Annotated in this window: 52 protein-coding genes and 1 pseudogene (1 of these 53 running past the window's edge); 33 read left to right on the top strand and 20 right to left on the bottom strand. The window is 74.1% G+C overall.

The window, feature by feature from the left end; all coding sequences use genetic code 11:
• On the bottom strand, positions 1–332 hold a 332-nt coding region (locus tag AB0M03_RS11555), incomplete at its 3' end, for a hypothetical protein (RefSeq protein ID WP_363491020.1).
• A 736-nt stretch (positions 333–1,068) separates the two neighbouring features.
• On the opposite strand from AB0M03_RS11555, the gene AB0M03_RS11560 reads away from it, so the two are divergent.
• The 7 genes from AB0M03_RS11560 (at position 1,069) to AB0M03_RS11590 (ending at position 13,347) form a co-directional block, all read left to right on the top strand.
• Positions 1,069–3,990 carry a toxin glutamine deamidase domain-containing protein gene (locus AB0M03_RS11560; RefSeq protein WP_363491022.1) on the top strand — a complete coding sequence of 974 codons (2,922 nt, stop codon included), beginning with the start codon at positions 1,069–1,071 and terminating at the stop codon, positions 3,988–3,990.
• 26 nt (positions 3,991–4,016) lie between these two features.
• Positions 4,017–6,161, top strand: coding sequence for an SUKH-4 family immunity protein (locus tag AB0M03_RS11565; RefSeq protein ID WP_363491024.1), 2,145 nt, complete (start codon positions 4,017–4,019; stop codon positions 6,159–6,161).
• A gap of 80 nt (positions 6,162–6,241) precedes the next feature.
• Positions 6,242–8,047, top strand: coding sequence for an ATP-binding protein (locus AB0M03_RS11570; RefSeq protein WP_363491026.1), 1,806 nt, complete (start codon positions 6,242–6,244; stop codon positions 8,045–8,047).
• A 60-nt stretch (positions 8,048–8,107) separates the two neighbouring features.
• Positions 8,108–9,412, top strand: a complete 1,305-nt coding sequence (locus AB0M03_RS11575) for an SUKH-4 family immunity protein (protein ID WP_363491028.1) — start codon at positions 8,108–8,110, stop codon at positions 9,410–9,412.
• Between the two features lie 88 nt (positions 9,413–9,500).
• Positions 9,501–9,662, top strand: coding sequence for a hypothetical protein (locus AB0M03_RS11580; protein WP_363491030.1), 162 nt, complete (start codon positions 9,501–9,503; stop codon positions 9,660–9,662).
• 92 nt (positions 9,663–9,754) lie between these two features.
• Positions 9,755–12,496 (top strand): alpha/beta fold hydrolase, encoded by a 2,742-nt coding sequence (locus AB0M03_RS11585; RefSeq protein WP_363491032.1) that lies wholly within the window; start codon positions 9,755–9,757, stop codon positions 12,494–12,496.
• A complete protein-coding gene (locus tag AB0M03_RS11590; protein WP_363491034.1) occupies positions 12,493–13,347 on the top strand; it encodes an ABC transporter permease in 855 nt (284 codons plus the stop codon). Before AB0M03_RS11585 ends, AB0M03_RS11590 begins: the two co-directional genes overlap by 4 nt.
• A gap of 31 nt (positions 13,348–13,378) precedes the next feature.
• On the opposite strand, the gene AB0M03_RS11595 is transcribed toward AB0M03_RS11590, so the two are convergent.
• Both AB0M03_RS11595 and AB0M03_RS11600 read right to left on the bottom strand, forming a co-directional pair.
• Complete coding sequence (locus AB0M03_RS11595; protein ID WP_363491036.1) at positions 13,379–14,062, bottom strand: hypothetical protein; 684 nt, start codon at positions 14,060–14,062, stop codon at positions 13,379–13,381.
• A gap of 117 nt (positions 14,063–14,179) precedes the next feature.
• Complete coding sequence (locus AB0M03_RS11600; protein WP_363491239.1) at positions 14,180–15,823, bottom strand: alkaline phosphatase D family protein; 1,644 nt, start codon at positions 15,821–15,823, stop codon at positions 14,180–14,182.
• 301 nt (positions 15,824–16,124) lie between these two features.
• Here AB0M03_RS11600 and AB0M03_RS11605 point away from each other — a divergent pair, with 301 nt between their 5' ends.
• Both AB0M03_RS11605 and AB0M03_RS11610 read left to right on the top strand, forming a co-directional pair.
• Positions 16,125–18,440 carry a collagenase gene (locus tag AB0M03_RS11605; RefSeq protein WP_363491038.1) on the top strand — a complete coding sequence of 772 codons (2,316 nt, stop codon included), beginning with the start codon at positions 16,125–16,127 and terminating at the stop codon, positions 18,438–18,440.
• A 118-nt stretch (positions 18,441–18,558) separates the two neighbouring features.
• A pseudogene (locus tag AB0M03_RS11610) lies at positions 18,559–19,143 on the top strand (dienelactone hydrolase family protein); the annotation flags it as partial.
• Between the two features lie 73 nt (positions 19,144–19,216).
• Here AB0M03_RS11610 and AB0M03_RS11615 read toward each other — a convergent pair.
• Both AB0M03_RS11615 and AB0M03_RS11620 read right to left on the bottom strand, forming a co-directional pair.
• Entirely contained in the window at positions 19,217–20,554 is a 1,338-nt protein-coding gene (locus tag AB0M03_RS11615; protein ID WP_363491040.1) for a DUF2252 domain-containing protein, read from the bottom strand.
• A 64-nt stretch (positions 20,555–20,618) separates the two neighbouring features.
• On the bottom strand, positions 20,619–21,206 hold the full coding sequence (locus AB0M03_RS11620; protein WP_363491042.1) for a hypothetical protein: 588 nt from the start codon (positions 21,204–21,206) through the stop codon (positions 20,619–20,621).
• Between the two features lie 281 nt (positions 21,207–21,487).
• Between AB0M03_RS11620 and dnaE the strand changes: the two genes are divergently transcribed.
• Positions 21,488–25,021, top strand: coding sequence for a DNA polymerase III subunit alpha (gene dnaE, locus AB0M03_RS11625; RefSeq protein ID WP_363491044.1), 3,534 nt, complete (start codon positions 21,488–21,490; stop codon positions 25,019–25,021).
• Positions 25,022–25,090: 69 nt separating this feature from the next.
• On the opposite strand, the gene AB0M03_RS11630 is transcribed toward dnaE, so the two are convergent.
• Positions 25,091–25,828, bottom strand: coding sequence for an RDD family protein (locus AB0M03_RS11630; RefSeq protein WP_363491046.1), 738 nt, complete (start codon positions 25,826–25,828; stop codon positions 25,091–25,093).
• 123 nt (positions 25,829–25,951) lie between these two features.
• Positions 25,952–26,398, bottom strand: a complete 447-nt coding sequence (locus AB0M03_RS11635) for a type II toxin-antitoxin system PemK/MazF family toxin (RefSeq protein WP_363491048.1) — start codon at positions 26,396–26,398, stop codon at positions 25,952–25,954.
• A 78-nt stretch (positions 26,399–26,476) separates the two neighbouring features.
• On the opposite strand from AB0M03_RS11635, the gene AB0M03_RS11640 reads away from it, so the two are divergent.
• Positions 26,477–27,238 (top strand): class I SAM-dependent methyltransferase, encoded by a 762-nt coding sequence (locus AB0M03_RS11640; protein WP_363491050.1) that lies wholly within the window; start codon positions 26,477–26,479, stop codon positions 27,236–27,238.
• Positions 27,239–27,255: 17 nt separating this feature from the next.
• On the opposite strand, the gene AB0M03_RS11645 is transcribed toward AB0M03_RS11640, so the two are convergent.
• The gene (locus tag AB0M03_RS11645) at positions 27,256–28,155 is read right to left on the bottom strand and encodes a LysR substrate-binding domain-containing protein (protein ID WP_363491052.1); all 900 of its coding nucleotides are present in this window, start codon (positions 28,153–28,155) and stop codon (positions 27,256–27,258) included.
• 72 nt (positions 28,156–28,227) lie between these two features.
• Here AB0M03_RS11645 and AB0M03_RS11650 point away from each other — a divergent pair, with 72 nt between their 5' ends.
• Positions 28,228–29,103, top strand: coding sequence for a dihydrodipicolinate synthase family protein (locus AB0M03_RS11650; RefSeq protein WP_363491054.1), 876 nt, complete (start codon positions 28,228–28,230; stop codon positions 29,101–29,103).
• A gap of 279 nt (positions 29,104–29,382) precedes the next feature.
• On the top strand, positions 29,383–30,411 hold the full coding sequence (locus AB0M03_RS11655; RefSeq protein ID WP_363491056.1) for an aspartate-semialdehyde dehydrogenase: 1,029 nt from the start codon (positions 29,383–29,385) through the stop codon (positions 30,409–30,411).
• Positions 30,412–30,493: 82 nt separating this feature from the next.
• Here the strand turns inward: AB0M03_RS11655 and AB0M03_RS11660 are convergent, their stop codons facing one another.
• Positions 30,494–31,258: a hypothetical protein gene (locus tag AB0M03_RS11660; protein ID WP_363491058.1), complete on the bottom strand. Its 765-nt coding sequence runs from the start codon at positions 31,256–31,258 to the stop codon at positions 30,494–30,496.
• Between the two features lie 164 nt (positions 31,259–31,422).
• On the opposite strand from AB0M03_RS11660, the gene AB0M03_RS11665 reads away from it, so the two are divergent.
• Positions 31,423–32,610: an NYN domain-containing protein gene (locus tag AB0M03_RS11665; RefSeq protein ID WP_363491060.1), complete on the top strand. Its 1,188-nt coding sequence runs from the start codon at positions 31,423–31,425 to the stop codon at positions 32,608–32,610.
• A gap of 26 nt (positions 32,611–32,636) precedes the next feature.
• On the opposite strand, the gene AB0M03_RS11670 is transcribed toward AB0M03_RS11665, so the two are convergent.
• The 4 genes from AB0M03_RS11670 to AB0M03_RS11685 are packed head-to-tail and all read right to left on the bottom strand — an operon-like array spanning position 32,637 to position 36,636.
• Complete coding sequence (locus AB0M03_RS11670; RefSeq protein ID WP_363491062.1) at positions 32,637–33,449, bottom strand: ABC transporter permease; 813 nt, start codon at positions 33,447–33,449, stop codon at positions 32,637–32,639.
• A 24-nt stretch (positions 33,450–33,473) separates the two neighbouring features.
• On the bottom strand, positions 33,474–34,358 hold the full coding sequence (locus tag AB0M03_RS11675) for an ABC transporter permease (protein ID WP_363491064.1): 885 nt from the start codon (positions 34,356–34,358) through the stop codon (positions 33,474–33,476).
• 8 nt (positions 34,359–34,366) lie between these two features.
• Positions 34,367–35,548, bottom strand: a complete 1,182-nt coding sequence (locus tag AB0M03_RS11680; RefSeq protein ID WP_363491241.1) for an ABC transporter substrate-binding protein — start codon at positions 35,546–35,548, stop codon at positions 34,367–34,369.
• A gap of 50 nt (positions 35,549–35,598) precedes the next feature.
• Positions 35,599–36,636 (bottom strand): ABC transporter ATP-binding protein, encoded by a 1,038-nt coding sequence (locus AB0M03_RS11685; protein ID WP_363491066.1) that lies wholly within the window; start codon positions 36,634–36,636, stop codon positions 35,599–35,601.
• A gap of 140 nt (positions 36,637–36,776) precedes the next feature.
• Here AB0M03_RS11685 and AB0M03_RS11690 point away from each other — a divergent pair, with 140 nt between their 5' ends.
• The 5 genes from AB0M03_RS11690 to AB0M03_RS11710 all read left to right on the top strand — a co-directional run bounded on the left by AB0M03_RS11690 (position 36,777) and on the right by AB0M03_RS11710 (position 40,993).
• Entirely contained in the window at positions 36,777–37,532 is a 756-nt protein-coding gene (locus tag AB0M03_RS11690) for a GntR family transcriptional regulator (RefSeq protein ID WP_363491068.1), read from the top strand.
• Positions 37,533–37,548: 16 nt separating this feature from the next.
• Positions 37,549–38,337, top strand: a complete 789-nt coding sequence (locus tag AB0M03_RS11695; protein ID WP_363491070.1) for a hypothetical protein — start codon at positions 37,549–37,551, stop codon at positions 38,335–38,337.
• A gap of 190 nt (positions 38,338–38,527) precedes the next feature.
• A complete protein-coding gene (locus tag AB0M03_RS11700; protein WP_363491243.1) occupies positions 38,528–39,466 on the top strand; it encodes an ABC transporter ATP-binding protein in 939 nt (312 codons plus the stop codon).
• The gene (locus AB0M03_RS11705; RefSeq protein ID WP_363491072.1) at positions 39,463–40,263 is read left to right on the top strand and encodes an ABC transporter permease; all 801 of its coding nucleotides are present in this window, start codon (positions 39,463–39,465) and stop codon (positions 40,261–40,263) included. Before AB0M03_RS11700 ends, AB0M03_RS11705 begins: the two co-directional genes overlap by 4 nt.
• Before the next feature lie 58 nt (positions 40,264–40,321).
• Positions 40,322–40,993, top strand: coding sequence for a hypothetical protein (locus AB0M03_RS11710; RefSeq protein WP_363491074.1), 672 nt, complete (start codon positions 40,322–40,324; stop codon positions 40,991–40,993).
• Positions 40,994–41,163: 170 nt separating this feature from the next.
• On the opposite strand, the gene ybaK is transcribed toward AB0M03_RS11710, so the two are convergent.
• The 3 genes from ybaK to AB0M03_RS11725 all read right to left on the bottom strand — a co-directional run bounded on the left by ybaK (position 41,164) and on the right by AB0M03_RS11725 (position 44,113).
• Complete coding sequence (ybaK, locus tag AB0M03_RS11715) at positions 41,164–41,658, bottom strand: Cys-tRNA(Pro) deacylase (RefSeq protein ID WP_363491076.1); 495 nt, start codon at positions 41,656–41,658, stop codon at positions 41,164–41,166.
• Between the two features lie 67 nt (positions 41,659–41,725).
• On the bottom strand, positions 41,726–42,454 hold the full coding sequence (locus AB0M03_RS11720) for an LON peptidase substrate-binding domain-containing protein (protein ID WP_363491078.1): 729 nt from the start codon (positions 42,452–42,454) through the stop codon (positions 41,726–41,728).
• A gap of 78 nt (positions 42,455–42,532) precedes the next feature.
• Complete coding sequence (locus tag AB0M03_RS11725) at positions 42,533–44,113, bottom strand: oxidoreductase (protein WP_363491080.1); 1,581 nt, start codon at positions 44,111–44,113, stop codon at positions 42,533–42,535.
• 93 nt (positions 44,114–44,206) lie between these two features.
• Between AB0M03_RS11725 and hisD the strand changes: the two genes are divergently transcribed.
• Genes hisD through hisF form a run of 8 tightly spaced genes read left to right on the top strand, consistent with a single transcriptional unit; the run spans position 44,207 to position 49,981 of the window.
• The gene (hisD, locus tag AB0M03_RS11730) at positions 44,207–45,532 is read left to right on the top strand and encodes a histidinol dehydrogenase (RefSeq protein WP_363491082.1); all 1,326 of its coding nucleotides are present in this window, start codon (positions 44,207–44,209) and stop codon (positions 45,530–45,532) included.
• Positions 45,529–46,626, top strand: a complete 1,098-nt coding sequence (locus AB0M03_RS11735) for a histidinol-phosphate transaminase (protein ID WP_363491084.1) — start codon at positions 45,529–45,531, stop codon at positions 46,624–46,626. The genes hisD and AB0M03_RS11735 overlap by 4 nt, the downstream gene beginning before the upstream one ends.
• 6 nt (positions 46,627–46,632) lie before the next feature.
• A complete protein-coding gene (hisB, locus tag AB0M03_RS11740) occupies positions 46,633–47,226 on the top strand; it encodes an imidazoleglycerol-phosphate dehydratase HisB (RefSeq protein WP_095876876.1) in 594 nt (197 codons plus the stop codon).
• Positions 47,223–47,375 (top strand): hypothetical protein, encoded by a 153-nt coding sequence (locus AB0M03_RS11745; RefSeq protein WP_363491086.1) that lies wholly within the window; start codon positions 47,223–47,225, stop codon positions 47,373–47,375. Before hisB ends, AB0M03_RS11745 begins: the two co-directional genes overlap by 4 nt.
• A gap of 29 nt (positions 47,376–47,404) precedes the next feature.
• Entirely contained in the window at positions 47,405–48,040 is a 636-nt protein-coding gene (gene hisH, locus AB0M03_RS11750) for an imidazole glycerol phosphate synthase subunit HisH (RefSeq protein WP_363491088.1), read from the top strand.
• Between the two features lie 17 nt (positions 48,041–48,057).
• Positions 48,058–48,783, top strand: coding sequence for a bifunctional 1-(5-phosphoribosyl)-5-((5-phosphoribosylamino)methylideneamino)imidazole-4-carboxamide isomerase/phosphoribosylanthranilate isomerase PriA (gene priA, locus AB0M03_RS11755; RefSeq protein WP_363491090.1), 726 nt, complete (start codon positions 48,058–48,060; stop codon positions 48,781–48,783).
• Positions 48,780–49,214, top strand: a complete 435-nt coding sequence (locus AB0M03_RS11760; protein ID WP_363491092.1) for a RidA family protein — start codon at positions 48,780–48,782, stop codon at positions 49,212–49,214. The genes priA and AB0M03_RS11760 overlap by 4 nt, the downstream gene beginning before the upstream one ends.
• On the top strand, positions 49,211–49,981 hold the full coding sequence (gene hisF / locus AB0M03_RS11765) for an imidazole glycerol phosphate synthase subunit HisF (protein WP_363491094.1): 771 nt from the start codon (positions 49,211–49,213) through the stop codon (positions 49,979–49,981). Before AB0M03_RS11760 ends, hisF begins: the two co-directional genes overlap by 4 nt.
• 84 nt (positions 49,982–50,065) lie before the next feature.
• Here hisF and AB0M03_RS11770 read toward each other — a convergent pair whose 3' ends face one another.
• Together AB0M03_RS11770 and AB0M03_RS11775 are read right to left on the bottom strand one after the other, a co-directional pair.
• A complete protein-coding gene (locus AB0M03_RS11770; protein ID WP_363491096.1) occupies positions 50,066–50,848 on the bottom strand; it encodes a VOC family protein in 783 nt (260 codons plus the stop codon).
• 137 nt (positions 50,849–50,985) lie between these two features.
• Positions 50,986–51,633 (bottom strand): TIGR03085 family metal-binding protein, encoded by a 648-nt coding sequence (locus tag AB0M03_RS11775; RefSeq protein ID WP_363491098.1) that lies wholly within the window; start codon positions 51,631–51,633, stop codon positions 50,986–50,988.
• A 121-nt stretch (positions 51,634–51,754) separates the two neighbouring features.
• Between AB0M03_RS11775 and AB0M03_RS11780 the strand changes: the two genes are divergently transcribed.
• On the top strand, positions 51,755–52,447 hold the full coding sequence (locus tag AB0M03_RS11780) for an ester cyclase (protein WP_363491100.1): 693 nt from the start codon (positions 51,755–51,757) through the stop codon (positions 52,445–52,447).
• Between the two features lie 28 nt (positions 52,448–52,475).
• Here the strand turns inward: AB0M03_RS11780 and AB0M03_RS11785 are convergent, their stop codons facing one another.
• Together AB0M03_RS11785 and AB0M03_RS11790 are read right to left on the bottom strand one after the other, a co-directional pair.
• Complete coding sequence (locus AB0M03_RS11785) at positions 52,476–52,994, bottom strand: hypothetical protein (protein WP_363491102.1); 519 nt, start codon at positions 52,992–52,994, stop codon at positions 52,476–52,478.
• Positions 52,995–53,057: 63 nt separating this feature from the next.
• The gene (locus tag AB0M03_RS11790; RefSeq protein WP_363491104.1) at positions 53,058–53,369 is read right to left on the bottom strand and encodes an MTH1187 family thiamine-binding protein; all 312 of its coding nucleotides are present in this window, start codon (positions 53,367–53,369) and stop codon (positions 53,058–53,060) included.
• 103 nt (positions 53,370–53,472) lie between these two features.
• Here AB0M03_RS11790 and AB0M03_RS11795 point away from each other — a divergent pair, with 103 nt between their 5' ends.
• From AB0M03_RS11795 to AB0M03_RS11815, 5 genes are all read left to right on the top strand, one after another.
• Complete coding sequence (locus tag AB0M03_RS11795) at positions 53,473–53,967, top strand: hypothetical protein (RefSeq protein ID WP_363491106.1); 495 nt, start codon at positions 53,473–53,475, stop codon at positions 53,965–53,967.
• 36 nt (positions 53,968–54,003) lie between these two features.
• A complete protein-coding gene (hisI, locus tag AB0M03_RS11800) occupies positions 54,004–54,378 on the top strand; it encodes a phosphoribosyl-AMP cyclohydrolase (protein WP_363491108.1) in 375 nt (124 codons plus the stop codon).
• An 87-nt stretch (positions 54,379–54,465) separates the two neighbouring features.
• A complete protein-coding gene (locus AB0M03_RS11805; RefSeq protein ID WP_363491110.1) occupies positions 54,466–55,983 on the top strand; it encodes an anthranilate synthase component I in 1,518 nt (505 codons plus the stop codon).
• 121 nt (positions 55,984–56,104) lie between these two features.
• The gene (locus AB0M03_RS11810; protein ID WP_363491112.1) at positions 56,105–56,569 is read left to right on the top strand and encodes a Uma2 family endonuclease; all 465 of its coding nucleotides are present in this window, start codon (positions 56,105–56,107) and stop codon (positions 56,567–56,569) included.
• 57 nt (positions 56,570–56,626) lie between these two features.
• Positions 56,627–56,744, top strand: the 5' portion of a protein-coding gene (locus AB0M03_RS11815) for a TIGR02234 family membrane protein (protein ID WP_363491114.1). 479 nt of this gene lie beyond the right edge of the window; the window shows 118 of its 597 coding nt (coding positions 1–118); it begins with the start codon at positions 56,627–56,629; its stop codon lies beyond the right edge, outside the window.

Consider the following 56,744-nt stretch of genomic DNA (forward strand, 5'->3'; position numbering starts at 1 on the left):
GCGGGTGGTGCGGCTCGGCACCACCTGGACAACGCGGCCGGGCACGGCAGCGGCAGCTCGGGCGGCGGGCACGAGAGCGGCGGCAGCGGCGAGAGCGGCAGCGGGAGCGGTGGCGGCGACTCGGGATCGTCCGGGTCGTCCGGGTCGTCCGGATCTTCCAACTCCACTGGTACGTCGGGATCTTCCGGATCCTCGGGTTCCGACTCGGGCTCCGGCTCCGGTAGCTCGACCGGCTCCAGCGGTTCCGCCGGCTCGTCGGGCAGCAGTGGCTCGTCGGGCAGCGGTTCGTCCGGGAGCGGGTCCTCGGGCAGTGGCTCCTCCGCCAGCGGCACCGGTTCCTCGGGCTCGTCGGGGTCGAACGGTGACTCCGGAACGGGTGGCCGGAACGACGGCGGCTCCTCGACCCCGCATGCCAACGACGGCCGCGACGGGCGGAGTTCGGCGCCGACGGACCCGTTCGGTACGCGCCTGACCTCCGATCCCGCCCCGGCGCCCGCGGCGAACCACACGCCTGCCGGTGGCGACGGCACCCCGCCGCCCTCGTCCTCGCACACCCCGTCGGCGGGCGCCGACACCGGGACTCCGGCCCACACGGGGACGGACGGCCGTCCGACGCCCTCCTCGGACGGTCCCGCGCCTTCGGCGGGTGACGGCCGTGGTGCGGACGCGCCGCCCGCGCACACGGGGACGGACGGTCGGCCCGCTCCGGGCTCCGACGGTCCGGCTCCTGCCAGGCACGAGGGTTCGGACGGACCGGTGCGCAGCGGCGACGGCCCCTCGGAGCGGTCGGGTGCGGACACGCCCCGCCCCGGTCCGGCCCCTGCCCACCCGACGCCGGATTCGGCACCCGCACCCGCGCCGTCCAACGGCACACCGTCCCATGCCGCACCGTCCCACGCCGCGCCCTCCCACGCCGGGGTGCCGCACAGCAGTGGTGATGGAGCGTCCGTTCCTCCGCACGGCACGCCCGACTCGCGTCCCGGCCCGGCGTCGAGCCACCCCACCCCGGATTCGGCCCCCGCGCCGGCGCACTCCGGCGAGTCCCGGCCCGGTCCGGCGTACGGCCCGGTGCGGGGCGGCGACGACGGTTCGGCGGCCCCCTCGCACGGCGGCGACCGGCCCGCGTACGGCCCCGTCCGCGGCGGGGACGCTCCGGCACCGGCCCACGCGTCCGAGGGCCCGGCGTCCCGCCCGGCTGCGGACATCCCCGGGCAGCAGGACCGCTCCGGCCCCGCGCACACCCCGGCGGCGGACCACCGCACACCGGCGGCCGCCCCCACCCCTGACCCGACGCCCGGCACGCACGGCGGTGGTGACGGACGCGGCGTGCCGACCGGTGGTGTGCCGCACGTCCCGTCCGCGGCGGTGCCGTCCGCGGGCCCGGACCACTCGCGTCCGACCCCCTCCTCCGACGGCCCGCACCTCGCCACGGTGGAGACGGCGTCCACCGCGGTGGCCGACGCACCGCCGACCCACACCCCGACCGCGGGCCCGGACACCGCGGCCCACCCCGGCCCGACCGGCCAGAACTCCGGCACGCCCACCACCGGCCCGGTCGCGACCGGACCCGTGCCGGGCTCCGGCGTTCCCGCCTCCGGGGCGCCTACCGCCGGTACCCCGCCGCGGCAGGGCGGCCCCGTGCCCGGCACCGCCGGTGACGGCCCCTCGACCGGGCGGCCGACCACCGTCCCCGGCCAGTCCACGGGCCGCCCGGACCACGGGGACCGCCCGACCGGTCTCGGCCGGCAGCCCGGTACCGACCGTCCCGGCACGGACCGGCCCGCCGCCGCACCGCGCCCGGACGCCGACCGGCCCTCCCGCCCGGACCCCCGGACGGGGGACCCGCGCAGTGCGGACCCGCGGCCGTCCGCGGACCGCCCGGCCACCACCGCGCCGCGCCCGGACGCCCGTACGGACGATCACGGACGCCCGGACGAGGCCGCCAAGTCCGAGAACCACGCCAAGCCCGAGAACCAGGCCAAGCCCGACGAGGCCGCCAAGTCCGACGACCAGGCCAAGTCCGAGCACGACCCGTCCCGGGACGGCGACGCCCACCACGAGGCAGACGCCCACCACGACGCCGACACCCGCCCGGACGAGGACACCCGTCCGGACGCCGACGCCGACACCCCCGCGCACGAGCGCCCGCTCTCCGACAGCCGCCCGTACGACACCCCCGGCGGCCTGGCCAGGGTCGAGGAGCACCACCAGCAGGAGCTGGAGCGGCGCATCCCGCGGAACCCGGACGGCACCCCGCAGCGCCACCCCGACCCGTACGGGGACTGGCCGGGCGCGGTGAACGGCGACGGGCACCGCGAGCCCGGCCGCGACAACAACTGCCTGGACGTGGCGCTCTCCAGCGCCGACACGTACAGCGGCAACCCCACGGCCGCGGCGGCCCGCACCGACGACGGCAGCCCGGACGGCGAGCGCGGCGGCCGCGACCGTGCCGAGCGTCAACTCGGTGCGCCCTTCCGGGACCTGGGCAACGGCGACCAGGCGTTCCACCGCCTGGAGGACACCCTCCGGCAGTCCGGGCACGGCTCCCAGGCCGTCATCGTCACGCAGGACGCCAACGGCCGGGCCCACGCCTGGAACGTCGTCAACCACAACGGCAAGATCGTCTACCTCGACAACCAGACCGGCGCCCGCAGCGACAAGCCGCTGCACAACGGCGACCACGGGGTGTTCGCCATCCCGCTCGACGCGGACCGCAAGCCGATCCCGGCCGACCGGCACGGCGACGGCACCGGCGACCGGCCCGGCCGGGACGGGGAGGCCGACCGGCGTCCCGAGGACCCGGCCGGCAAGAAGAAGCAGGAGAAGCACGAGCACGGGAAGGACGCCGAGGACGAGCAGTCGCTGGCGGAGAAGCACAAGGACGACCCCGACCACCCGATCCACGAGCCGGCCCGCACCGAGCACGAACGCCTCGCCGACCGCGAGGACCGCGACGACGACATCTACGGCGTCCAGGGCGACGACTGCCAGCAGCAGCTGCGGGACACCAACGACGTGCGCCAGGTCGACATGGACCACGTCCACGAGAAGCTGCACGAGTGGGCGACGGACGAGGACCAGAGCCTGGCGTACGTCCTGCACCTCACCGAGGGCGACGACGCGTACACCTTCCGCCGGTCGGACCTGGCCCAGGCGCTGCCCGGTTTCGGCGACATGCACCCCGGCGAACAGGGCGCCGTGGTGGCCGCGCTCGGCCGCATGAGCCACTCGTTCCACGAGCAGCACGGCGTCGGCATGAGCCCGGAGCAGAGGGACTTCCCGTACGCCCCGTCCGACGCTGAGGGCAAGACCGGCGTCGACCAGGACGGCAAGGACCTGCCCAAGGGCAGCACCGATCCGCGCTCCCGCGGTGTCGTCGACCACGAGAAGACCACCTCCGAGGTCGCGCTGAAGCAGTCCGACGACTACGCGGACTCCAAGGAGGCGATCAAGGAGGCGTTCGCCGCCAAGAGCATCACCGCCGTCCTGGAGGCCCAGGGGACGCACCGTCCCGACTTCAGCGGACGCAACTACGCGGTCATGGAGGTCTACGACCCCGTGACCAAGGAGATCAGCTACGTCGTGGACAGCTCCGTCCCGGCCAGCGGCGGCGACCGGAAGGGCGTCACACCGCTCCACTCCGAGACCCACCTCGGCGGGTGGATGGACCGGTTGAACGCGTCGCGGCCGGAGGGGCAGAAGTACGAGGTGCTGAGCCTCTACACCGAGCGCGAGCCCTGCGGTCGCGGCCAGGGCCACGCCGACTGCTCGGGCTACCTCGCCGACGACCACGCGGGCGTGCCGATCCACTACGCCACCGGCTACCGCAAGGGCGACGTGGTCGGGCCCACCGGCGAGCCCGGCAAGGCCACCCCGCGGCAGCTGATGAACCGCGACTTCGGCAACTACGTGGCCAAGGTCGGCGAGACCTGGTCGCTCGTCCAGCAGAATGCCTTGAACACCCAGGACGCCATGGACACCAGCGAGTGACCGAGCACGGACGAAGGAGCGACCCAGTGGCGGATCCCGACCGGACGACCGCGGACCGGGCGGTCCGGGAGATCTCTGCCCGGCTGCGGGACGACAAGCCCGGCCGGGTGTACGTGTGCGGGGCGGCCGGCAGCGGGAAGAGCGGCGTCCTCGCGGCCCTGGCCGAGGAGTTCCCGGACGCCCTGCACCTCGACGCGGCCGGCCGCAGCGGGGAGCAGGTCGTCCGCGACCTGCTCGACCTGACGGGCCTGCAGCGCGGGCCCGTCCCGGGCGACCTCGGCGAACTCGTCCGGCTCCTGGGCAAGGAGAAGCGGCCGCGGACGATCCTGCTCGCCAACACCCACCTCGCGGGGACGCTCGTCCGGGGCGGCGAGCCGCGGCTGCTGCAGGAGATCGTGCGCTCGCTGGCGCTCGCCACCGCCAAGAGCAAGCTGCGGCTGGTCGTCGAGCAGGACGAGGTGCCCGAACTGCCGGACGCCAGGTCGCCCAGGTACCGGGCCGAGGCGGTCGTGCTGCAGGGCGGCGGCACCGCGGACGTGCTGCGCGGACTGGAGTCCGCCGTGCCGGCGGACGTGCTCGCGGCGCTGCGGGCGCTCGCGGGGGCGCAGCTGCGGCGCATCCCGGTCGACGGCTGGGCGGTGCTCTGCCGCGCGGCCGGTGTGCCCGCCACCGCGGACGAGCTCCGTACCCGGGCGGCCGAACTCCCTTACCTGGTGCGGGAGGAGGACGGCACGGTCGGCTTCGCCGACGGAGCCCTCGCGGCCGCCCTGCGCGGGTCCGGCACCGACCGGATCGACGCGGCGCTGACCGACGAACTGCTGGGCGGCGCCACGCTCGCCGACTGGGCCGCGCGCTCCCTGCCGGGGCACGCGGCGGCCGCCGGCCGGTTCGACGACCTGCTCGCCGACGCCCGGGCCCTGGCCCGAGTGCCGCGCGAACCCCTGACGGAGGCCTTCCGGGCCTGCTACCCGGACGGCTTCGTCCGCGACAGCCGCGCGGCCGCCCTGCACTACCTGCTGGAGCTGGTCCGGCCGGGCACGCCGCACGGCGAATGGGTCGCCCGGCTGGCCCAGGACGCCTTCGCCCGCGGGGAGTCCGAGCGTGCGGAGGAGCTCGCCGGGGCGTGCCCCGAGCCGCTGCCGTTCCGCACCGTGTGGTCCCACTGGCGGCCGGCCGGCGACTTCACCGCCCCCGCGGTGCGCCACCGGTCCGGCCTGAAGGCGGTCACCGCCGCCTCGTACGGCGGCCGGCCGGCGGTCGTCACCACCGACGAGGCCGGGTTCCGCCTCGTCCGCGACGCCGCCGCCGGCGAGCTCCTCGCCGGGCCGCTGGCCCCGGGCACGGAGGCCCCCGACCTCGTCCCCGAGGAGGCCGGGGGGCTGCGGCCGGAGTGGAAGTGGTCGGAACTCCTCGACGCCGAGGGCCGGTCGGCGGGCGTCCTGCACCACCCCGACGCGGAGCGCGCCGGGGTCGTCGGCGACCTCGTCGTCCTCGCCGACCGGCGCGGCGCCTACGCGGTCCGGGTCGACACCGCGCTGCTGCCCGAGGGGCCCCGCTGCTGCCCGTCCCCGGCGGTCGGCCCGCCCGGGCGCGCCCTGCCGCGCCCGTACGACCCGGCGGCCGTCGCCGACCTGCGCGGCCTGCTGGAGCGCACCTACGGTCCCGGGAACGTCCACCGCCTGCAGCCGGACGAGGTGCCCGACGCGGTCACCCACGCGCCCACCCGGGAGCTCCTCACCGGCACCGGCGTGCCCTTCGTCGAGGGGCAGATCGGTCTGTGGCTCGATCGCGTCACCTCCCGGAGCCTCGCGGTGCGGCCGTGGGAGTCCGTCCCGGACAACGAACAGCCCAAGGACAGCGGCCCGTTCCTGGCCCTCGGCGAGTGGATGGGCGCCCCGCTGCTGCTGGACGGCGCCACCGGCCGCGTCCTGCGGATGATCCCCGCCGACTCCCCGGACCACGCCCACCCGGCCGAGCCGCTCGCCGGGACGACCCTGGGGTCCTTCCTCACCATGGCCGCCCTCCAGGCCCGGTACGCGGACGCCTACCGCACCGGCGGCCCCGACCGCTACGAGGTCATCGACGAGCTCCGGGTGTGGCTCGGCGGCGTCGACCCCGACGCCGCCGGGTCGGAGTCCTGGGAGTACGTCATGGAACCCGACAACTGGTAGCCCGCCGCCCCGGCCCGACCTCCGCCGACACCGACCCGACCACTCCTCTCCAGCCCTCTCCAGACCCGGAGCAGACCGACGTGACCGACCCGACCACCTACCAGCCCCACCCGCACATCGGCGGCCGGGCAGCCGCACTGCGGGCCCTGGCGGCCTGGCGGACCGGTGCGGACGGCGCACCCCGTACGGTGCTCGTCACCGGCAGCAGCGGCAGCGGCCGCTCGCGGCTGCTGACCGGTTTCCTCATGTTCTGCGACCCGGAGTACCGCAAGCGGATCGACACCGGCGTGCTGGACCCGGCCACCGTGCCGCCGGGCGACCTGCCCGCGCCGCCGGTGTTCGACGCGACCGGGCTGACCGCCGACCAGCTGCTCTGGCTGGTCGCCGACGAGTTCGCCCCGGGGGCCGGGCGCGCCGACGAGATCCCCCGCCTGCTGGCCGAGCCGCGCGAGCGGCCCGCCGCCGTCGTCGTCGCCGACGTCGACCGGGCCGGGGTGCTGCCGGCGTCCGGCGAGCCCGCGCGGATCGCGGCCGAGGTGCTGCTGCCGCTCGCCGCCGCCCCCGGCCTGCGGCTGCTGGCCGACGTGCCGCGGGCCGAGGCCCGGTGGCTGGCGGAACGGGCACCCGCCGGGACGCTCCGGGTCGTCGACCTGGACGAGGAGCCGTGGGCCGACCCGGCGGGCCTGCTGCTCCAGGCAGAGCACACCCTCGACGACCCCGCCGCCGCGGCACGGCTGGCCCGGACGGCGGCCGGCCCGCTGGTGGTGCGGCTCGCCGCCTGGTCGGAGCGGGCCGCCCGGGACGCCGGCGGCGGGACGCCGCTGCCGCGCACCGTCGGCGACGCCCTCGACCTGCACGCCGAACGCTGCGGCACGGACGAGTTGACGCTGCGCCGGCTGCTGGCCCCGCTCGCCCTGGCCGGCCCCGGTGCGCCGCTGCCGCTCGCCCTGTGGGGGCGGCTCGCCTCCGCCGTGGCCGGCAGGGACCTCGGCCCGGCGCTCGCCGCCGGCCGGCTCCTGCTGCTCCCGTTCTTCGAACTCGTCGGGGAGGACACCGACCCGTCCGTGCGGATCGTGCACCCCGCGGTCGCCGACGAGCTGCGCGAGCGGTTCGGCACCACCGTCCGTGAGGCCCAGCGCCGCATCGCCGTCGCGCTGGCCGCCGGTGCGGGCGACGCGGACGGCGGCGCCGACCGCTGGGCGGCGGCCCCGGCGTACGTCCGCGAGCAGCTGGCCGGGCACGCCCTGGAGGGCGGGATGCTGCCCGAACTGCTGGCCGATCCCGGTTTCCTGCTGCACGCCGAACAGGTCCGGCTGCGGGCCGCCGTCGAGCACCTGGCGGCCGCCGGTACCGAGCTGCCGCCGCTCGCCCGCACCTGGCTCCGGCTGGCCCCGCTGTTCACCCGCCACGGTGCCGGCCCCGGTCTGCGGGCCGGGCTGCTGGAGCACGCCTGCCGCCAGGACGGCCTGCCCGCTCCCGATTTCGGTCTCGCCCTGCCCTGGCGCACCCTGTGGACGCGGCCGCTGCCCGGCGTCACCGCCGTCACCGCGGCGACCGCACCCGACGGCACCGCCGTGCTGGCCGCCTACGTCCCCGGCGGCGACCCCGCCCTGCACACCTTCGACGCCGCGACCGGCGAGCCGGTGGCCGTGGACCCGCAGCAGCTGGACCGCCCCACGGACGAGCAGCGCGAGGCCTGCCCCGTCCGGCTCGCCGTCGGCGGCGACTACGTGCGGATCTGGCCGCGCGGAGAGGGCGGGCCGATCGCGGCGTTCCTCTCCGCCGGGCCGCTCGGCGGCGTGGACATCACCCCGGACGGCGTGCTGCTGCTCGCCGACGCCACCGGTGTCGCGGCACTGCGCCTGGCCCTGCCCGCCGTCCTCTGACCCCGTCCGCGGACGACCACCGTGGACCCTTTCCCTCCGGCTCCGAAGGAGAACGAGCGCGTGACGACCCGTGAGCAGGCGATGGAGGCCGCCCATCGGTGGCTCAACGGCGACCTGCCGGAGGAGCAGTGGCGCACCGTCGGCGTCCACGAGTTCGACCTGGGCTGGGTGCTGTGGGCCGAGCCCGCGGAGGCGGCGGAGGCCGGCGCCCCCGAGGGCGAGCGGCGGGCCCCCGCCGAGATCGGCTCGGCCTGCGCCGTGGTCGACCGGGAGACCGGCGAGCTCACCACCTGGCCGTCGGTGCCGGTCGAGGAGGTCGTCCGGCTCTACCGCGACAAGCTCGGCGCCGGCACGTACGACCCGGACCGGCCGCTCGCCACCGGGCCGGGCGCCACCGCCGTGCTCACCTACCGCGACGCCGACGGCGAGGAGCAGAGCCTCTTCCGGATGTCCGCACCGGGCACCCGGCACCCCGAGGTGCACGCCTGGCGGACCCTGCAGCAGCAGGGCGTGCGGCCCGAGGACGTGCTCGCCGTCCACACCGACCTGCGTCCCTGCGAACTCCCCGGCGGGTACTGCGCCGCCACGCTGCTCGCCGAACTGCCGGTCGCCACCTTCTCGTACGGTCACGACTACGGCCCGCGCTTCGACCGCCGCGCCGCCGGTGTCCGCGCGCTGGCCGACGCCACCGAGAAGCTGTTCCGCGAGGCCGGCCGCCCGGTGCCGCCGCGGCCCAACCGGGCACCGTTCCCCCGCGCCGTCGAGGCCGCCGCGCCGGAGCGGGACGCCGCCCTCGGCCGCCGCCTCGCCGAGCAGTTCGGTGCCGACGGCGTGCACCGCTTCGACGCCGACGACACCGCCGCCACCGCCCTCCCGGACGCCGCCGGCGCCACCCTGGTCTGGGCCGGCCTGCCCGCCCGGGTCGACGGCTTCTTCGAGGTGCTGCCCGGCCTGCCGGACGTCGCCGCCCACCTGGCCGCGACCGGCCGCGGCAGCCGCGTCCCCGACGCCGCCCGCGCGCTGCTGGCCGAGTACGTGCTGCTCGGCACCGACGGCCACGCCCTGGTCGCCGTGCAGTGCGGCGACGGCGGCACCGGCACCGGCCAGGGCATCGGCCGCATCTGGGCGGTCGACCCCGACAACGGGACGGGCCGCTACCTCAACCGCGACCTCCCGGCGTACGTGCGCTGCCTCGCGCTCCTCGCCGCCCACCGCCCCGCCCGGGTCGGCCTCGACCCGCACGCCGCCGCCGAGGCCACCGACGCCTTCCAGCAGCAGCTCGCCGCCCTCGACCCCACCGTCTTCCAGGACCCGGAGAACTGGTGGGCCGTCGTCGTCGAGCAGATGTGGGACGGCCTGCTGTGAATCCCGGAGGGACCGCCCGGCCCGTGCCCGACGCCGCCCTGCTCGTCCACTGAACGCTGCAGACACGACGGACACGAGGAGCACCGCAGTGGCGACGACGGACGCTGCCGCGCGCACCGTGCGCGGATGGCCCGCCGAGCACACCGCGGCCGTCCGGCGGATCATCGACGATCTGACGGATCGTCAGGACTTCCGGACGGTCCGCCTCGCCTGGTCGACCGGCCTGCTCATGGCGGTCAGGACCGCCTGACCCCGCCGGGCCGCATCCGAACGACCGGCGCGGCTGACGTGATCGCGCCCTTTACGGGCTCCCTACCCCGACCGGGGTTAGGGTCGGTGGCCATGGGGTTCGGGTGGGCCCGGCGCCGCCGCCGGCTGGGACGGCGCGCGCTGGTGGCATGGGTGGTTGCGGCGGTGCTGGTCGTCGTGGGGGCGATCGGCACCGCCGCGGGCGGTTCCGGGCCCGAGGTGCGCCAGGAGGACCGCTTCCTCACCATGCCCGAGACCCCGGGCGGCAGCGCGACCGTCCGGATCGACACCTCGTTCTTCACCACCGGCGCCTCCCCGCGCCCGGCGATCCTGCTGGCGCACGGCTTCGGCGGCTCCAAGGAGGGCGAACGCGACCGGGCCCGGCAGCTCGCCCGCTCCGGCTACGCCGTCCTGACCTGGTCCGCCCGCGGTTTCGGCCAGTCCGGCGGCCGGATCGGCCTGGACGCGCCGGACCGCGAGATCCAGGACGTCGTCCACCTCGTCGACTGGCTCGCGAAGCGGCCCGAGGTGCAGCTCGACAGGGCCGGCGACCCGCGGGTCGGCATCACCGGCGCCTCCTACGGCGGCGGGGCGGCCCTGCTCGGCGCCGCGTACGACCCGCGGATCGACGCGGTCGCCGCCGGGATCACCTGGTGGAACCTCGCCGACGCGCTCTTCCCGCAGGCCGTCCAGGGCTCGACCGCCGCCGACGGCGTCTTCAAGAAGCTCTGGGCCGGGCTGTTCTTCACCACCGGCTCGGCCGGCGCCCCCACCGGTGGGCCCCGGGACGGACAGCAGGGCACGGTCGGCTGCGGCCGCTTCCTCGACGAGCTCTGCGCCATGTACAACCGGGTCGCCGCGGCGGGCCGCCCGGATGCGGAGGCCGTCGCGGTGCTGGACAAGTCCAGTCCGTCCTCGGTCGCCGACCGGATCAAGGTGCCCACCCTGGTCGTCCAGGGCCAGCAGGACTCGCTCTTCCCGCTCGACCAGGGCGACCGGATCGCGAAGGCCGTCGCCGCCAACGGCGCCCCCGTCGCCGTCGACTGGTTCGCCGGCGGGCACGACGGCGGCACCGAGGGCAGCGAGCGCACCGACGCCCGGGTCACCGCCTGGTTCGACCGCCACCTCGCCGGCAGGGCCGCCGACACCGGGCCCGCCTTCCGGGTCACCCGCACCGGCGGCGTCGACTCCACCGGCTTCCAGGCCGTGCTGCGCGGCGCCGACGCCGACGCGTACCCCGGCCTCGGCGGCACCGCCACCCGCAGCATCGAACTCGCCGGCCGCGAGCAGACGATCGCCAACCCGCCCGGCGGCGCCCCGCCGAACATCTCCACCGTCCCCGGGATCGGCGCCCTCTCCCAGGCCGCCGCCCTCGGCAGCGGCCTCTCCCTCGACTTCCCCGGCCAGTACGCGGCCTTCGACTCCGCCCCGCTGACCGCCCCGCTCGACCTCACCGGCCAGGCCCGGGTCTCCGCCACCGTGCACGCCGACCGGCCCGACGCGGTGCTGTTCGCCAAGCTCTACGACCTGGGGCCGGACGGCAAGCAGACCCTGCCGCAGCAGCTCGTCGCCCCGCTGCGGGTCACCGGCGCCGACGCGCCGGGCGGCCGCACCGTGCAGATCGCCCTGCCCGCCGTCGACCACTCCTTCCCGGCCGGGCACCGGCTGCGGCTCGTCCTCGCCTCCACCGACCTGGCGTACGCCTCCCCGGCGCAGCCCGCCACCTACACGGTCTCCGTGGACGGGCCGCTCGCCGCCCCCACCGTCGCCGGCCTGCACACCGAGGCCGCCCCGCTGCCCGCCCGGGTCTGGGTGCTGCCGCTGCTCGCCGTCGCCGCCGCGGCCGCCCTGCTCCTGCTGCGCCGCCGGCGCCGACCGCAGCTGCCCGCCGACCCGGCGCTGGCCGGTGTCCCGCTGCAGATCACCGGCCTCAGCAAGCGCTACAAGGGCGCCGCCGACCGGTACGCCGTCCGCGAGCTGTCCTTCCGCGCCGAACAGGGCCAGGTGGTCGGTCTGCTCGGCCCGAACGGCGCCGGCAAAACCACCACCCTGCGCATGCTGATGGGCCTGATCCGGCCAGACGAGGGCGAGATCCGGATCTTCGGGCACGCGGTGCGCGCCGGCGCGCCCGTGCTCTCCCGGGTCGGCGCCTTCGTCGAGGGCGCCGGCTTCCTGCCGCACCTCAGCGGCCGCGCCAACCTGGAGCTGTACTGGCAGGCCACCGGCCGGCCCGCCGAGGACGCCCACCTGGAGGAGGCGCTCGCCATCGCCGACCTCGGCGAGGCCCTGGACCGTGCCGTCCGGACCTACTCCCAGGGCATGCGGCAGCGCCTCGCCATCGCCCAGGCCATGCTCGGCCTGCCCGACCTGCTGATCCTCGACGAGCCCACCAACGGCCTCGACCCGCCGCAGATCCGCGAGATGCGCAAGGTGATGATCCGGTACGCGGCCGGCGGGCGCACCGTCATCGTCTCCAGCCACCTGCTGTCCGAGGTCGAACAGAGCTGCACCCACCTCGTCGTCATGGACCGCGGCCGCCTCGTCACCGCCGGCGCGGTCGGCGAGATCGTCGGCGCGGGCGAGCAGCTGCTCGTCTCCACCGGGCCCGGGTACGGCTCCGAGGAGCTCGCCGCGGCCGCCGGGAAGCTCGCCGCGCTCGACGGCGTCGCCTCGGCGGAACCGGCCGACGGCGGCATCCTCGTCCGCCTCGACGACAAGGGGAGCGCCGCCCGGCTCGTCGTCGAACTCGTCCGCCTGGAGGTGCCGGTGACCGGCGTCGGTCCGCACCGCCGCCTGGAGGACGCCTTCCTGTCCCTGATCGGAGGCCCGGCATGAGCAGCACCTCGACCGGCCCCGCCGTCGGCTACTCGCCCCGCCGCACCCTGCCGCTGCGCGTCGAGGCGGTGCGCCAACTGCGCCGCCGCCGCACCCTGGTGATCGGCGGGCTGCTCGCCGCGCTGCCGTTCGTCATCCTCGCCGCCTTCCAGATCGGCGGCACCCCCGACCGGCCGGACCGCACCACCTTCATCGAGCTCGCCACCTCCTCGGGGCCCAACTTCGCCGCCACCCTGCTGTTCATGGGCACCGGCTTCCTGCTGGTCATCCCGGTCGCCCTGTTCTGCGGCGACACCGTGGCCTCGGAGGCGGGCTGGTCCTCGCTGCGCTACCTGCTGGCCGCGCCGGTGCCCCGGGCCCGGCTGCTGGCCCGCAAGTTCACCGTCGGGCTGGCCTTCTCCGCCGCCGCGATCGTGCTGCTGCCGCTGGTCGGCCTGGCCGTCGGCACCGCCGCGTACGGCTGGGGCGACCTCAAGCTGCCCACCGGCACCAGCCTGCCCGCCGCCACCGCCCTGCCCCGGCTCGGCCTCGCCGTCTGCTACGTGATCCTCGCCGAACTCGTCATCGCCGCGCTGGCGTTCTGGCTCTCCACGGCCACCGACGCCCCGCTCGGCGCGGTCGGCGGCGCCGTCTTCCTCTCCATCGTCACCGGCGTCCTGGACGCCGTCACCGCCCTCGGCGACCTCCGCGAATGGCTGCCCGCCCACTGGCAGTACGCCTGGGCCGACGCCCTCCAACCCCGACTCGAATGGGGCGGCATGATCCAGGGCGTCTCCCTCTCCCTCTCCTACGCGATCGTCCTCCTCGCCCTTGCCTTCCGCGGCTTCGCCCGCAAGGACGTGGTCTCCTGACCGAAGGGCACTCGGGCAACGCGCCCCTGAATCAACCGCCCGAGCGCCTCGAAGACATCCTGGCCGCGCGTGCACGTCCCGCCAGGACGGCAGCCCCTGCCAGCACGCCCAGCGCGGTGGCGAGGACGGTGAGGGTGGCGGCGGCCGACTTGTTGACGTGCTCGCCGTTGCCCTCCGGCTCCGGCAGGCCGTGGGCGGCGACGAACGGTAGGAACAGCAGGGCCGCCCCGGTCAGTGCGAGGGCGACGGTGCCGCCCGCCGCCCACCGCGGTGACCGGGCGGCGAACAGCACCACCAGCGCGCAGAGCAGGGCCGGCAGCACCGTGTACGTGCCCCACTCGGCGAGCAGCGGGCGCCAGTACCACTCGGCCTCCGGCCGCGGATCGTCGAAGTAGTAGAGCGTGCGGGGCTGCGGATCGCCCAGGAAGTCCCGGAGCGTGCCCAGCAGCAGGCCGCCGGCCAGCGCGCCCGCGAAGGCCACGCCCCCACCGCCCCTGCCGCGCGCGAGCCGCACGGCGGCGACGGCGCACCAGCCGGCCAGCAGCCCGAGCAACACGCCCTTGACGGCGCCGTACCCGATCGGGATCCAGACGTTCCACGGGTCGTTCTCCGTGCGCTCGGACCGCAGCCACCCGACCAGGCACCAGGCCGCCGCCCCGGCGGCGACCCCCCACGGCACCAGGCCCGTCGGCCGCCGCTCGATCGATCCGCCCACCGTCGTCCTTCCGTCCCAGGGTGGACGCGGCGGCGGACCTGCGCGGTTGCGGCGGGCGCCGCTGTCGGTGCCGGGCACCCGCCCGCGGTCTCTCCCTCCGCGGGCGGGCGCCGGCGGTCACTTGACGGGCGACCAGACCCGTTCGACCTGCTGGGTGCCGGTGCGGGTGCGGTAGGAGCGGGTCCACTTGGTGGTGGCGTCGCGGCGGGTGCGGTCGGAGAGGACGTAGTAGTCCATCTGGACGGCCTGCGGGGTGATGTCGAGGACGCCGTAGCCGTGCGAGTCGAGGTCGACCCACTTGATGTGGCGGTTGGCGGCCTGGATGGCGGCGGCCGCGACCAGGGAGAGGGTCTGCGGGGCGACCTTGAGGAAGTCGTCGATGTTGTCGGAGCTGACCGAGGTGACGACGAACTCGGTGGCGGCGCTGCCGGAGGCCGGGTAGGTGGCGGCCTCGTACGGGACGTCGGAGGCCCAGGCGGAGTGGATGTCCCCGGTGAGGAAGACGGTGTTGCCGATGCCGTTGTTCTTCAGGTGGCCGAGGAGTTCGCGGCGGTCGTGGGTGTAGCCGTCCCACTGGTCGGTGTTGACCGCGAGGCCCTCGCCGGGCAGGCCGAGCAGCTTGGCGATCGGCCGCAGCAGGTAGTCGGGCAGCGAGAGGAAGGCGACGGGGGAGATCATCACCTCGTTGCCGATCAGCCGCCACGCGGTGTCGGAGGCGGAGAGGCCGGACTTGAGCCAGTCGAGCTGGGCGCGGCCGGTGAGGGTGCGGTCGGCGGAGTCGACGTCGCCGTTGCCGACCTTGACCTGCTGGGAGCGGAACGAGCGCAGGTCGAGCAGGTGCAGGTCGGCGAGCTTGCCGTAGCGCAGGCGGCGGTAGGTGGTGCCGGCGATCGACGGGCGGACGGGCATCCACTCGAAGTAGGCCTGCTTGGCGGCGGCCATCCGCGCGGTCCAGTCGCCCTCGGTGCCGGGGGTGTGGTTCTCGGCGCCGCCGGACCAGGCGTCGTTGGCGAACTCGTGGTCGTCCCAGATGGCGACGGTGGGGATGAGCGCGTGCAGCGCCTGGAGGTCCTGGTCGGTCTTGTACTTGCCGTGCCGGGTGCGGTAGTCGGCGAGGGTGGTGATCTCGTGGGCGGGCTCGTGCGGGCGGACGACCTTGCCGGCCGCGCAGAACTCGCCGCTCTTGTACTCGTAGATGTAGTCGCCGAGGAAGAGGAAGACGTCGAGGTCGCCGCGGGCGGCGAGGTGGCGGTAGGCGGAGAAGTAGCCGGCCTCCCAGTTGGCGCAGGAGGCGACGCCGAGCCGCAGCCGGTCGAGGGCGGCGTCGGCGGCCGGGGCGGTGCGGGTGCGGCCCGCGGGGGAGGACACCCCGCCGGCGGTGAAGCGGTACCAGTAGACGGTGTCGGCGTCCAGGCCGCGGACGTCGACCTTGACGGTGTGGTCGGTGGCGGCGGCGGTGGTCACCGTGCCGCTGGCGCGCACCGAGGAGAACGCCTTGTCGGTGGCGACCTGCCACAGCACCTCGGTGGCCGGGCCGGCGTTGGAGCCGGGGACGGCCTCGGGGGTGGGGGTCACTCTGGTCCACAGGACGACGCCGTCGGGCAGCGGGTCGCCGGAGGCGACACCGTGCAGGAACCGGGGGGCGGTGGCGGCGGTGGCCGCGCCCGCGCCCGTGGCGATCGGCAGGACGGCCGCACCGGCGGTGAATGCGGCGGCCTTCAGCACCCGGCGGCGGCGCGGCCGGGCGACGGCGGGGGACATGGAGTCGGTGGTCTCTGTCACACCGTCAGAGGCTACTGGCTGGTAATCAGATGTCCATACTTTGGGACGACTGTTCCCTGACTCTTCATGTCCACGCTGCTCCGCTGCAGCTCAAGCCCAACTGGGCGTCCGTGAAGGGAAGTTGAGTCTGCGTGAGGGCTTCCCATGCCATGTGACGCGTGCAATTGTACATGTCACACCTTCGCGGATGGCGGAGCTCGTGCGGACCGCTCCGCCCTGCCCGCACACACCCCCACCGGCCGCCCCCACGCGGCCGCAGACCCGGCCCGGAGGCCTCCACGTGCACACCTCCCGGACACCCTCACCCCTGCGCGCCCTGCGATGGCTCGCGCTCGCCGTCGCCTGCTGCCTGACGCTCGGCCTGCTGCTCTCCACCGAGAGCGAGGCCGCCCCCGGCACCCCGCAGCAGACCGGCACCGCCGCCCGGTCCGGCCCCGTCAGGTCCGGCCCGGCCCCGCGCCCGGAGACCACCCCTCGGCCCGGAACGGCCCTCGCCCCCGCCGAGGCCACCGTCTCCGACCCGGCCGAACGGGCACCCCAGCCCGCCTACGACGCCGCCGCCACCCGGCGCGACAAGCCCCGCACCGCCGAGACCCGCACGGCCGAGCAGCGCACCGCAGCCGCACCCCGCACCGCGGCCGCCGCCTGCAACGTCGGCGACTTCACCGGCCGCACCGGCAGCGCCCTCGTCCAGACCGTGAAGACCGCCGACACCGGCTGCATCAACACCCTCTTCGCGCTCACCGGCACGGACGCCCGCGGTGCCTTCCGCGAGGCCCAGATGGTCTCCGTCGCCGACGCCCTGCGGGACGTCTCCGCCGGCTACCCCGGAGACAACAGCACCTCCGCCGCCCAGCTGGTGCTCTACCTGCGGGCCGGCTACTACGTGCAGTGGTACCGCTCCGGCGACGTGGGCCCGTACGGCGCCGCCCTGCAGAGCTCGATCCGCGGCGCCCTCGACGCCTTCTTCGCCGCCCCGCACTCCCGCGACGTCACCGACGCCAACGGCCAGACCCTCGCCGAGGCCGTCACCCTGATCGACAGCTCCGGCGAGAACGCCCGCTACCTCACCGTCGTCCGGCGCCTGCTGACCGACTACGACAGCCGCTACGACGCCTCCTGGTGGATGCTCAACGCCGTCAACAACACCTACACGGTGCTCTGGCGCGGCCACCAGTCACCCGAGTTCGTCACCGCCGTCGCCGCCGACCACGGCGTCCTCGACACCCTCGCCGCCTTCGCCGGCGCCCACCTCGGCATGCTCGGCGGCGACCGCGCCTACCTGGTCTCCAACGCCGGCCGGGAACTCGCCCGCTTCCTCCAGCACACCGAACTCCAGGGCGCCGTCCGCCCGCTGGTCAAGGACCTGCTCGGCCGCACCGCCATGACCGGCCCCACCGCCGGGCTCTGGGTCGGCCTCGCCGAGATGGCCGCCGAGTACGACTCCGCCCAGTGCGCCTACTACGGCACCTGCGACCTGGCGAACCGCCTCAAGGCCGCCGTCCTGACGACCACCCGCACCTGCAGCCCGAGCATCCGCATCCTCGCCCAGCAGATGACCGCCGACCAGCTCACCGCCAGCTGCACCAGCCTCACCGGCCAGGACGCCTACCTGCACGGCATCGTGCGCGACAACGGCCCCGTCGCCGGCGACCGCAACACCACCATCGAGGTCGTCGTCTTCGACTCCAGCACCGACTACCGCACCTACGCCGGCGCCATCTACGGCATCAGCACCGACAACGGCGGCATGTACCTCGAGGGCGACCCCTCCGCCGCCGGCAACCAGCCCCGGTTCATCGCCCACGAGGCCGAGTGGCTGCGCCCCGACTTCCAGATCTGGAACCTCAACCACGAGTACACCCACTACCTCGACGGCCGGTTCGACATGTACGGCGACTTCTCCGCCGGCATGACCACCCCCACCGTCTGGTGGGTGGAGGGCTTCGCCGAGTACGTCTCCTACTCCTACCGCGGTGCCACCTACACCGACGCCCTCACCCAGGCCGGCAAGCACACCTACCGCCTCAGCACCCTCTTCGACACCACCTACGACAACGCCGACTCCACCCGCATCTACAACTGGGGCTACCTCGCCGTCCGCTACATGATCGAGACGCACCGGGCCGACGTCGACACCGTCCTCGCCCGCTACCGCACCGGTGACTGGGCCGGCGCCCGCGCCCACCTCAAGACCACCATCGGCACCCGCTACGACGCCGACTTCGACCGCTGGCTCGGCACCTGCACCCCCACCGGCTGCGGTCGCCCCGAGTGCACCGACCCCGACACCCGCCGCCTGGAGCCCGGCTGCCGCCGCAGCAACCTCGCCTCGCCCACGGGTGACCACCGCTACTTCTACCTCTGGGTCCCGGCCGGCACCGCCCGCCTCACCGTCACCAGCGGCGGCGGCACCGGCGACGCCGACCTCTACTACAGCTCCGCCAACTGGGCCACCAGCAGCGCGTACACCGCGAAGTCGGCCCGCACCGGCAACAGCGAGACCCTCACCGTGACCAACCCGCCCGCCGGCTGGAACTTCGTCAGCCTCCAGGCCAAGCAGGGCTTCGACGGGGTCTGGGTCGAGACCTCCTGAGTCCTGCTCCCGGCATCCCCCCGCGCCCGGCCCGCCGCACCCCGGCGGGCCGGGCCCGCGGTGTCGGTGGAGTGGGGGATCATGGGAGGTTGCACCGTCCCCGAGCGAACAGGAGCACCCCGTGGCCCAGATCGTCCTCTTCCACTCCGCCTACGGCCTCCGCCCGGCCGTCCACGCCGCCGCCGATCGGCTGCGTGCCGCAGGCCACGAGGTGCACACCCCCGACCTGTACGACGGGCGGGTCTTCGACACCGTCGAGGACGGCATGGCCTACAAGGACGAGGTCACCACCGACGAACTGCTGCGGCGCGGCGTCCACGCCGCCGCCCCGCTGCTCGGCCAGGGCCCCGGCCTGGTCTACGCCGGCTTCTCCCTCGGCGCGGCCGTCGCACAGAACCTCGCCCTCGCCGACACCAACGCCCGCGGCCTGCTGCTCCTCCACGGCACCTCGGACATCCGCGACGACGCCGCCACCTCGATCCCCGTCCAGCTGCACGTCGCCGAACCCGACCCCTTCGAGCCGGAGGACTGGCTGAACGCCTGGTACCTCCGCATGACCAAGGCCGGCGCCGACGTCGAGGTCCACCGCTACCGCGGCGCCGGCCACATCTACACCGACCCCGAACTCCCCGACTACGACGCCGAGGCCGCCGACCGCACCTGGTCCACCGCCCTGGCGTTCCTCGCGGAGCTGGACTCCTGACTGCACCCGCGCCGGCCGCACGATCCCCGGCCTCCCGGACGGCCTCCGCCCGACCTGACCGGGTGCGCGCCGGTCACAGGCCCGGGATGCGGCCGTTGCGGAAGAGGTCGACGAAGATCTGGTGGTCGCTCCGGGCCCGGTCGCCGTAGGCGTGGGCGAACTCGACGAGCATGTCGGTGAAGCCGTCCTCGTCGGCGGCGATCGCCTTGTCGATGGCGTGCTCGGTGGAGAACGGGACGAGGCTGTGGCCGCTGGAGGACACGTCGGCGGCGGCGTGCATGGTGGCGGTGGCCCGGCCGAGGTACTCGGTGACGACGCGCAGCTCGTCCGGCTCGTTGAGGTCCGTCCAGTCGAGGTCGGCCGCGTACGGGGAGACCTCGGCGACGAGCTGGCCGCGACCGTGCAGGGTGGTGTACCCGAGCCACGGGTCGCTGTGGGCCTGCAGGGCGCGCTGCGAGATGACGGTGCGGTGGCCCTCGTGCTCGAAGTAGCCGCGGATGGCGGGGTCGGTCACGTGCCGGGAGACGGCCGGGGTCTGACCCTGCTTCATGTAGATGATGACGTCGTTCTCGAGGGCGTCGGTGTGGCCCTCCAGCAGCAGGTTGTAGGAGGGCAGGCCGGCGCTGCCGATGCCGATGCCGCGGCGGCCGCAGACGTCCTTGACGCGCAGGGCGTCGGGGCGGGTGCGGGAGGCGGGCGGCAGGGTCTCCAGGTAGCGGTCGAAGGCGGCCAGCACCTCGGCGCGGGTGCCGGCGTCCAGTTCGAAGGCGCCGCCGCCGATCCGGAAGCGGCGGTCCCAGCGCTCGACGACGGTCTCGGAGTCGAGCAGGGCGACCCTGGTCTGCAGCCGGGCGCGGTGCAGCGTGTCGAGGATCGGCCCGCCGGCGGTGTCGAGGGTGTACTGGGCGGCGTCGCCGTTGCCGGCGAGGGCGGAGATCTGGCCGCGGTAGGCGTCGGCGAAGGCGCGGACGAGGCCGCTGATGGTGTCGTCGGAGAGCGCCTTGGCGTAGCCGATCAGGGCGAGGCTGGCGGCGAGCCGCTGGACGTCCCAGGTGAAGGCGCCGACGTAGGCCTCGTCGAAGTCGTTGACGTTGAAGACGAGCCGGCCCTCGGCGTTGAGGTAGGTGCCGAAGTTCTCGGCGTGCAGGTCGCCGTGGATCCAGACCCGCCCGGTGCGCTCGTCGAGGAAGCGTGCGCCGTAGGCCTCGTACGGGGCGGTGGTGAGGTCGGCGTAGAAGAGGGCGGCGGTGCCCCGGTAGAAGGCGAACGCCGAGGCGGCCATCTTGCGGAACTTCACCCGGAACGCGGCCGGGTCCTGCGCGAGGAGCTCCCCGAAGGCGTCGTCGAAGACCCGCAGGACGGTCTCGGCGCGCTCCGGCTCGCGGTGGGCGACGGTGGTCTGGTCGGGCATGGGTTGTCCTATCGGTGGTGCTGTCCGGTCCGGACGGAAAGGACGCGCGGCGGGCGGCCGCGGTTCAGGCGTTCGGCGGCGCGGGCGGCGCCGACGGGGGACCGGGCGGCGTCGGCGGGATCGGCGGGTGGGCCTGGCGCTGAGCGGGGACGTACGGGTGGAAGGCTACCGGCGCGGGGGCGACCGGGGCGGCCGGACGCGTCGCGCCGACGATCGCGGCGACCGCGACGGCGATCCCGACGCTGAGCAGCAGGGTCATGTTGAGCCACAGGTGGTCGATCGGCTCGGCGAACCTCCGCCGGGAGGCCTCGAAGACCACCTGGTTGAGTACCTGGGTGAGGGCGGCGAAGCCGGTCACTGAGGTCAGCACCACGGCCGCCGGGCGGACCCACCGCCCGCCCGTGAAGGCACCGATCGCCAGGGCCACCAGAGCGACGCAGTACCCGGTGTCGTAGCCGAAGAAGCCGACCGGTGCGTCGACGTAGTCCGCGTAGGACAGGCCGAGGGCGGTCAGCAGGTAGCCCGGCCCCTTCTGGGCTATGTCGTAGGTCAGCACGCCGAGCTCGGAGGCCAGCTGGACGATCATCAGCACGCCGATCGCGGTCAGCCCTCCGCCTCGCGTGCGCTGCTGCACCACCGGGCCGTATGCCATGAAACCCCTCCTCGCACGTCAGTGCGCCCGAGGCTATCGGCGTGCACGCCCGGGCCGGAACCCCGGGTCTCCTTCCGTGATCTGCCGACCTCCGAACGTGACCCCTCGACGCCCGAAAGTGAGGGAACGAGGAGCATTCGTGCCGTGTCCCGGGGCGGGTGCGACGGGGGACTAGACTCGGTGCCGCGACGCGGAAGCCGTGGTCCGGGCCCTGAGGGTGGCTCGGGCCTTACCTGTTTCGCGCCCGGTTCCGATCATGCCGAGACTCCGGAGGCCCCGCCTTGAGCGACCAGCCGTACGCGCACCTGCACGTCCACACCGAGTACTCGATGCTGGACGGCGCAGCCCGGCTGAAGCAGCTCTTCAAGGAGGTCGAGCGGCTCGGGCAGACCCACGTCGCGATGACCGACCACGGCAACATGTACGGCGCCGCGGAGTTCCACAAGCAGGCCACCGCCGCCGGCATCACCCCGGTCATCGGCATCGAGGCGTACGTCGCCCCGGAGTCCCGCTCCAACACCAAGCGCATCCTGTGGGGCCAGCCGCACCAGAAGAAGGACGACGTCTCCGCGTCCGGCGCCTACACCCACAAGACCATCTGGGCCCGCAACAAGGAGGGCCTGCACAACCTCTTCAAGCTCACCTCGCGCTCCTACGCCGAGGGCTGGCTGGTGAAGTGGCCCCGGATGGACAAGGAGATCATCGCCGAGCACGCGGCCGGCCTGATGGCCACCACCGGCTGCCCCTCCGGCGAGGTGCAGACCCGGCTGCGCCTGGGCCAGTTCGACGAGGCGGTGAAGTCCGCCGCCGACTACCAGGACATCTTCGGCAAGGAGAACTACTTCCTGGAGCTGATGGACCACGGGCTCGACATCGAGCAGCGGGTCCGCGACGGCCTCCTGGAGATCTCCAAGAAGCTGAACATCCCGCCGGTGGTCACCAACGACTCGCACTACACCACCGAGGCCGACGCCGGCGCGCACGACCTGCTGCTGTGCGTGCAGACCGGCAAGAACCTCTCCGACCCGGACCGCTTCCGCTTCGACGGCACCGGCTACTACATCAAGTCGGCCGCCGAGATGTACGGCCTGGACTCCTCCGACGCCTGGCAGGAGGGCTGCCGCAACAGCCAGCTGCTGGTCGCCGAGCGGGTCGACACCGCGGGCATGTTCGAGTTCAAGAACCTCATGCCGCGCTTCCCCATCCCGGAGGGCTTCGAGTCCGAGGCGGACTTCTTCAAGTCCAAGGTCTGGGAGGGCATGGACTGGCGCTTCCCGAAGGGCTACGACGAGGAGCACAAGAAGCTCGCCGAGTACGAGATGGACACCATCATCCAGATGGGGTTCCCGGCGTACTTCCTCGTGGTCGCCGACTTCATCATGTGGGCCAAGAGCCAGGGCATCGCGGTCGGCCCGGGCCGCGGCTCGGCCGCCGGCTCGCTGGTCGCCTACGCCATGGGCATCACCGACCTCGACCCCATCCCGCACGGCCTGATCTTCGAGCGCTTCCTCAACCCCGAGCGCATCTCCATGCCCGACGTCGACATCGACTTCGACGAGCGCCGGCGCGGCGACGTGATCCGCTACGTGACGGAGAAGTGGGGCTCCGACAAGGTCGCCATGATCGTCACGTACGGCACCATCAAGGCGAAGGCCGCCATCAAGGACTCCTCGCGCGTCCTCGGCTACCCGTACGCGATGGGCGACCGGATCACCAAGGCGATGCCGCCGGACGTCATGGGCAAGGGCATCCCGCTGTCCGGCATCACCGACTCCTCGCACCCCCGCTACAGCGAGGCCGGCGAGATCCGCGGCCTGTACGAGACCGACCCGGACGTCCGCAAGGTCATCGACACCGCCCGCGGCATCGAGGGCCTGATCCGCCAGCCCGGCGTGCACGCCGCAGGCGTCATCATGTCCGCCGAGCCGCTCACCGACCACATCCCGGTCTGGACCCGGCACACCGACGGCGTCACCATCACGCAGTTCGACTACCCCACCTGCGAGGGCCTCGGCCTTCTCAAGATGGACTTCCTCGGCCTGCGCAACCTGACGATCATGGACGACGCCGTCAAGGCGATCGAGAAGAACAAGGGCATCAAGATCAACCTGCTTGATCTGCCCCTCGACGACAAGCCCACCTACGAACTCCTCGCCCGCGGCGACACGCTCGGCGTCTTCCAGCTCGACGGCGGCCCCATGCGCTCGCTGCTGCGCCTGATGAAGCCCGACAACTTCGAGGACATCTCCGCCGTCCTCGCGCTGTACCGCCCCGGCCCGATGGGCGTCAACTCGCACACCAACTACGCCCTGCGCAAGAACGGCCAGCAGGAGATCACCCCGATCCACCCGGAGCTGGAGGAGCCGCTCAAGGAGATCCTCGAGCCCACCTACGGCCTGATCGTCTACCAGGAGCAGGTCCAGAAGGCCGCGCAGATCCTCGCCGGCTACTCGCTCGGCCAGGCCGACCTGCTGCGCCGCGCCATGGGCAAGAAGAAGAAGGAGATCCTGGAGGCGGAGTTCGTCCCCTTCCAGAAGGGCTGCCGCGAGCGCGGCTACTCCGACGCCGCGATCCAGGCCGTGTGGGACGTCCTCGTCCCCTTCTCCGGCTACGCGTTCAACAAGGCCCACACCGCCGGCTACGGACTGGTCTCCTACTGGACGGCCTACCTCAAGGCCAACTACCCGGCCGAGTACATGTCCGGCCTGCTCACCTCGGTCAAGGACGACAAGGACAAGTCCGCGGTCTACCTCAACGAGGCCCGCAAGATGGGCATCAGCGTCCTGCCGCCGGACGTCAACGAGTCCGACGCCGACTTCACCCCGCACGGCAACGACACCGTCCGCTTCGGCCTCACCGCCATCCGCAACGTCGGCGGTCCGGTCGTCGAGTCGATGATCCGCACCCGCAAGTCCAAGGGGAAGTTCGCCTCCTTCCCGGACTTCCTGGACAAGGTCGAGTCGGTGGTCTGCAACAAGCGCACCGTCGAATCCCTCATCAAGGCCGGTGCGTTCGACTCCCTCGGCCACACCCGCAAGGGGCTCACCGCGCAGTTCGAGCCGATGATCGACAACGTGGTCGGCGTCAAGCGCAAGGAGGCCGAAGGCCAGTTCGACCTGTTCGGCGGCGACTCCGTCTCCGACGAGCCGAGCTTCGGCCTCGACGTGGTCTTCTCCGAGGAGGAGTGGGACAAGTCCTTCCTGCTCACCCAGGAGCGGGAGATGCTCGGCCTCTACGTCTCCTCGCACCCGCTGCACGGCATCGAGCACGTCCTCGCCGACAAGGCGGACTGCGCCGTCGCCGACCTCGCCGAGCGCCCCGACGGCACCATCATCACCATCGGCGGCATCATCTCCGGCCTCCAGCGGAAGATGACCAAGCAGGGAAACGCCTGGGCGATCGCCACCGTCGAGGACCTCGCCGGCTCCATCGACTGCATGTTCTTCCCCGCCAGCTACCAGCTGGTCTCCTCCCAACTCGTCGAGGACGCCGTGGTGTTCGTCCGCGGCAAGCTCGACAAGCGGGAGGACGTGCCGCGGCTGATGGGCATGGAGCTGTCCGTCCCGGACCTCTCCAACGCGCACGCCGAGGCGCCGATCGTCATCAACATCCCGAGCGGCCGGATCACCCCGCCGCTGGTCGCCCGCCTCGGCGAGGTCCTCACCCACCACAAGGGCACCACCGAGGTCCGCCTCCGGCTGGAGGGACGCAACAAGACCACGGTGCTCCGCCTGGACCGCCACCGCGTCAAGTCCGACCCGGCCCTCTTCGGCGACCTCAAGCAGCTCCTCGGCCCCAGCTGCCTCGCCGGCTGACGCCGGTGGCCGCCACGTGGGTGCACCACCCGGGGGGCGCGAGGGACCGCGCCCCGGGTGGTGGGCCCGTCAGCTCTCCTTGACCACCACGGTCCGCACGGCCTTGTCGTGCAGGCACTGCTGCAGCGGCCTGTCCCACAGCTGCCACATCGCGTCGAGCGCCTCGAACAGCCACCCGATGCAGTACACGGCGCCGGGCACGGCGGCGATGGCAGAGCGTCCCCAGAGGGCGCTGTCGGTCGGCCGGCCGCCGGTCGCGGCGTCCACCACGCGCAGCCTCATCGCCTTCTTGCCGACCGTCTGGCCGTGCTGGGTGACCATCAGCGCCGCCTCGTAGGCGAAGGCCAGCAGGCCGACGAAGAAGTTTCCGAGGTACTCCCCGAGCAGGGCGTAGAGGATGACGGCCGGGATCAGCTGGATCGCGAGGTCGATCAGGCGGGCGACCAGGCGCTCCCCGGGCGGGGCGAGTACGCGGGTCCCCGGCGCGGGCGGCACACCGGGCGGCCCGGCCGGGGTGAGCCAGTGCGGCAGCGCCTGCGGCGGCTGCCCGTACCCCGGCGCACCGTACCCGGGAGTGCCGTACCCGGGGGTGCCCTGTCCCGGGATGCCGTAGCCGGGTGTGCCGTACCCGGGGGCAGCGCTGCCGGGCTGCCCGTACGCGCCGGGCCCGTAGCCCGGCGGTCCGGGCGGGGGCGGCGGCGCACCGTAGCCCGGGGCGGGCGGTGGCTGGTGGCCCGCCTGCTGCGCATAGGGGTTCTGCTGAGGGTCCGTCGGATAGCCGTATCCGGACGGGTGATTGGTGCTCACGTGTTCGGGCTCCCGGTGATAGGTCGTACGCCAGTTGTACTGAGGGAGCCCGGGAGCGGGGGCGGGGATCGGCGAATCGTTACCGGCGGGGGCGGCAACCGGCCACCCCCGCCGGTGTGCGGTTCAGCGCCAGCGGTAGCGGCGGCGGAGGCTGTCGACGACCAGGTTGAAGCGGGCCCGGTCCAGGGCGCAGGCCTCGCGCCGCATGCCGCCGTCCCACACCCGCATGACGCGGTCCAGCGCCACCCAGGAGTCCCGGCCGGACCTGTCCCACGGGCCGGCGCCGATCGGCACCCAGTCGCGGTCGCCGTCGTGACCCTTGCTGGACAGCATGACGGCGAGCAGGCTGCCGCCCTCCTCGCGCGCCACCACCAGCACCGGGCGGTCCTTGCCGCGGCCGTCCCGCTCCTCGTACGGCACCCACGTCCACACGATCTCGCCGGGGTCGGGGTCGCCGTCGTGCCGCGGCGAGTACTCGGTGCGGACCGGACCCACCTCGTACGCCTCGACCTCGACCGTCGCCTCGGGGCCGTAGCGGCCGGGCACGTCCTCGTTGATCAGCTCTGCCATGCGCGAAGGGTAGCGTCCGCGCCGTGTCCGCCCGATAAGCGGTGGCCCCGGCCGCCTCCCGCGGGCGAGGATCGGGCCATGGCACGAACCTTCGACGACCTGGTGGCCGAGGCCGAGGCGGCCTCCGTGGAGGGCTGGGACTTCTCCTGGCTGGACGGCCGCGCCACCGAGCAGCGCCCCTCCTGGGGCTACCAGCGGCTGCTGCGCGAACGCCTCGCGCAGGTCGGCGCCGCCCTCGACCTGCAGACCGGCGGCGGCGAGGTGCTCGCCGGCGCCGCCCCCTTCCCGCCGCTGATGGCCGCCACCGAGGGCTGGCCGCCCAACCTGGCGAAGGCCACGGCGCTGCTGCACCCGCTCGGCGCGGTGGTGGTCGCGGCCCCCGAGGACCCGCCGCTGCCCTTCGCCGACGCCGCCTTCGACCTGGTGACCAGCCGTCACCCCGTGGTGCCGCACTGGGCGGAGATCGCCCGGGTGCTGCGGCCCGGCGGCAGCTACCTCGCCCAGCACGTCGGCCCGGCGAGCGTGTTCGAGCTGGTCGAGTACTTCCTCGGGCCGCTGCCGGAGGCCGTCCGCCGCGGCCGCCACCCGGACGACGAGCGGGCCGCGGCCGAGGCCGCCGGGCTGGAGGTCGTCGACCTGCGCACCGAGCGGCTGCGGATCGAGTTCCACGACATCGGCGCGGTGGTCTGGTTCCTGCGCAAGGTGATCTGGATGGTGCCCGACTTCACCGTCGACCGGTACCGCGACCGGCTGCGCGACCTGCACGCGCTGATCGAGTCCGACGGCCCGTTCGTCGCGCACTCGGCCCGCAGCCTGGTGGACGCCCGCAAGCCCCGCTGACGCCCGGCCGCCAGGCCTCAGACCTGCGGGACGCCGCCGCCCAGTTCCGCCGGCACCGCCGAGTGCAGGGCCGCGGTGAAGGCGGCGACCGCCGGGTGGGCCGCGGCCCCGGCGCGGAAGGCCGTCCTGGTGCGCCGGTACATCGGCAGCCGGGTGAGCACGACGCCCGGCGGCGGGGCGGGCACGGTGCCCAGGTGCGGCACCAGCGCGACACCCTGGCCGACCGCCACCAGGGCCAGCACGGTGGTGAAGTCGTCCACGTGGTGCCGCACCCGCGGGGTGAACCCGGCGCTCTGGCAGGCCCGCAGGGTCATCGCGTGGCAGAGCGTGCCCGCCGGCGCCATGATCCACGGCGAGCCGCGGTGCTCGGCGACCGTGCCCGCGGCGGCCGCGGCCAGGTACATGGGCTCGGCGAAGACCGGCTGGGTGAACGCCAGTCCGGGCTCCGGCTCGGCCGGCACCAGGTCGTACTCGTGGACCAGGGCGACGTCCAGCTCGCCGGCCCGCAGTGCGGCCGCCACGGCGGCCGGGTCGACCTCGGAGACCATCGGCTCCAGCCCCGGATGGCGGGCGGCCAGCCCGGCGAGCGCGGCCGGGACGATCGCGCGGGCCGCCGACGGGTAGGTGCCGATCCGCAGCGGCCCGGCCAGACCGCGGCGGGCGTGCGCGAGTTCGGCCGAGGCCTGCTCCAGCCGCTCCAGCACCGCCTCGGCGTGCCGCACCAGGTTGCGCCCCGCGGGGGTGAGCGCGACCCGGCGGCCGGTGCGCTCCAGCAGCGGCACCCCGGCCTCCTTCTCCAGCACGGACAACTGCTGGGACACGGCGGACGGACTGAAGGCGAGCGCCTCGGCGACGGCGGCGATCGTGCCGTGGTGGGCGAGTTCGCGCAGCAGGCGCAGGCGGCGGACGTCGAGCATCGGCTCAGCTTACGAGAAGCCTCGGAAATGTGAACTGGACCTGCAGTGTGCCGGGGCGTCAGGCTCGACGGCATGGACTTGCACGGGATTCACGTACCGCTGGTCACCCCCTTCGCCGCGGACGGCTCCGTCGCCGCCGACGCCCTGGAGCGGCTGGCCGGCGAGCTGCTGTCCGCCGGCGCGGCCGGCCTGGTGGCACTGGGCACGACCGGGGAGCCGGGCTCCCTGGACGAGCACGAGAAGCGCACCGTCGTCGAGGTGCTGGCGCCGGTCTGCCGGGCCCACGGCGCCCCGCTGGCGGTCGGCGTCGGCGCCGGCGACACCCGCCGCACCGCCGAGGCGCTGGCCGCCCTGGAGGGCGTGGCCGACGCGGCGCTGGTGACGGTGCCGGCCTTCGTCCGCCCCGGCCCGGCGGGGGTGTTGGCGCACTTCCGGTACCTCGCCGAGCGCAGCCCCGTCCCGCTGATCGTCTACCACATCCCGTACCGCACCGGGCAGCGGCTCGACGCGGACGTGCTGGACGAGGTGCTGCGGCTGCCGGGCGTGGCCGGGATGAAGTACGCGGGCGGCGCCGTCGACGACACCGCGGTCGACCTGCTGGGCCGAGGGCACCGCGGGATGCTGGCCGGCGACGACGTCCAGCTCTCCGCGATGATGGCGATCGGCGCCGAGGGCGGCATCCTGGCCTCCGCCCACCTCGCCACCGGCCGGTACGCCGAACTGGCCGACGCCTGGCACAAGGGCGAGGCCGCCCGCGCCCGGGAACTGGGCCACCGGCTGGCCGCCCTCGCCCGCGAGGCCTTCGCCGAACCCAACCCGGCGGTCGTCAAGGGCGTCCTACACGCCCAGGGCCGCATCCCCAGCCCCGACGTCCGCCTGCCCCTGCTCCCCGCCACCCCCGCCGCCGTCACCACCGCCCTCACCCGCCTCGCCGAGGCCACCGCCTGAAGCCGGGGGCAGCACCAGGGGACAGCACCACAGGGGCGCAGCAAGTTCGGCAACGAATTGTTTTCGGACGAATCCCCGTCCGCGTCGACGGGACCCGGACATCTTGCGGAGCCCGTGCACCGAACCCGCAGGGGCTCCCGGCCGCGGGCCGCGGGCCGTCCCGCACGGCCGCCCACACGGTGGGACACCGCGACGGGCCGCGCCGGCGACAAGGCATGATGGCAGGGTGCGGACGGCGATCAAGCACAACCCGATCGAGCACGACATGGAGGAAACGCAATGAGGATCGGCATCGTTGGGGCCACCGGCCAGGTCGGCGGCGTCGTCCGCGAGATCCTGGCGGAACGGGACTTCCCGGTCGAGCAGCTGCGGCTGTTCGCCTCGGCGCGGTCCGCCGGGCGCACGCTGCCGTGGCAGGACACCGAGGTGACCGTCGAGGACGCGGCCACCGCGGACTACAGCGGCCTCGACATCGTGATCTTCTCGGCCGGCGGCTCCACCTCGAAGGCGCTCGCCCCGAAGGTCGCCGCCGCGGGCGCCGTCGTCGTCGACAACTCCTCCGCCTGGCGCCGCGACCCCGAGGTGCCGCTGGTCGTCGCCGAGGTCAACCCGCAGGCGATCGCCGACCGCCCCAAGGGCATCATCGCCAACCCGAACTGCACCACCATGGCCGCCATGCCGGTGCTGCGCCCGCTGCACGAGGAGGCCGGCCTGGTCTCCCTGGTGGTCTCCACCTACCAGGCGGTGTCCGGCAGTGGTCTGGCCGGCGTGTCCGAGCTGCACGACCAGGCGTCCAAGGTGGTGGACGGCGCGACCGCACTGGTCCACGACGGCTCCGCGGTCGAGTACCCGGCGCCGGGCGTCTACAAGCGCCCGATCGCCTTCAACGTCGTCCCGCTGGCCGGCTCGATCGTCGAGGACGGCTCCAACGAGACCGACGAGGAGCAGAAGCTCCGCCACGAGAGCCGCAAGATCCTCGGCATCCCGGAGCTGAAGGTCTCCGGCACCTGTGTGCGCGTCCCGGTCTTCACCGGCCACTCGCTGCAGGTGAACGCCCGCTTCGCCCGCCCGGTCGCCCCGGAGCGCGCGGTGGAGCTGCTGACCGGTGCGCCCGGTGTCGAGCTCACCGACATCCCGACCCCGCTGCAGGCGGCCGGCCAGGACCCGACCTACGTCGGCCGCATCCGGGTGGACGAGACCGTCGACAACGGCCTGTCGCTGTTCCTCTCCAACGACAACCTGCGCAAGGGCGCCGCGCTCAACGCGGTGCAGATCGCCGAGCTGGTCGCCACCGAGCTCCGCGGCTGACCGCCCCCGCACCTGCGGCCCTGTTCCCGCCCCGGCGGGGGCAGGGCCGTCCGCGTCCGCGGCGCAGGCCGGTGCCCAAGCCCTAGCGGCCGCCGGCGACCGGCATCTCCGCCGACACCGCGTCGCCCGTCCACTTGTCGCCCGGGGCGTACCACTGGAAGTCGCCGGGCCCGGCGACCGTGACCGTCGCCTTCACCGTGCCGGAGCCGGTGGAGACCGCCTTGGCGACCGTCGTCCAGCGGTGCGAGCCCTCGGGCCGGAACTGCAGGTACGCCACGCCGTCCTTGTAGCCGTGGAAGCGGTTGTCCGACCAGAACGCGCGGGCCAGCCAGCCCTGCGCGGTGATCTTCTGCCCGGCCTTCGCCTCCGCCGGCACGCCCGAGCCGGACAGCTTCGCCGCCCGCTTCAGCGAGAACCCGCCGGCCGTCTTGGCGACGTACCGGTCCCCGTCGTTGGCCTTCACCTGCAGGTCGACGAACCAGGTGCCGGCCTCGTCGTTGAAGATCTGCTTCTCCACCGGGTCCACGGTCACCGTGCCGCGGCAGACCGACTCCGTGGCGGAGGAGGCGGTGCAGCGCATCGGGCCCACCTTCAGCACCCCGTAGTTGGGGCCCCACACGCCCACCGGGTCGACCGAGCGGATGCCGGAGTCGTCCCGGGCCTCGACGACCAGCGGGAAGGTCATCGCCTTCTGCGGCCCCAGCAGGATCGGCTTGCCGTTGTTGACGGTGACCGCGGTGACCGCGGTGTCCCCGTGGGAACGGTCGGTGGTGATGGTGGGCACGGCCAGCACGGCCACTGCCGCACCGGCCGCCGCCGCGCTCAGGGCCCAGGAACTCTTCCGCATGATCCCCCCAGTATCGCCGCAGGCCATCGGTGCTCCTGCACGGCCCCGGGCGTTCGCAGCGGTTCGGCGGCGCCTCCGAGGGTAAGCACTGCCCAATTCCCCACGCCCGCGAGGGGCGTCCCACCCCCGCCCCACCGGGGGTCGTTCGGAGGAGAGGAGCGGACGTGGACCGCTGCGTAGTCCTCGTCGACGCCGGCTACCTGCTGGGCGCCGCCGCCAGCCTGCTGGTGGGCGAGCCCGCCCGGTCGCGGGTGGCCGTCGACCACGCCGTGCTGATCTCCGCCCTGCGCGAGCGGGCCGAGGCCGAGACCGGCCTGCCGCTCCTGCGGGTGTACTGGTTCGACGCCGCCCCCGAGCGGCGCCCGCTGCCCGAGCACCGGCGGCTGCGGGTGCTGCCCCGGGTCACCGTCCGCCTCGGTGCGCTGACCCGCGCCGAGGGCCGCTGGGTGCAGAAGGGCGTGGACGCGGCCATGCACGCCGAGCTCACCGAACTCGCCCGCAACCACGCCTGCACCGACGTGGTGCTGGTCACCGGCGACGGCGACCTGCTGCCCGGTGTGATGTCCGCCAAGGAGCACGGGGTCGCCGTCCACCTGTGGGCGCTGCAGGCCGCCGACGGCGACTTCAACCAGTCCGAGGACCTCGTCGCCGAGGCCGACGAGCGGCGGGTCCTGGACCGCGCCTGGATGGAGCGGTGGGTACGGCTGCGCGAGCTGCCCGCGCCGTTCCCCGCCCCCGGCACCGGGCAGCGGATCGCCGGCATCCTCGCCGCCGCCCCCGGCGTGCCCGCCCCCTCGCCGGCCGACCCGGCGCCCGCCCGCCCGCAGCCCGCCGCCGCGCTCAAGGTCGTCCCCACCCCCAAGGACCTCGCGGTGCGCTCCGCCGCCGAGCGCGTCACGGCGGACCGCACGGCCGCCGTCCACGGCGGGCCGGTGCTGCGCTGGACCTCCGACCGCGGCTGGGTGGACCGCCCGACCGCCGACACCCCGGCCACGGCCGCCGACGGCCTGCCCACCCTCGCCCAGATCACCACCTCGGCCGAGCGCTGGGCCGACCGCGAGGAGGACATCACCAGCGTCGGCGGCGACGCCCACGAAGTGGGCCAGGTCTTCGCCCGCCGCTGGATCGACCGGCTCGGCGCGGTGGACCGGCTCACCGTCCTGTGGACGGACTACCCGCGCATCCCGCACCGCCTCGACGGCGAACTGCTGCGCTACGCGGCCCGCTTCGGCCTGCTCGCGCACAAGGACGACCAGATAGACGAGGCCGACCGCTACGCGATCCGGGACGGCTTCTGGAAGGAACTCGCCACCCGCGTCCCCGGCGGACAGACCGCGATGGCCGACGACTGACCCGCGGCGCCGACCACTGAGGAGCGCTAGCGCCGGCCGCCCGAGTTGTCGGCGGAGAGCCGCTGGGCCAGGTAGATCGGGACCACCGAGAGCAGCACCAGCACCGCCGCGACCACGCTCACCACCGGTGCCTGCTGCGGCCTGGCCATGTTGGAGAAGATCCACACCGGCAGGGTCTGCACCCCGGGGCCGGCCGTGAAGGTCGTCACCACGATCTCGTCGAAGGACAGCGCGAAGGCGAGCAGCCCGCCCGCCAGCAGCGCCGAGCGGATCATCGGGAAGGTCACGTCCGCGAACGTCCGGAAGGTGTTCGCGCCCAGGTCCATCGCGGCCTCCTGGTACGAGCCGGAGGTGCGGCGCAGCCGGGCGGCCACGTTGTTGAAGACCACCACGATGCAGAAGGTGGCGTGGCCGACGACCACGGTGAACATGCCCAGGCCCACGCCGAGCGGCTCCAGCACGGTGCGGAAGGCGGTGTTGAGGGCGACGCCGGTGATGATGCCGGGCAGCGCGATCGGCAGCACCACCGCGAAGGACACCGCCTCCCGGCCGAAGAAGCGGTACCGCTGGACGGCGAAGGCGATCAGGGTGCCGAGGACGAGTGCGATCGCGGTGGCGCCGGCCCCGGCCCTGACCGAGGTCCACAGGGCGTCGCGGGCGCCGGTGCTGCGCCAGGCCTCGCCCCACCAGTGCAGGGTGAGGCCGGGCGGGGGCCAGCTCGCGCTGCGGTCGGGGTTGAGCGAGTTGACCAGGACGAGCAGCAGCGGGAGGTAGATCGCCGCGAAGCCGAGCCCGGCGGCGATCCGCAGGGCGATCCGGGCGGGGCGGGAGAAATTCATGGGGGGCCTTCGCTGTGCGGGCCGTCAGAGGCTGCCGAGGGCTCCGGTGCGGCGCACCGCGAGCAGGTACAGGACGATGACCACCACCGGGACGGTGCCGAGGGCCGCGGCCATCGGCAGGTCCAGGGTGATGTTGGAGTAGATGAGGTTGCCGATCAGCTGGGTCTTCCCGCCGACGATCTGTACGGCGATGTAGTCGCCGAGGCTGAGCGAGAAGGTGAAGACGGACCCGGCGGCGACCGAGGGCAGCAGCATCGGCAGGACCACCGAGCGCAGGGTGCGGCCGGTGCCGGCGCCGAGGTCGGCGGAGGCCTCCAGCAGGTTGTCCGGCAGGTTCTCCAGGCCGTTGTGCAGGGGGAGGACCATGTACGGCAGCCAGAGGTAGGTCAGCACCATGATCGTCGCGGTGAGGCCGTAGCCGGGGCCCTGCATCCCGAGCGGGGCGAGCGTCCAGTCCAGCACGCCGCCCTCGGCGAGGATGAGCCGCCAGGCGTACGCCTTGACCAGGTAGCTCGCCCACAGCGGGGTGAGGATGGCGACCACCAGCAGGGGCCGCCACCGGGGCTTGGCGATGCGGGCGGTGAAGAAGGCGATCGGCAGGGCGATCACGGCGCACAGTGCGGTCACCGCGAGGGCGACGCCGATGCTCCGCAGGGCGACCTGGCGGTAGACGCCGGTGGTGAGCAGGGCGGTGAAGTTGTCGGTGTTCCAGACCTTCACGACGCTGGAGGTGAAGGTGTCGGTCGTCCAGAACGCCGACATCAGCAGGACGGCGAGGGAGCCGAGGTAGGCCAGGGCGAGCCAGGCCAGCGGGGCGGAGAGCAGCAGGGACAGCTGCAGCCGGGGCCGGCGGTGCAGTGCCCCGGCGAGCCGCCGGACGGGTCCGGCGGCCGGCGCGGTGGTCGTCATGGTGCGGCTCAGCCCTTGATCCCGGCCCAGGCCTGCACCCACTCCTGGTAGGGCACGCACTCGGCGTCCTTGCGGCCGTCGACGCAGTCGGCGACCGGCGTGGTCCAGAAGTGGACGTTCTTCCAGTAGGGCTCGTCGGCGGCGTGGTAGGTGGTGCAGTGGTCCTTGGCGGCGGTCTGCTCGCAGGACTTCGCGTTGGCGGGCGCCTCGCCGAAGTACTCGGCGACCTGGGCGTTCACCTTCGGGGAGATGATCCAGTCCAGCCACTTGTAGGCGCAGTTCGGGTGCTTGGCCTTGGCGGAGACCATCCAGGTGTCGGACCAGCCGGTGGCGCCCTCCTTGGGCAGCACGGCGGCGACCGGAGCCTTCTCGGCCTGCGCGGTGTTGACGATCACCTGCCAGCTGGTGCCCACCAGGGAGTCGCCGCTCTTGAACGCGGAGATCTCCTTGAGGTAGTCGCTCCAGTATTCGCCGACGTTGGAGTTCTGCTCCTTGAGCAGTGCGACGGCCGCGTCGAACTGCGTGCGGTCCAGCGCGTACGGGTTGGTGATGCCGAGCTCCGGCTTCGTCCTCATCAGGTAGAGCGCGGCGTCGGCGATGTAGATGGGGGAGTCGTACGCGGTGACCTTGCCCTTGTACGCCGCGGCCTTGTCGAAGACCACCGACCAGGAGTCGGGCGCGGGGGAGACCTTCTCGGTGTTGTACATCAGCAGGTTGGCGCCGCGGCCGTGCGGGATGCCGTAGGAGACGCCGTCGACGGAGTTCCAGGCCTGGTTCTTCAGGCCGGCGAAGACGTCGGCGTAGTTCGGGACGAGGGCGGTGTTCACCGGGGCGGCGTCACCGCCGGCGATCAGCCGCAGCGAGGCGTCGCCGGAGGCGGACACCGCGTCGTACTGGCCGGTCTTCATCAGGCTGACCATCTCGTCGGAGGAGGCCGCGACCTTGGCGTTGACCTGGCAGCCGGTCTGCTTCTCGAAGTCGCTGACCCAGTCCGTCTCGGGGTCGTTGCCGCCGTCCTCGACGTAGCCGGCCCAGGCGATCAGGTTGACGGAGCCCTCGCCGGCGCCCAGGGACTGCTGCGCCGCGAGCTTGGGCGGCTTCGGCCCGGAGGCGGTGGTGCCGGCGGAGCCGCAGGCGGCGGCGAGGACGAGGGCGCCGACGGCGGAGGCCGTCTTCAGCGGACGGGGCATGCGCACGGGGGTCTCCACGGGGGTGAGGGGGAGGGGCTGCTGGGGGCGGGTCAGGGGGTTTCCGGGACGGCGACGTTGTGGCGGGGGTGCCACTGCAGCCGGACCCGGGAGCCGCGGAAGGCGGCGACGTCCTCGGAGGAGGTGTCGAGGTTCTGCTGGAGGGCGGTGAGCCGGCCGCCGGTGTCCAGGTCGACCAGGAAGCGGGTGGCGTCGCCGAGGTAGACGACCTCGGCGACCGTGCCCGCGACGGTGGGGTGGGCGGCCTCGCCGGCGGCCGCGGACTCGGCCAGCACCCGGATCTTCTCCGGGCGGATGCTGTAGGTGCCGGCCCGGCCGAGGACCTGCTCGGCCGCGGGGCCGGTGAGCAGGTTGGAGGCGCCGACGAAGCCGGCGACGAAGGGGGTGGCGGGCCGCTCGTAGATCTCGGCGGGGGTGCCGACCTGCTCGATCCGGCCGCGGTTGAAGACGGCGATGCGGTCGCTCATGGTGAGCGCCTCGTCCTGGTCGTGGGTGACGAAGACGAAGGTGATGCCGACCTCCCGCTGCAGCGCCTTGAGCTCGATCTGCATCTGCTCGCGGAGCTTGAGGTCGAGTGCGCCGAGCGGCTCGTCGAGCAGCAGCACCCGGGGCCGGTTGACCAGGGCGCGGGCGAGGGCGACGCGCTGGCGCTGGCCGCCGGAGAGCTGGGCCGGGCGGCGGTCGCCGAGGCCTTCGAGGCGGACGCCCGCCAGGGCCTCGCGGGCGCGCTCGGACCGTTCGGCCCGGGGCACCCTGCGGATCTTCAGGCCGTAGGCGACGTTCTGCTCGACGGTCATGTGCGGGAAGAGGGCGTAGTCCTGGAACACGGTGTGCACGTCCCGCTCGAACGGGGCGAGCCGGGTGACGTCCCGGCCGGCCAGTTCGACGGTGCCGCTGCTCGGCGCCTCGAAGCCGGCGACCATCCGCAGCACGGTGGTCTTGCCCGAACCGGAGGGCCCCAGCATCGAGAAGAACTCGCCGTCGGCGATGTCCAGGTCGACTCCGGCCACGACCTCGGTCCGGCCGAAGGACTTGCGCAGACCGCGCAGCCGGATGGCTGTCCCGTCCATGGGAGGCCCTTTCTGGTGGGGTGCGGACCCGGCGTGCCCCGACCGCTCCGGGGCGGGCCGGTGAACTTGGTGATGAAACATATGAAGTCATAGTTCTAAGTTCAAGACCCCAGTAAGGTAAAGCTTGAGCCAACGACAAGGTGGTGGCAGTGGCACAGGACGTGGGCGGCGCCCGGCGCGCGGTCTTCGCGCCCGTCGACACCCGGGCCCGGGTCGACACGGTCGTGCGGCGTCTCTCCGACGCCATCGAGCTGGGCCTCCTCGCCGACGGCGAGCAGCTGCCCGGCGAGAGCGACCTCGCCGCCCAGCTCGGCGTCTCCACCGTCACCCTGCGCGAAGCCCTGATGGCCCTGCGCCAGCAGGGCCTGGTCACCACCCGCCGCGGCCGCGGGGGTGGCAGCTTCGTCACCCTCCCCGACGCCCCCGCCGCCGACCGCCTGCACGCCCTCCTCGCCGCCTGGAGCACCGACGAGCTGCGCGACCTCGGCGACCACTGGGCCGCCGTCTCCGGCGCCGCCGCCCGCCTCGCCGCCCAGCGCACCGAACCCGGCGACCTCCGCCAGCTGCACCGCACCCTCGACGAACTCGGCGAGGCCGCCGACCCGCCCGCCCGCAGCCGGATGCTCGGCCGCTTCCACGTCGAACTCGCCGCCGCCGCCCAGTCCGCCCGGCTCACCCGCGAGGCCGTCGGCATCCAGACCGACGTCGGCGCCCTGCTCTGCCTCGTCCTCGACCGCGGTCTCGAGGAAATCCGCAATCGTCACCGCAGCGTGATCTCGGCCGTGCAGGATGGGGCGCACGAACAGGCGAGAGCCCTGGCCGAGCAGTGCGCCGAGGAGTCCGTGGCCCGCCTGATCGGCCTCCGGCTCGCGCCACCGGGCACCGGCGGTCGCTGACCGGAGGAGAGCACCCATGGGAAGCAGTCACCCGTCCGCGGGCGGCGCGGCGGACACCCCGGCCGAGGCGACCGCCGCCGACGTGGCCGCGCGGGTCCGCGACACCCTGGAGGTCGTCTTCGAGGCGGTGGCCGAGACCCTCGCCGACACCACGGCCGTCCTCACGGCCGCCGCCGACCGCGGCACCCCGCCCACCACGGGCGACCTCGCCGCACTCCGCCCCGGCCTCGAGCACCGGCTCGGCCGGCTCGGCCTGGTCTCCGGCATCGGCTTCGTCGCCGCCCCCGGCCTGCTCGCCGACGTCCCCGCCTGGCTGGAGTGGTGGCAGAGCGGCGCCGACGGGACCGTCCGCCCGCTGCTGCTCGACCTCGACCCCGGCCACTCCGCGTACTCCGACTACACGCACTGGGACTGGTACGCACTGCCCCGCGACACCGGCCTGCGCGCCGTCGCCGGCCCGTACGTCGACTACCTGTGCTCGGACGAGTACAGCCTCACCCTCTCCGCACCCGTGACCGTCGGCGGCGCCTTCGCCGGGGTCGCCGCCGCCGACGTCTACCTCTCGCACTTCGAGGCGGCCGTGATGCCCGTCCTGCGCGAACTGCCAGGACCCGCCTGCCTGGTCAACGCCCGCGGCCGGGTCGCCGTCTCCACCGACACCCGCTACCTAGCCGGCTCGCTGCTGCGCGGCCCGGACTTCGCGGCGGTGCTCACCGGCCCCGACGGCGCAGCCGACCACTACGGCGCCCGGCTGCGCGCCTGCGGCAGCATCCCGATCGTCCTCGCCACCGCCCCGGCCGGCTGACCGCACCGGCCGACCGCCGGCCGGTCGCGCCGCGGCGGCCCCCGGCAGTCCGCACCGGCCCCCGTGCCCGGTTCGGGTGCCGCGGAGCGTAAAGTCTTCTCGCGTGAGCGACACCGACCGGCAGGCACCCCCGGACCCGCCGCCGGCCCGGGACACCCTTCCGGGCCCGGCCTGCTGCACCGTCCGCGGACTGGCCAAGACCTACCGCAGCGGCAGCGGCACCAAGGCCGTCGAGGTCCGCGCGAACGCCGGGATCGACCTGACCGTGCGGCGCGGCGAGATCTTCGGCCTGCTCGGCCCGAACGGCGCCGGCAAGTCCACCCTGGTGCGCCAGCTCACCGGCCTGCTCCGCCCGGACGCCGGCACCGTCGACATCCTCGGCCACGACGTCGTCCGCCACCCCGAGCGGGCCGCCCGGCTGCTCGCCTACCTCGGCCAGGAGTCCACCGCGCTGGACGAGCTGACCGTCGCCCTCGCCGCCGAGACCACCGGACGGCTGCGCGGCCTGGGCCGCGCACAGGCCCGCGCCGAGGCGGCCGAGGTGCTCGCCGAACTCGGCCTGGAGCCGCTCGCCGCCCGCCCGCTCGCCAAGCTCTCCGGCGGCCAGCGCCGCCTCGCCTGCTTCGCCGCCGCCCTGGTCGGCGAGCGGCCGCTGCTCGTCCTCGACGAGCCCACCACCGGCATGGACCCGGTCGCCCGGCGCGCCGTCTGGTCCGCCGTGGACCGCCGCCGCGCCGAGCGCGGCACCACCGTCCTGCTGGTCACCCACAACGTGATCGAGGCCGAGACGGTGCTCGACCGGGTCGCCGTCGTCGACGACGGCCGGGTCATCGCCTGCGACACCCCGGGCGGCCTGAAGGCCCTGGTCGACGGCGACGTCCGGCTCGACCTGGTGTGGCGCACCGACGCCCCGCTCGACGTCCCCGCGGTCGCCGAACTCGCCGCCCGGGCCGAGCGCACCGGCCGCCGCTGGACCGTCCGCACCACCCCCGAGCAGGCCCGCGAGCTGGTCGCCGCGGTCACCAGCGGCAGCGCCTTCGCCGCCCTCGACGACTTCACCCTGGCCACCCCCAGCCTGGAGGACGCCTACCTCAAGCTCGGCGGACGGCACAAAGGACTCGCCAAGTGACGCTCCTCGACACCCCGGCGCCCGCCGCCGTCGCCGCCCCCGCCGAGCTCGCCCCCGCCGCCCGGCTGCTGCCCTCGCTCGCCGCGGTCTACCGCGCCCAGCTGGCCCGCGCCAAGGTGGCCCGCATCCCGCTGCTCTTCGTGGCCACCTTCCAGTCGCTCGGCATCCTGGTGATGATGCGCGGCGTCGTCGACCCCGGTGACAACCCGGCCGCGCACGCCGTGGTGGCCGGCTCGGCCGTCCTGGTCGTCGCCTTCGTCGCGCTCAACCTGCTCGCCCAGTACTTCGGCCGGCTGCGCGCCACCGGCGGCCTCGACCACTACGCCACCCTGCCGGTGCCGCCGGCCGCCGTGGTGCTCGGCGCGGCCGGCGCCTACGCCTCCTTCACCCTGCCCGGCACCCTGGTCACCGCCGCGGCCGGCGCCTGGCTCTTCGACCTGCCCACCGGCCACCTGTGGGTGCTGCTCGCGGTCGTCCCGCTCGCCGGGGCGGCCCTCTCCGGCCTCGGCGCCGCCTGCGGCCTGCTCGCCAAGCGTCAGGAGATCGCCACCCTGCTCGGCCAGCTCGGCATGTCCGCCGCGCTGCTGCTCGGCGTGCTGCCGGCCGGCAACCTGCCGGAGCCCGTCCGCTGGCTGCGCGACCTGCTGCCCTCCACCTACGGCGTGGAGGCCTTCGCCCGCACCTTCGCCCCGTCGCCGGACTGGGCCGCCGTCCTCGGCGACCTCGCGGTCTGCGGCGCCGTCGGCCTCTGCTCGCTCACCGCGGCCACCTGGGCGTACCGGAGGGCCACCCGCTGACCGTGCGACGGCGCTCCCGACCCGACCGCTTCGCGCCCGGTCGTGAAACGATGGCCCGGTGACCGCACCGAACACACCTACGGGCCCGGGCGCCGAGCCGGCCGCCCCGCACGACCCGTTCGCCCCGCCGCCCCCACCCGCACCACGGGAGCGGCCGAAGCGCGCCCTGCTCCCCGAGCTGCGGATCGGTGCGCTGATCACGGTCGCCGGGGCGCTGCTCGGTGTGGTGCTCGGACTGCTCTGGCTCTGGCTGGCCCCGCGGGTGGGCCTGGTCGTCAAGGGCGAGCAGCTGCTGTACGCGGACCCGGAGGGCGAGCAGCGGGCCGGCGCCGACAGCGTCTTCGCCCTGCTCGGCCTCGGCGCGGGCGTGGTCACCGCGCTGGCCGCCTTCCTGCTGACCCGCAGCCGTGGCGGCGGCATCGCGGTGGCCGTGGGCCTCGCGCTCGGCGGCCTGGCCGGCTCGGTGATCGCCTGGCAGCTCGGCACGCGCCTCGGCCCGACCTCCGACCTGGTCGCGCACGCCCGGCAGGCCGGCGACGGCGGCCGGTTCAGCGCCCCGCTGGAGCTCGGCGCACACGGCGCCCTGCTGGTGTGGCCGATGACGGCCATGGTGCTGCTGCTCGTCCTGTCCGCCGCCTTCGGCAAACGCGAGGAGGACCCGCCCCCGTACTGGGCCTCCCCGCAGCCCTGGGCCGACCACCCGCAGGACGGCCATCACCCCACCGACTGATGGGTGCCCCCTCAGGGGCGCGTGGGGGCACCTCCCGGCCGAAGGCTGGGGGAGAACTGCGCAATTCGGATGCGGTCCCGGATGCGGTCACTGTGCGGATCAAGGGCTTGCCGTGTCTGTGCAGTCACTCGCTCCCGGACTGCGCAGCCCCCGCGCCCCTCGTGGGTGCCCTAGCGGCCGATCGGTGCGGTGTGCGCCTTCGTCAGGGCCACCAGGTCGGCCGGGGCGAGTTCGACCTCCAGACCGCGGCGGCCGGCCGAGACGAACACCGTCGGGTGGCCGAGCGCGCTCTCGTCCAGCACCGTGCGCAGTGCCCGCCGCTGCCCGAGCGGGGAGATGCCGCCGCGTACGTAGCCGCTGCTGCGCTCGGCGGCCGCCGGGTCGGCCATCGCCGCCCGCTTGCCGCCGACCGCCGCCGCCAGGGCCTTGAGGTCGAGCTGCCCGGAGACCGGCACGATGCCCACGGTCAGGGCGCCGTCGACGTCGGCGACCAGCGTCTTGAACACCCGCCCGGCCGGGATGCCCAGGAGCTCGGCGGCCTCCCCGCCGTAGGAGGCCGCGGCCGGGTCGTGGTCGTAGGCGTGCACGGTGTACGCGACTCCGGCGGCCTCCAGGGCGACAGTGGCCGGGGTGCCCTGGCCGCCCTTCCTGGTCTTCTTCGCCATCGGCGGCCCTCCTGGGCTCGGTCGGGTCGATCGGGTCGATCGGGTCGGTCAGGTCGGCCGGGTCGGGTCAGTTGGGGCTGAAGGCCTGGCGGGTGAGGTCCGCGGCCGGCAGGGAGGGCAGCCAGGTCAGCAGCGCGGTCTCCCGGCGGAGCAGTTCCAGCTCGGCGGTGAGCCGCTGCGCGGTGTCCGGGGCGGCCAGCAGTTCCTGCTTGACCGGCGCGGGCAGCACGGTGGCGGCCGCCACCAGGTAGGACAGCACCTGCGGGTCGAGCGGCAGGTCGGAGTCGCCGGCGAGGCTCGCCTCCCGCGCCCCGGCGAGCCGCTTGCGGTACTCCCGGAAGGCCCGTTCCACCGCTGCGGCGAGCGCCCCCGAGCCCTCGCCGGACGGCTCGTCCAGCGGCTCGGTCTCGCCCACCAGGTAGGCGCCGCCCGCGTCGATCGAGGTCAGGGTGAACCGGGTGGTGCCGGTGACCAGCAGCTCGTAGCCGCCGTCGGACTGCCGGCGGGCGGAGGTGACGTCCGCGACACAGCCGACCTTGTAGAGCGCCTCCAGCGGGTCGCCGGTGGCGGTGCCCAGCCCGTCCAGCGGACCGGCCGGGCCGTCGTTCTCCCGGACGGGGGCGACCTCGCGCCCGTCCCGGATGGCGATCACCCCGAAACGGCGCGGTTCCTCCTCGGGCCGGTCGAGCAGGTCGGCGACGAGTCGGCGGTAGCGCTCCTCGAAGACGTGCAGGGGCATCACCAGGCCCGGGTAGAGGACCGAGTTGAGCGGGAAGAGCGGCAGCCGTTCTGTCACGGCGCACAGCGTAGTTGCCGCAGGCCCCGGCGACCTCGCCCTTTTGCCGCAGAGCGCGCCCCGGCCGCCCCGGGCGGGTCAGGTGCGCTGCAGCAGCCGGGTGGCGCCGGTGACGGCGGTGGTGGCGAGGATCCAGCCGGTCAGCACCAGTGCGGCGGCCGCCCACTGCCCGGGCCGGTCCGGGTTCCAGCCGTTCTGGCCGAGGTCGACCACCGGCAGCAGCTTGCCGAGGGCGTACAGCGCCGGGTCCCAGGTGGGCCGCTCGTCGGGCTTGAGCGGGGTCGGCGGGTGCTGCAGGAAGTACCCGGTGCCGAGCAGCCAGGCGAGCAGCAGCCACAGCGCCGCCCGGCCGGGCCGGTAGCCGTAGCCGACGGTGACGTCCTGCAACAGCCCCCAGGCCCGGGCCGGTGCGGGCAGCGTGGCCCGGCGTCGCTGCTGCTTGGCGTGCAGCACCCGGCGGGCGTCGTCGTCCCGTCCGTCCCGGCGCAGCGCGGCGGCCAGCTGCTCGTACGGCTCCGGCCGGTACTCGCCGAGGGAGTCCTCCAGCCAGGCGATCCGCTGGTCGACGGTGAACGGCACCTCGGGGCGCAGCGACTCGTAGCTGAAGCCGGTGAGCCGGACCCGGCCGTGGCGCGGCCAGGAGCCGGGGGCGTCGACGAGGTTGCCGACCCGGGCGCGGGAGAGCGAGACCGGGCCGTCCGGCGGGGTGGGGCAGGTGAACCGCAGCTCGGGCGTCTGGATCCGGCTCAGCGACAGCTCCTGCCGGTCGGTGAGGGTGAACTCGGCGTTGGCGATCAGGCAGGCGCCCTCGAACCGGCCGTCGACCAGCCGTACCCCGCCGCGGGCCCGGAACGGTGTGGCCGGGGCCGTCGGGTCGGAGGGGGCGCCGTAGCCGTGGCCCTGGATCTCGCGGGCGCCCGACCGGCCGCCGACCAGCGAGCCGGTCAGGTAGAGGGTGCTGCCGACGCTGATCCGGGCGAGGTCCAGGCAGTTCCGGGCCGGTCCCGTGGCCCGCAGGTCGGCGCCGCGCAGCGACAGCCGACCGCCGACCCGGGCGGTGCGCAGGCTGACCCCGCCGTGTGCGGTGAGCCGCTCGGCCTCCAGGTCCTGGTGGACGCTCGCGCCGTCGGCGGCCAGCGCCCGGCCGTGCCGGTCGCTGCCCAGCTCGGACAGGTTCAGCAGCAGGTCGCTGCCGATCCTGGCGTCGGTGAGCCGGACGCCGCCCGGCACGGTGCACCGGGCCAGGTGGAGGTCGCCCTCGGTGACGAGCCGGGACGCCTCCAGCCGGGGTATCAGGCAGCCGATGAAGCGGATCGTGCCGGCGGCGGCCTCGGCGAGGAACAGCATGCCGTCGAAGCGGCACTGCTGCAGTTCGACGTAGTGGGAGAGCGCCGCGCCGGCCAGGTCCAGCGGTCCGGTGACGTACGCGCCGACCAGCCTGAGGGAGGCGACCCGGCCCTCGGCGGCCTCCGGGCCGTGCAGCAGCAGCCGGGCGAGGACCTCGGCGCGCACCGTGCGCTCCGCGCCCCAGTCGCCGCCGCGCACGGCGCCGTCCTCGGCGTCCCCGCCGGTCCGCAGATCGAGCCTCTCGCCCTGCCGGAAGGCCTCCCACAGCCGCTGCTCGGCGTCCGTCCAGCCGTCCGGTGCGGTCTCCGCCATCGTCCCCCCTGGTGATCTTCGGCCGTCTCGCCGTTCGTATCACGGACTGAAATGCGCGGCCGCCGTTTCCGGCCACTCCTTACACTGGGCCGTGTGATCTCTCGAATCGACCTGCGCGGCTCCGTTTCGGACCCGCGCGACCTGCTGCCCCGTGCCGAGTTCGACGTGGAGGCCGCCCTGGAGAAGGTGCGGCCGATCTGCGAGGACGTACGCCATCGCGGGGTCGCGGCACTGGTCGAGATCACGGAGCGCTTCGACGGGGTGAAGCTCGAGTCCACCAAGGTGCCCGAGGAGCGGATCACCGCCGCCCTGGAGAGCCTCGACCCGAAGGTGCGCGCCGCGCTGGAGGAGTCGATCCGCCGCGCCCGCCTCGTCCACCGCGAGCAGCGCCGCACCGACCACACCACCGAGGTGGTGCCGGGCGGCACGGTCACCGAGCGCTGGGTGCCGGTCGACCGGGTCGGCCTGTACGTGCCGGGCGGCCTCGCGGTCTACCCGTCCTCCGTGGTGATGAACGTCGTCCCCGCGCAGGAGGCCGGCGTGCCCGGCATCGCCGTCTCCTCCCCGCCGCAGAAGGCCCCTTTCAACAGTGAGTGGGGCGGAGGCAGCGTCCACCCGACGATCCTCGCCGCCTGCGCCCTGCTCGGCGTCACCGAGGTGTACGCGGTCGGCGGCGCCCAGGCGGTCGCCATGTTCGCTTACGGCACCGAGGAGTGCCGCCCGGTCAACCTGGTGACCGGCCCCGGCAACATCTACGTCGCCGCCGCCAAGCGCCTGCTCAAGGGCCGGATCGGCATCGACGCGGAGGCCGGCCCGACCGAGATCGCGATCCTCGCGGACGAGACCGCCTCCCCGCGCGAGGTCGCCGCCGACCTGATCAGCCAGGCCGAGCACGACCCGATGGCCGCCTCCGTGCTGGTCACCGACTCGCTCGCGCTCGCCGACGCGGTCGAGGCCGAGCTGGAGACCCAGGTCGCGAACACCAAGCACCGCGAGCGGGTCGCCACCGCCCTCGGCGGCAAGCAGTCCGGCATCGTCCTGGTCGACGACGTCGAGCAGGGCCTCGACGTGGTCAACGCCTACGCCGCCGAGCACCTGGAGATCCAGACCCGCGACGCCCGCGCGGTCGCCGCCCGGGTCCGCAACGCCGGCGCGGTCTTCATCGGCAGCTACGCCCCGGTCTCGCTCGGCGACTACGCGGCCGGCTCCAACCACGTGCTGCCCACCGGCGGCTGCGCCTGCCACTCCTCCGGCCTGTCCGTGCAGTCCTTCCTGCGCGGCATCCACGTCGTGGACTACTCCCGCGAGGCGCTGGCGGACGTCGCCGCGCACGTGGTGAACCTCGCGAACGCCGAGGACCTGCCCGGCCACGGTGACGCCATCCGGGCCCGCTTCGACTGGACGGTGCCCAACTCTTGAAGATCGACGACCTCCCCATCCGCGACGAACTGCGCGGACAGTCCCCGTACGGTGCGCCGCAGCTCGACGTCCCCGTCCAGCTGAACACCAACGAGAACCCGTACCCGCTGCCCGAGCCGCTGGTCGCCCGGATCGCCGAGCGGGTCGCCGAGGCCGCCCGCCACCTCAACCGCTACCCGGACCGGGACGCCGTCGAGCTGCGCGAGGGCCTCGCCGCCTACCTCACCCGCACCACCGGCCACGCCGTCACCCGGCAGCAGGTCTGGGCCGCCAACGGCTCCAACGAGGTCCTCCAGCAGCTGCTGCAGACCTTCGGCGGCCCCGGCCGCACCGCGCTCGGCTTCGAGCCCTCGTACTCGATGCACGCGCTGATCTCCCGCGGCACCGGCACCGGCTGGATCTCCGGCCCGCGCAACGAGGACTTCACCATCGACCTCGACGCGGCCCGCGCCGCGATCGCCGAGAAGCGGCCGAACGTCCTCTTCGTCTGCTCGCCGAACAACCCGACCGGCACCGCCGTCGCCGCCGACACCGTCCTCGCCCTGTACGAGGCCGCGCAGGCCGCCCGGCCCAGCCTGGTGATCGTCGACGAGGCGTACGTCGAGTTCTCGCACCGCGACTCGCTGCTGCCGCTGATCGAGGGCCGCCCCAACCTGGTGGTCTCCCGCACCATGTCGAAGGCGTTCGGCGCGGCGGGCCTCAGGCTCGGCTACCTGGCCGCCGACCCGGCCGTGGTCGACGCCGTGCAGCTCGTCCGGCTGCCCTACCACCTGTCGGCCGTCACCCAGGCCACCGCGCTCGCCTGCCTGGAGCACACCGACACCCTGCTCGGCTACGTCGAGCAGCTCAAGGCCGAGCGGGACCGCGTCGTCGACGCCCTGCGCGGCCTCGGTGTCGAAGTCACCGACTCCGACGCCAACTTCATCCAGTTCGGCCGCTTCGCCGACACCCACGCCGTGTGGCAGGCGATCCTCGACCGCGGCGTGCTCGTCCGCGACAACGGCGTCCCCGGGTGGCTGCGCGTCACCGCCGGCACCCCCGCCGAGAACGACGCCTTCCTGGACGCCGTCCGTCTCGTGATCAAGGAGCTGTAACCCCGCATGTCCCGTATCGGCCGCGTCGAACGCACCACCAAGGAGACCTCGGTCCTCGTCGAGATCGACCTCGACGGCACCGGGAAGACCGAGATCTCGACGGGCGTCGGGTTCTACGACCACATGCTCGACCAGCTCGGCCGCCACGGCCTCTTCGACCTCACGGTCAAGACCGACGGCGACCTGCACATCGACACCCACCACACCATCGAGGACACCGCCCTCGCGCTGGGCGCCGCCTTCAAGCAGGCACTCGGCGACAAGGTGGGCATCTACCGCTTCGGCAACTGCACCGTCCCGCTGGACGAGTCGCTCGCCCAGGTCACCGTCGACCTCTCCGGCCGCCCCTACCTGGTGCACACCGAGCCGGAGAACATGGCGCCGATGATCGGCAGCTACGACACCACCATGACCCGGCACATCCTGGAGTCGTTCGTCGCACAGGCGCAGATCGCCCTGCACGTCCACGTCCCGTACGGGCGCAACGCCCACCACATCGTCGAGTGCCAGTTCAAGGCGCTTGCCCGCGCGCTGCGCTACGCCTCCGAGCGCGACCCGCGCGCGGCCGGCATCCTCCCCTCGACCAAGGGCGCCCTGTGAGCAACATCGCGATCGCACTGATCTTCGTCGGCCTCTTCCTGACCGGCGGCGTGATCTCGTTCTGGAAGCAGAAGCTGCCCAAGGGCGTCATCGCGGTGCTCGCGATCGGCGCCGTGATGTGCCTGGCCGCCGGCATCATGCGCCTGTAGCCGGCCTCGAGAGACTGGACCTTTCCTCCATGGCCAAGAACGTCGTCGTCCTCGACTACGGCTCCGGCAACCTCCGTTCCGCGCAGCGCGCCGTCGAGCGCACCGGCGCGAACGTCACCGTCACCTCCGACTTCCAGGCCGCCCTGGACGCCGACGGGCTGCTCGTCCCCGGCGTCGGCGCCTTCGAGGCCTGCATGCGCGGTCTCAAGGCCGTCCGCGGCGAGCAGATCATCGGCCGCCGCCTCGCGGGCGGCCGGCCCGTCCTCGGCATCTGCGTCGGCATGCAGATCCTCTTCGCCCGCGGCGTCGAGCACGGCGTGGAGACGGAGGGCTGCGACGAGTGGCCCGGCACCGTCGAACCGCTGGACGCCCCGATCGTCCCGCACATGGGCTGGAACACCGTCGACGTCCCCGAGGGCAGCCGGATGTTCGCCGGCCTCGACGCCGACACCCGGTTCTACTTCGTCCACTCCTACGGCGTCCGCCGGTGGGAGCTGGAGGTCCACAGCGCCCGGCTGCACGCCCCGCTGGTCACCTGGGCCACCCACGGCCACCCGTTCGTCGCCGCCGTGGAGAACGGCCCGCTCTGGGCCACCCAGTTCCACCCCGAGAAGTCCGGCGACGCCGGCGCCGCCCTGCTGACCAACTGGGTCAGCACCCTCTGAAGCCGAAGGTCGAACACATGAGCCGCCTCGAACTGCTCCCCGCCGTCGACGTCCGCGACGGCCAGGCCGTCCGCCTGGTCAAGGGCGCCTCCGGCACCGAGACCTCCTTCGGCGAGCCCCTCGCCTCCGCCCTCGCCTGGCAGAACGCCGGCGCCGAGTGGCTGCACCTGGTCGACCTCGACGCCGCCTTCGGCACCGGCAGCAACCGCGAGCTGCTCGCCGAGGTCACCGGCCGCCTCGACATCAAGGTCGAGCTCTCCGGCGGCATCCGCGACGACGAGTCGCTCGCCGCCGCCCTCGCCACCGGCTGCACCCGGGTCAACCTCGGCACCGCCGCCCTGGAGACCCCCGAGTGGGTCGCCAAGGTCATCGCCGAGCACGGCGACAAGATCGCCGTCGGCCTGGACGTCGTCGGCACCACCCTGCGCGGCCGCGGCTGGACCCGCGACGGCGGCAACCTCTACGAGGTCCTCGCCCGCCTCGACTCCGAGGGCTGCGCCCGCTACGTCGTCACCGACGTCAACCGCGACGGCACCCTCACCGGCCCCAACCTGGAGCTGCTGCGCAACGTCTGCGCCGCCACCGACAAGCCGGTGGTCGCCTCCGGCGGCGTCTCCTCGCTGGACGACCTGCGCGCCATCGCCACCCTGACCGGCGAGGGTGTCGAGGGCGCCATTGTGGGCAAGGCCCTCTACGAGCAGAAGTTCACCCTCGAAGAGGCCCTGGAGGCGGTGTCCCGATGACAGAGGTCCCGGCCGCATCACGTCCGTACCGAGTGTCCGGCTCCTCCCCGTGGGAGGACCAGTTCGGCTACTCCCGGGCCGTCGCGGTCGGGGACACCGTCCTCGTCGCCGGCACCACCGCGTTCGAGGGCGGCATGGTCCATCACGAGGGAGACCCGTACACCCAGACCCTCACGGCGTTCGAGGTCGCCTTCAAGGCCCTCGCCGAGTACGGGCTCTCCGCGGCCGACGTCGTCCGCACCCGGATGTTCATCACCCACATCCGGGACTGCGACGAGGTCGGCCGGGCGCACAAGAAACTCTTCGACACGATCCGCCCGGTGGCGACCATGGTCGTGGTCCAGGGCCTGATCGACTCCCGGATGATGGTCGAGGTCGAACTCGAGGCATATCGTGCCGGGCTGGCAACCTCGTTGGAAGGCAAGCAGTGAGCCTCGCAGTACGTGTCATCCCCTGCCTGGACGTCGACGCCGGGCGGGTCGTCAAGGGCGTCAACTTCCAGAACCTGCGCGACGCCGGCGACCCGGTGGAACTCGCCAAGGCCTACGACGCCCAGGGCGCCGACGAGTTGACCTTCCTGGACATCACCGCCTCCTCCGGTGACCGGGAGACCACCTACGACGTGGTGCGCCGCACCGCCGAACAGGTCTTCATCCCGCTCACCGTCGGCGGCGGCGTCCGCACCGCCGACGACGTCGACAAGCTGCTGCGGGCCGGCGCCGACAAGGTCGGCGTCAACACCGCCGCGATCGCCCGCCCCGAGCTGATCCGCGAGATCGCCGAACGCTTCGGCCGCCAGGTGCTGGTGCTCTCCGTCGACGCCAGGCGCACCCCCGAAGGCACCGTGACGCCCTCCGGCTTCGAGGTCACCACCCACGGCGGCCGCCGCGGCACCGGCCTCGACGCCGTCGAATGGGCCGTCCGCGCCGCCGAGTTGGGCGCCGGTGAGATCCTGCTCAACTCCATGGACGCCGACGGCACCAAGGACGGCTACGACCTGGAGATGATCCGCGCCGTCCGCAAGAACGTCGCCGTCCCGGTGATCGCCTCCGGTGGCGCCGGCAAGCTCGCCGACTTCGCCCCCGCCGTCGACGCCGGGGCCGACGCGGTGCTCGCCGCCTCCGTCTTCCACTTCGGCGACCTGACCATCGGCCAGGTCAAGGACGCACTGCGCAGCAGCGGCCACCCCGTCCGCTGAACCGCACCGGCCACCGCCCGGGCCCGCCGACCACCGGCGGGCCCGGGCGCGTTTCGGCACCCCGAGGTCAGGACGGCGACCCCGTCAGGACGGCATCTCGCTCTTGATGATCGCGAACACCGCGCCGTGCGGGTCCGTCGCCCAGCCCATCCGGCCGACCCCCGGCACGTCCATGCCCGGCATCACGACCGCACCGCCGCTGTGCTCGGCCCGGCCCAGCACCGCGTCCACGTCGGTGACCTCGAAGTACGGCACCCAGCGGACCGGCTCCTGCTCGCTCTGCAGCGGCGCCACACCGCCCAGCGAGACCTCCCGCGCCTCGCCGCCCTCGGCCGTGGAGACCACCGTGTACGTCATCCCCGGCATCTCCACCGCCTCCGTGCGCCAGCCGAACAGCGCCTGGTAGAACGCCGTCGCCGCCGACGGGTCCGGAGTGTGGAGCTCCGCCCAGCAGAAGGTGTTGGGGTCGTTGACCACGTCCAGACCCTTGGTCTCACCGGGCTGCCAGATCGCGAACTGCACGCCCGCCGGGTCCGACAGCTGCGCCATCCGGCCCGCGGTCATCACGTCCATCGGCTCGGCCCGCACCGTGCCGCCGTGCTGCTCCGCGGTCTTCGCGGTGGCGTCCGCGTCCGGCGTCTGGAAGTAGATCGTCCAGGCCGGGGCGGCCCCCTCCTCCGTCAGCGGCCCGACCGCCGCGACCGTCCTGCCCTCCTGCTGGAAGAAGCCGTAGTTCCCGGCCTCCTCGCCCAGCGACATGAACGACCAGCCGAACACGGTCTTGTAGAACTCGGCGGTCACGGGGATGTCCGGGCTCCCGAGGTCGATCCAGCAGGGGGAGCCGGTCCGGAACTCCGTGGTGAGCATCGTGGTGCGCCCCTTCGAGGGTCGGTGGCCGGGCCGCTCCGCCGGGCGCGGAGGCATGAGGCCGCAACCACCAGCCAGTGTGACCGGCGCCACTGACAATCGCGCGATGTTCGCCGGAACTCCGGCGTTTTCGCAGGTCAGCGCGGACCGGGCAGCGGCAGCGCCTTCCGCAGGGCGGCCACCGCCGTCTCCGGCCCGTGCACCGACAGCGAGGTGCGCGCCCCGCGGCCGTACGCGAAGAGCACCAGCTCGCCCGGCTCCCCGGTCAGGTGCACCGTCGGCGCCGTCCGGTGCGCCACCGTGACGCTACGCCCGTCCGGGCGCTCCAGCACCAGCTGCACCGGCGACTTCCGGCCCGCCTCCAGCCGCGCCAGCATCGGCAGCCGCCGCCACAGCGCGTCCGCCAGCGGCGCCGCGACCTCCTCCTGCCGCCAGCCCTGCACGGCCCGCCGGACGTCCTCCGCATGCACGAAGTACTCGACCAGGTTGGCCGCCTCGTCCGCGCCCGGCAGCGCGAACGGGGACACCGCCGGCGGCCCCGACCGGAACAGCTCCACCAGCTCCCCGTACGGCCGCCGCGCGTAACCGCGCTGCACCCGCTCCGTCCACCCGGCGAGCGGCGTGATCCGGATGCCGGCCGCCGCGTCCGGCCGCCGCTCCCGCAGCACCAGGTGGGCCGCCAGGTCGGCCGTCGTCCACCCCGCGCACAGCGTCGGCGCCTGCGGCCCGGCCGCCACCAGCAGATCCGCCAGGCGCTCGCGTTCCCCCCGCGCAAACCTCGTCATGGTGCCCACCCTAGGGCGTGCCTTGCCGGTGGGGCGGAGCGGGAGGATCGTAAGAACCCGAGGGTGCGGCGGTCGGCGGACGATCAAGGGGCCAGGGGGCGGAGCCACCCGGAGGTGCATCATGACGTTCGTCCAGCTCATCGAGTGCAGGACCGACAAGGTCGACGACCTCAACCGGCTGATGGACAACTGGATCGAGCAGAGCAAGGGCCGTCGCACGGCCACCCACTCGATGGTCGGGGCCGACCGCGCCGACGCCCGGCACGTCGTCGAGATCGTCGAGTTCCCCTCCTACGAGGAGGCCATGCGGAACTCCCAGCTGCCCGAGACCGACCGGATCTTCCACGAGATGGTGGCGCTCTGCGACGAGCCGCCCACCTTCACCGACCTGGACATCGTCCGCGACGAGCAGCTCAACAAGGCCGCCGTCCAGCAGCTGATGCAGCGCATGTCGGCCGGCGACCTCACCGTCTTCGACGAACTCGTCGCCACCGACTACCACGACCACGACATCGCCGACGAGAACGACCTCATGGGGCGGGACGCCGTCCGCGACAAGTGCGCCGAGTACCTGGAGGCCTTCGACTTCGCCTTCACCATCGACCGGCAGCTCGCCGAGGGCGACTGCGTCACCACCATGTGGAGCTTCAGCGGCATGCACAAGGGCGACTTCATGGGCCTGCCCGCCACCCACAAGCGCGTCGAACTGACCGGCTCCACGACCTTCCGCTTCAAGGACGGCATGATCTGCGAGGGCTGGTGGCACTGGGACAACATGTCCATGATGCGCCAACTCGGCCTCGTCCGGATGTGAGAGGCGCACCCCAGGGAGCGTCCAGGCGTCAGTGGAAACGGCCCGTCAGTTTGCGGCCGTGCTGCACGTTGCTGACGGTCATGGTGCAGGTGGCGTCCCGCATGCCCTGCTTGTAGTACGGCAGGTAGGGGCCCAGCGGGAAGCCGTAGTACGGGCCGCCGCCGCCCTGGCGGCGGTCCCGTTCGGCTAGCGGCTCCTTGCAGAGGTCCCGCAGGGCCCGCCCGATCTGCACATCGCTGGTCAGCCCCTCGGGCAGCTCGACGTTGGCGATGGCCTCGCCGTCGTGCGGCTGCTCGCAGGGCCGCTCCTCGGCCCGGGTGATCACCTCGCTGAGCTGCGGGTGGTCGAAGCAGGTGCCCGGCGCGAAGAAGGGGTACGGCAGCGTCGGCGACGGGCTGGGGGAGGGGCTCGGTGCACTGCTGCCGGGGGCCGGCGGGGGAGGCGCCGCCTTGCGTTCGCCGTCCGGCCGGAGCCAGACCGCGGCCGCCACCGCCAGCACCACCACGACGGCGACCACCACGACGGCCCGCCTGCGCCCCTGTTCCACCCCGACCCCCTCGGCTCCCCGCCATTCTGGCCCGGCACCGCCGCCGCCGTCAGCGGATCACCGCTACTGCCCGCGGTCCTCCAGGGCGGCGAGGTGCCGCTCCACGCTCTCGACCTTCGCGGTCAGTCCGCCGCCCACCCCCGCCCGGTCGTCGATCTTGATCACGGTGCTGACCCGGTTCGCGTACTCCTTCACCGCCTCGATCGCCGCCCGCACGACGGGCATCACCTCGTCCCACTCGCCCTCGATGCTGGTGAACATGGCGTCCGTCCGGTTCGGCAGCCCGCTGTCGCGGACCACCTTCACGGCCGCCGCCACCGCCTCGCCCACGTCCTCGCCCACGCCCAGCGGCGTGACGGAGAAGGCCACGATCATCCCGTCCTCGCTTCCCGCCCGTTCCCGGGCTCCGGTCGTTCGCGCGCCGGCCGCCGCTCGGTACGCTGGGGCCGGCACGACCCGTACAAGGGGTCAACTTCTCATGCGAGTCGGAATCATCGGGCACGAAACCCTCTCGGACCTCACCGAGATGCTCGTCCGCGGCGAACTCTGGCAGCTGGTCACCGCGCACGGCGCCTACGACCTGGTCGGTGTCGGACGGCTCCGGCCGGGGCCGGAGACCTGGTTCGCGCAGTCCGTCCTCGACCACGGCGGCCGGATCGAGGCCGTCCTCTCCGCCGAGGAGGCCCGGGCCGGCGCCTTCGCCGGGGACGGCTGCCGCGACACCCGCCGCCGGCTGCTCAACGCGGCCAACGCCGTGCACCGGCTGGCCCCCGCCCGGGCCGGCGGGCCGGGTGACGACGCCGGCGTCCTGGTCGGCATGGTCGACGAACTGGTCGCCGTCTGGGACGGCCGCCCCGGCAGCGAACCCGCCCGCGTCGTCGACGCCGCCCGCGCCGCCGGCCTGGAGGTCAGGGTCGTCTGGCCGGACGGCTGCGAGAGCCCCGAGGAGGCCCGCCCACTCCGCGAACACTGATCACCCCGCCGCGCGGGACCTGCGAGAATGGGCCGCATGTCCACCACACCCGCAGTGCCCGGCAGCACCGCCCTCGACCCGGCGGTCGCCGCCCGTCTCAAGCGCACCGCCGACGGCCTGCTCCCCGCCATCGCCCAGCAGTACGACACCGGCGAGGTGCTGATGCTGGGTTGGATGGACGACGAGGCGCTGCACCGCACCCTCACCACCGGCCGCTGCACCTACTGGAGCCGCAGCCGCAGCGAGTACTGGGTGAAGGGCGACACCTCCGGCCACGTCCAGCGGGTCGTCGCCGTCGCCCTCGACTGCGACGGCGACACCCTGCTGGTGAAGGTCGACCAGACCGGCGCCGCCTGCCACACCGGCGACCGCACCTGCTTCGACGCCGACGTGCTGCCCGTCGCTCGCTGACCTTTCGACCGGCTCCACGCCCGCACCAACGCCAGCCCCAGCACCACACGCCAGCCCGCCCCCCTTCTCCGAACGGTGCCCGCTCCCATGGACCTCGAGGCCTTCCGCAAGCTCGCCGCAGACACCCGGGTCATCCCCGTCACCCGCAGGCTCCTCGCGGACGGCCTCACCCCGATCGGGCTCTACCGCAGCCTCGCCGGGGAGCGTCCCGGCACCTTCCTGCTGGAGTCCGCCGAGCACGGCCAGAGCTGGTCCCGCTACTCCTTCGTCGGCGTCCGCAGCGCCGCCACCCTCACCGCCGACCCCGACGGCAACGCCCGCTGGCACGGCACCCCGCCCGTCGGCATCCCCACCAGCGGTGACCCGCTGCAGGTGGTGCGCGCCGCCCTCGCCGCCCTGCACACCCCCCGGCACACCGACGACGGCCTGCCCCCGCTCACCGGCGGCATGGTCGGCTACCTCGGCTACGACGTCGTCCGCCGGCTGGAGAAGCTGCCGAACCTCACCCCCGACGACCTGAAGCTCCCCGAGCTCACCCTGCTGCTCGCCACCGACCTCGCCGTCCTCGACCACGTCGACGGCACCGTGCTGCTGATCGCCAACGCGGTCAACCACAACGACCTGGCCAGCGGCGTCGACGAGGCGTACGCGGACGCGGTGGCCCGCCTCGACGCCATGGAGGCCGACCTGCTCAAGCCGGTCGACCCGGGCCTGGCCACCTTCACCCCGACCGCGGCCGAGGCGCACTCCCCGTTCGGCGGCGCCCCCTACCGGGCGGCCGTCGAGACGGTCAAGGAGCGCATCCGGGCCGGCGAGGCCTTCCAGGTGGTGCCCTCGCAGCGGTTCGAGGCGCCCTGCCCGGCCTCCGCCCTCGACGTGTACCGGGTGCTGCGCACCACCAACCCCAGCCCGTACATGTACCTCTTCCGCTTCCCCGGCCCGGACGGCACCGCCGAGGGCGGCTTCGACGTGGTCGGCTCCAGCCCGGAGGCACTGGTCAAGGTCAGCGACGGCGAGGCGATGGTGCACCCGATCGCCGGCACCAGGCACCGCGGCGCCACCCCGCACGAGGACGCCGAACTCGCCGCCGAACTCCTAGCCGACCCCAAGGAGCGGGCCGAGCACCTGATGCTCGTCGACCTCGGCCGCAACGACCTCGGCCGGGTCTGCGAGCCGGGCAGCGTCGAGGTCGTCGACTTCATGGCGATCGAGCGCTACAGCCACGTCATGCACATCGTCTCCACCGTCACCGGCCGGGTCGCCGAGGGCCGCACGGCCTTCGACGTGCTGACCGCCTGCTTCCCCGCCGGCACCCTCTCCGGCGCACCCAAGCCGCGCGCCATGCAGATCATCGAGGAGCTCGAGCCCACCCGCCGCGGCCTGTACGGCGGCTGCGTCGGCTACCTCGACTTCGCCGGCGACTCCGACACCGCCATCGCCATCCGCACCGCCGTCCTGCGCGACGGCACCGCCTACGTGCAGGCCGGCGCCGGCGTGGTGGCCGACTCCGACCCGCACGCCGAGGACACCGAGTGCCGCAACAAGGCCGCCGCCGTGCTGCGTGCCGTCGCCACCGCCAACACGCTGCGCCCGCCGGTATCGTGAGGTAACCGATCCCGCGGAGGGAGGCGGCCGCCATGACCGCGACGAGGACGGGCAGCGCCCGGGGCGTGCGCGCGGCCGCGGGCCCCCCGTGCGGGCCGCCGCCGCGGACGGGGGTGCCGCGATGAGCCTGCGCGGAGCGGCCCGGCGGGCGATCGTCCTGGACACCGTCCGGCAGGTCGAGGACCAGTTGGCGGGCCACGGAGTCGCCGTAACCGACGCCGCGCTGGACCTTCCCGTGGCGGCCCCCGGCCGCGCCCCGGACCTCGTGGTGGTGCCGGCGGGCACCCGGCCCGACGCCCGGGGCCGCTGGGCCTGGCACGACCTGGAGGCCGTGCTGGAGGTGGTCCCCGCAGCGGGCCCCCGCGGCGGCTCCGTGGAACGGCTGCGCCGGTACGCCGGGCACGGTGTCCCGGTGTACGTGGTGGTCGACCCCGCCGAGGGCGTCTGCACCGTGCACTCCGACCCGCAGCCCGCGGGCGCCTACCACCTGGCCGAGCGGGTGCCGTTCGGCGAGGACGTGAACGTGCAGCTGAAGGGCCGGACACTGGTCGTCGCCACCGGCGCCTTCCCGCGCGACCGGGACTGACCCCGCGACGGGACCCCGGCCGACCGGTCCGTCCGTGTGGTCGGCGATAGTGGACGGGTGAGTTCTCCCGCACCCAAGACCGGCCGCCGTTCGCTCGCCCTGATGCTGCTGCTGACCGCCGTCGGAGCCCTGCTCGTCCTGACCTCCACCGGCCGCACCTGGGCCGAGGGCGTCG

This window comes from Kitasatospora sp. NPDC051914, from assembly GCF_040680995.1.
In the GTDB taxonomy this organism is placed as follows: Bacteria; Actinomycetota; Actinomycetes; order Streptomycetales; family Streptomycetaceae; genus Kitasatospora.

Excerpts from the sequence above, each read along its gene's own strand:
- AB0M03_RS11585 (WP_363491032.1), top strand. The coding sequence starts at position 9,755 with ATGGGGTTCGGGTGGGCCCGGCGCCGCCGCCGGCTGGGACGGCGCGCG.
- AB0M03_RS11590 (WP_363491034.1), top strand. The coding sequence starts at position 12,493 with ATGAGCAGCACCTCGACCGGCCCCGCCGTCGGCTACTCGCCCCGCCGC.
- AB0M03_RS11600 (WP_363491239.1), bottom strand. The coding sequence starts at position 15,823 with ATGTCCCCCGCCGTCGCCCGGCCGCGCCGCCGCCGGGTGCTGAAGGCC.
- AB0M03_RS11615 (WP_363491040.1), bottom strand. The coding sequence starts at position 20,554 with ATGCCCGACCAGACCACCGTCGCCCACCGCGAGCCGGAGCGCGCCGAG.
- AB0M03_RS11620 (WP_363491042.1), bottom strand. The coding sequence starts at position 21,206 with ATGGCATACGGCCCGGTGGTGCAGCAGCGCACGCGAGGCGGAGGGCTG.
- AB0M03_RS11635 (WP_363491048.1), bottom strand. The coding sequence starts at position 26,398 with ATGGCAGAGCTGATCAACGAGGACGTGCCCGGCCGCTACGGCCCCGAG.
- AB0M03_RS11640 (WP_363491050.1), top strand. The coding sequence starts at position 26,477 with ATGGCACGAACCTTCGACGACCTGGTGGCCGAGGCCGAGGCGGCCTCC.
- AB0M03_RS11645 (WP_363491052.1), bottom strand. The coding sequence starts at position 28,155 with ATGCTCGACGTCCGCCGCCTGCGCCTGCTGCGCGAACTCGCCCACCAC.
- AB0M03_RS11650 (WP_363491054.1), top strand. The coding sequence starts at position 28,228 with ATGGACTTGCACGGGATTCACGTACCGCTGGTCACCCCCTTCGCCGCG.
- AB0M03_RS11655 (WP_363491056.1), top strand. The coding sequence starts at position 29,383 with ATGAGGATCGGCATCGTTGGGGCCACCGGCCAGGTCGGCGGCGTCGTC.
- AB0M03_RS11660 (WP_363491058.1), bottom strand. The coding sequence starts at position 31,258 with ATGCGGAAGAGTTCCTGGGCCCTGAGCGCGGCGGCGGCCGGTGCGGCA.
- AB0M03_RS11670 (WP_363491062.1), bottom strand. The coding sequence starts at position 33,449 with ATGAATTTCTCCCGCCCCGCCCGGATCGCCCTGCGGATCGCCGCCGGG.
- AB0M03_RS11675 (WP_363491064.1), bottom strand. The coding sequence starts at position 34,358 with ATGACGACCACCGCGCCGGCCGCCGGACCCGTCCGGCGGCTCGCCGGG.
- AB0M03_RS11680 (WP_363491241.1), bottom strand. The coding sequence starts at position 35,548 with ATGCCCCGTCCGCTGAAGACGGCCTCCGCCGTCGGCGCCCTCGTCCTC.
- AB0M03_RS11685 (WP_363491066.1), bottom strand. The coding sequence starts at position 36,636 with ATGGACGGGACAGCCATCCGGCTGCGCGGTCTGCGCAAGTCCTTCGGC.
- AB0M03_RS11695 (WP_363491070.1), top strand. The coding sequence starts at position 37,549 with ATGGGAAGCAGTCACCCGTCCGCGGGCGGCGCGGCGGACACCCCGGCC.
- ybaK (WP_363491076.1), bottom strand. The coding sequence starts at position 41,658 with ATGGCGAAGAAGACCAGGAAGGGCGGCCAGGGCACCCCGGCCACTGTC.
- AB0M03_RS11725 (WP_363491080.1), bottom strand. The coding sequence starts at position 44,113 with ATGGCGGAGACCGCACCGGACGGCTGGACGGACGCCGAGCAGCGGCTG.
- hisB (WP_095876876.1), top strand. The coding sequence starts at position 46,633 with ATGTCCCGTATCGGCCGCGTCGAACGCACCACCAAGGAGACCTCGGTC.
- hisH (WP_363491088.1), top strand. The coding sequence starts at position 47,405 with ATGGCCAAGAACGTCGTCGTCCTCGACTACGGCTCCGGCAACCTCCGT.
- priA (WP_363491090.1), top strand. The coding sequence starts at position 48,058 with ATGAGCCGCCTCGAACTGCTCCCCGCCGTCGACGTCCGCGACGGCCAG.
- AB0M03_RS11760 (WP_363491092.1), top strand. The coding sequence starts at position 48,780 with ATGACAGAGGTCCCGGCCGCATCACGTCCGTACCGAGTGTCCGGCTCC.
- AB0M03_RS11770 (WP_363491096.1), bottom strand. The coding sequence starts at position 50,848 with ATGCTCACCACGGAGTTCCGGACCGGCTCCCCCTGCTGGATCGACCTC.
- AB0M03_RS11775 (WP_363491098.1), bottom strand. The coding sequence starts at position 51,633 with ATGACGAGGTTTGCGCGGGGGGAACGCGAGCGCCTGGCGGATCTGCTG.
- AB0M03_RS11780 (WP_363491100.1), top strand. The coding sequence starts at position 51,755 with ATGACGTTCGTCCAGCTCATCGAGTGCAGGACCGACAAGGTCGACGAC.
- AB0M03_RS11790 (WP_363491104.1), bottom strand. The coding sequence starts at position 53,369 with ATGATCGTGGCCTTCTCCGTCACGCCGCTGGGCGTGGGCGAGGACGTG.
- AB0M03_RS11795 (WP_363491106.1), top strand. The coding sequence starts at position 53,473 with ATGCGAGTCGGAATCATCGGGCACGAAACCCTCTCGGACCTCACCGAG.
- hisI (WP_363491108.1), top strand. The coding sequence starts at position 54,004 with ATGTCCACCACACCCGCAGTGCCCGGCAGCACCGCCCTCGACCCGGCG.
- AB0M03_RS11805 (WP_363491110.1), top strand. The coding sequence starts at position 54,466 with ATGGACCTCGAGGCCTTCCGCAAGCTCGCCGCAGACACCCGGGTCATC.
- AB0M03_RS11810 (WP_363491112.1), top strand. The coding sequence starts at position 56,105 with ATGAGCCTGCGCGGAGCGGCCCGGCGGGCGATCGTCCTGGACACCGTC.